The sequence below is a fragment of the Alteromonas sp. a30 genome, from assembly GCF_026788005.1.
GTDB lineage: Bacteria > Pseudomonadota > Gammaproteobacteria > Enterobacterales > Alteromonadaceae > Paraneptunicella.
Window position 1 is genome coordinate 115,344 of sequence record NZ_JABEPE010000009.1, and the last position, 57,671, is coordinate 173,014.

A 57,671-nucleotide genomic window follows, 5' to 3' on the forward strand; every position below is an offset into this window, starting at 1 on the left:
TCTTCCGCCTCAAATTGCTTGACCACAGAAAGCAGTTCTTCGTCGGATTCTTGATGCCCTAGGATAACCAACACACCACCATTCTCACCAATACGCTTCATAGCTGCGGGCAGTCCCATGGTTCTTTCTACCGCGCGCTCAGAAGACAATACGTCACTAAAAGTATTGCGCAGATGCACTCGCACCATCGTTGGTTCCTCAGGTGACACCTCGCCTTTTCGTAGCGCAAAGTGTAGCTGATCATCGACCACATCTTTGAAAGTGAACAAATCGAACTCACCGAACTCTGTCGGCAATTTACATTGCGCCACTTTCTCAATAGTGGTTTCGTTTAAATTTCGATATTCGATTAAATCGGCGATAGTGCCAATTTTGAGGTCATGACGTTCGGCGAATTTTTCAAGCTCTGGACGGCGCGCCATAGTGCCATCTTCATTTAAAATTTCCACGATAACCGCTGCCGGTTCACAGCCAGCCAAGCGCGCTAAATCCACACCGGCCTCGGTATGCCCTGCGCGACTCAACACGCCGCCTTCTTTAGCAACCAACGGGAAAATATGACCGGGTTGAACAATATCACTGGCTTTTGCGTCTTTATTCACTGCTGCTAAAATCGTTTTTGCACGATCGGCTGCTGAAATACCAGTAGTCACACCTTCGGCCGCTTCAATGGAAACCGTAAAGTTGGTGGAAAATTGGGCGCCATTGTTTTGCACCATAAAAGGCAAATTCAACAACTCACAACGTTCTCTTGTCATAGGTAAACACACTAAGCCTCGGGCGTGCGTTACCATAAAATTAACGGCTTCTGGCGTCACATGTTCTGCCGCCATAATTAAATCGCCTTCATTTTCGCGATCTTCGTCATCCATTAAAATAACCATCTTTCCTTGACGGATGTCTTCAATAATTTCCTGAGAGGTATTCAATGCCATTCTGATACGTCCTCTGCAACCTGTAGGGCGGGTTGATTGGTTTATTTTAAATAACCGTTTTCGGCTAAAACAGCTAAGCTAATATCGTTTGATTCATTGGGTTGGGCAGCTTTATCACCCAGCATGAGGCGTTCTAAATAGCGCGCAATCACATCCACTTCTAAATTGACTTGTGTGCCACTTTTATAGTGCTGAATGATGGTTTCTTTTAATGTGTGAGGCACTAACGTTAAACGAAATTCAGCACCGTTAACGGCATTCACCGTTAAGCTCACGCCATCCACCGTCACCGAACCTTTTTCTGCCAGATATTTGGCAAGGCTGTCTGGCGCTTTTACCCACACTTCCCACGTTTGACCTAAATCGGTGATGCTTTTTACTTCACCCACACCATCCACGTGACCGCTAACAATGTGACCACCAAAGCGCGATGTTGCCGCCATGGCTTTTTCTAAATTCACCGCTTGTCCTTTTTTATAATGCGCGAAACCCGAACGCTTGATGGTTTCAATCGACACATCGGCTACGTAATGATGCTCGCCCAACTCAACTGCGGTTAAACACACGCCATTAGTGGCGATGCTGTCACCTATTTTCACATCACTCATGTCGAGTTTTCCCGTACTAATGGTAATGCGGTAATCTGTGCCTCTGGATTGCATATCGCTGATTTGACCCAGCGCTTCGATAATTCCTGTAAACATAGTCGCAATGTCTCTTTTGCTTATTGAGAGGGATAAATAACCTTGGCAGTTAAGCGTAAATCTTGCCCAACCATACGGTTATCTAGCCATTCCAACTGATAAATTTGGTCCATTGTTTGCCATTCTGGCGCGGTTAATACGCCTTGAGCAGGATTTCCCATAAGTTTGGGCGCAATATAATAAATCAACTCATCAACCAACTGCACTTGCATTAACGCGCCTAATAACCCGTGACCGGCTTCAACCCAAAGGTTATTAATTTGCTGCGTGCCAAGATATTGCATGACTGCGTTTAAATCGACTTTGCCGTTATGTTGCGGCGCTTGCCATTGGCTAACGGATTCTGGCAGATTGGCGTTTGGAGTCAAATTAATCACCCACACTTCGCCGGGCAAACTGAACAGTTGTAAACCCTTGTGAAGTTGATTTTGGCTATCAATAACGATTCGAATGGGTTGGCGAATTTCTGCCTCACTGAGCAAGTTTTTAATTTCCCCGAGAGCCTGATAACGCACATTCAGCCAAGGATTATCGGCTAACACCGTGCCAGACCCCGTGAGTATTGCACAGCTTTGTGCCCGAAATTGTTGAACATCCGCTCGCGCAGGTCCAGCGGTAATCCACTGACTAACACCATTCGCTAGCGCCGTTTTGCCATCCAAACTTGCCGCCATTTTGGCTGTTACAAAGGGTTTGCCTGTTTTGACTCGATTCACAAAGCCTTGGTTCAAACGTTGTGCTTGCGCTTCGAGTACACCGGTTTGAACGTCAATGCCGGCCGCCTTTAACATTTGCAAACCACGGCCTGAAACTTTATCGAAAGGGTCTTGCATTGCGGCGACCACTCGTGCCACACCGGCATTTATCAAAGCTTCTGCACAAGGCGGTGTGCGCCCGTAATGACTGCAAGGCTCTAACGTGACGTAAGCGGTTGCGCCTTTTGCGTTTTCTCCCGCTTCACGCAAAGCATGCACTTCCGCATGAGGCTCCCCGGCTTTGAAGTGATAGCCTTCACCCACAATGCGTTGATTTTGAGTAATAACACAGCCGACTCTTGGATTAGGTGAAGTAGTAAAACGGCCTTTTTCTGCAAGTTTTAATGCGCGCGCCATCATTTGCTGATCGAACTGCGAGTTAAGTTTCGACGTTAATTGCGACATTAGTCCCCTAACCTCGCAATTTCTTCACCGAACTCTTTAATATCTTCAAACGAACGATAAACCGAGGCAAACCGAATGTAAGCGACTTTATCCAGTTCTTTTAACGCCGCCATAATTAAGTTACCCGCCATTTCACTGGATACTTCACGCTCGCCTGTGGCTCGCAGTGCAGACTTAATCGCATTCACACTCTTTTCAATATTTTCAGTGTTCACCGGGCGTTTTTCCAACGCGCGCAACATGCCCGAGCGCAACTTCTCTTCGTCAAAAGGTTCTCGTTTGCCATCCCGCTTGACGATTCTTGGCATGACCAATTCGGCAATTTCAAACGTTGTAAAACGTTCATGACAAGCGCTACATTCACGACGGCGACGTATTTGGTGTCCGCCAGCCACTAATCGCGAATCAATCACTTTGGTTTCTTGAGTGGTGCAAAATGGGCAATGCATTCGAACTTACTTACTTCCTGCGTGAATTTAATTTTATCGTGGGTCCCTGCGAGGCAGGAAGAGCCTGAAAAATGCGAATAGGATAAGCATTATTTTAAAGTATGCTAGTATACCCGCCCAATTAACCAAATTGTATGTATTTGATCCTTGCCATTTAGCGAGCTTCAGCACACATTGACGTTATTTGCGCAGTAAAGGTCGAACAACACAGAATAAGCATCGGGAAAAGCAGTGGATTTAGAGCAGCAAACCGCAGAACAAATCAAACAAGTGTACCTTGGTGGCAACCTGCCCAAAGCGTTACAACTCGCTCAACAAAACTTACAAACATGGCCGAGAAACCTCACATTACTGAAAGTTCAGGCTTATTGTTTTTTCCAAATGGGACGCTTGAAAGAAGCCACTGTATGTTTTCATGAGCTTGAGCAACTTGAACCAAACGATCCTAATACCTTCGCCAACCTTGGTCATTGTTACCTTTCATTAAAATACTACGACCGCGCCGCCCGTAATTACATAAAAGCATTATTAAAGCAGTTTAATGCCGAATGGGCCGTGAATCTGGGTAACTGTTATTCTGCGCTTGGGCTTTACGAACTCGCTATTTTAACACTACAACGCGCCTCTCAGTCCGGTTTGAAAGATGAAAATCTAGCACCAAACTTTGTGCATAACTTAATTAAAGCCGGACGTTTAAATCACGCACTCTCTGTCACCAACGCCCTACCCCAAGGAGAGTTGCGCTCGTTGTTTAAGGCCGAAATCTTAGCGGCGTTAAACCAACCTGAACGCACCGAGGCAGTTCTTGCCCAAGAACTCGAAGGCAAATCGCTTGCCGTACCCACTTTGCAACGATTGCATAACGTATACCGGCATTTAGGCAACAAAGAAAAAGAAATTGCCGTTGTCGAAGAACTGCTAACACGCGATCCAAACTCCAGTATGTTAGCAAAATGCATGCTCGCCGCTGAGGGAAAACTGGATGCAAAAGAGGTAGAAGCTGAACTTGAGCAATACGCCCAAGACGATTTAAGCCAATCTACCTGCTACTTTATTTTGGCAAAAGCCTTCAAAAAAACGGACCCACAACATTGGTTTGCATTAACGCAAAAAGCCAATCAGTTGCAAAATCCGCAAAAAACCAACTTGTCGATACACAAAACATCGTTCGAAGAAGCGAAAAGTGCCGTGCGAGACATTGCTCCGATTTCCGCAACCGATGCCAAAGTAAGTGAAGAAAAAGGGTTTGCTCCCGTATTCATTCTGGGCATGCCGCGCTCAGGCACAACCCTTGTAGAAACATTATTAGGTAATCACAGCAAAGTCTTTGCCGCGGGTGAAACGCCGCTTATGGACGCTCTTACGGCGGCGATTCATGGCACGGTTCCCGAGGTGATTCACGGTCATGCCATGCGCACACGTTACTTACAAGAAAAAGCCAAATTAATTGAAGAAAATGTGGGCGTCTTCGCTCACAACTATTTAGATAGTTTGGCGCAATTCAAACAACATGAAACCCATATTACCGACAAAACCCCACACAACTTTTTGCATTTAGGCATGATTTTAAAAGCTTTCCCACATGCCAAGATTATTCATTGCAAGCGCGACCCCATTTCTAACTGCATTTCCATTTTTGAGCAGAACTTTAGTCAATTCCATGATTATGGTCGCGACTTAGAAGCTCTGGGCGAATACTACCTAATGTACGATGAGCTAATGCGGTTCTTTAAACAACAAGACAGCCAAAATCAAATTTTGGATGTGCAGTACGAAGCGTTGGTTGCCGAGCCTAATAAAGGCATGGAAACGATTTTGTCTCACTTATCACTCGAGCCAGAAGACGTATTAAACCAGCCTACACGTCGAACGATCCTAACTTCCAGCAACGAACAAGCCACTCAAGGCGTTTATGATTCATCGGTAAACCGCTTGGAAGGATTAGAAGACGCTTTCTCTCCCTTGGTCGACAAGCTGAAAAGCCTGTATCACTAATTGGCGTATATCGAGTCCATACGTTCATACAAAGGTGCTGACAAAGCACCTTTTTTATTGAGGGTTATTCACGCAATTTAAGCTGGAAAAAATAGGGTAAAAACCACGGCGTAAAAGATTTTATTTAGCGGTTTAGGCAGAAACCGAAGCAGCGGTAAACGCTTATAAAAAACTCGGATTTCAACCCAACCTAGTGGAAATGCGGACCACGATAGATTAGTTTTACGCTTCGCGTCACCTGACTGATTGTAGATGTACTAATTAGGGAGAATCACCAAATGAAATTAGCACAATTAAATATCGCCCTTGCCAAATATCCACTGGATGCGCCTGAGATTAAAGACTTTGTTGACAACTTAGACTCAATTAACGGCATTGCTGAAAACAGCGAAGGCTTTATTTGGCGTTTAAAGGATGAATCTGGCGACGCCACCAATATCAAATTATTTGAGGACCCAAACATGATCATCAATATGTCTGTTTGGGAAAGTACAGATGCCCTCAAAAACTTTATGTTTCGCACCCATCACAAAGATTTTATGCGCCGAAAAGGCGAATGGTTTCATCGTCTAGCAGAAGATACCTATGTTTTATGGTGGATTGAAGACGGCCATATTCCCACGCCACAAGAAGCTTTATCGCGTCTTCAGCATTTACGCGAAAACGGCGATACGCCTTATGCTTTCACCTTTAAAACTAACTTTACCGCAGCGGATCTTGAGTGAATTGATCTCAAAACAGAAAGCCTTCGTAGCTACAAATACATAAAGGTTCGGCCTTGTAATTTGAAAGCGCGGAGATAAAACATGAAGCTGCTTTTTAGTGATCTGCCCAAATACACTATCCAAAAGCTGGTGATTAACTCCATAGATCAAGCAATTTACCAAGCTATTGTGGTTATCGACAATCATGAGCATGTTGTGTGGGAAAACAGCGAAAACGTATTACGAGCACGAAGTGTTATGGCGTTACGTGAGAGTTTCGAGCCTTTAGGTATTGATAATATCGTGTTACGCCATGAAAGCGCCTACGATGAAATGGTGGGGCAACCACCAAAAACCGCTAACAATCGTTTGGAAGTGCCTCTTGGGAAAACCTTGTATCCAGAGTTAAAGCTGTAATATTCCCAGCTCTGGCTTTAAGCTATAAAGCATTAGAGCTGGGAGGTAAACATCAATTATTTTTGTACCGCTTTATTAACGCGACACTTTATTGAAATCATCATCGGCTGGTGATGGCGTATAAGCGCCCTCGTTTTGATTTGAACTCCAATTTACATCCATTAACGTGCGAATATGGTTGTGGCTTGATGCCGCTGAAGGCGCATCTAGACTATCGTTAAGGACGTCAAGTGTGCCAAAAGCCTTTGACCAGAAATACCATGTCACTGCCGCACCGTGTTTTTCTGCTACTTGCCAAAATTGGAAGTTCCAAGGTTTAAGCTCAGAGAAAGCCACTTCTCTCATTAGTGCAGTATTGGAATCGCCAATAAATGCCGTACTCGTGACTGGAGATGAACGATAAGACTCAATTGCCACACCGCGCGATTTAAGTTCGAAAGCGTACTCACGAGCCACCTCGCCTGTCCATTTACCGCCTAAGTAACTCTTGCTGTAGTTTGAATAAAATGTATCGAGTAGCGCAACACGATCAACTCTTAGGTCGAGATCAGGATTATCACGTAAGCTGTAGGCAATGCTTAGCGCTAATTGGTTTCCTAATGAGTGACCAGCTAAACGAAACTCTGCGCCGTTAAACCCCGCCATGTTGTCCAAAATGGACTTTGTGAGTAGTTGAGTCACGTTCTGATTCGGGCCAGATTGATAACCCGTTGCAGCACTTTTCCAGCGCATCCCTCTAGGACCGGCTGTTGAATGAATTTTCGCTTCTGCATCTTTTACTTCAGATTCATCCGCGAACTGATTCCAATACAAAATACCCACGTTGTAGCCACGATCTAACCAATACTGGCTTAAATCTTCATCTGGCCCACCAGAATTCCGACGATTTAACGTTTCACGTCGGTAGTTATCAACCGAGCCGTTTTGCCATCCATGAATATAAATAACCGTATTTTTGTTAGGGCTGTAATACGGGTTGGTTTGCCCCGGGACGGCTTTCTCTGCATCGTTATAATTAAACCAATACAAACCATAATCCAAATTCTCATAAACAGAGTTTGGGTAGGTGATTTCAGCTTGAACAGAAAATGACGCGGCGAGTGTGCCTACTGCTAAAAGAGAGGTTGATACATAACTACTTAAACGTTGAAACATATTGATATTCCAATTGAGTTGTTAAGGGGTTGTTAATATCTTGCAAAGATTAAGAAATGTAAACGCTTTCAAGCTTAAACGAATTAGTTCACATGTAAACTTTACTGGTCAACAAGAACAGTATCAGACACAAAAAAGCCGCATAAACAAAAGCTTATACGGCTTCTTAAAAGGTAAGAATTTAAGAACTAGGCATACACTGGGTGTTTAGCACAAAGCACTTTCACTTGCTCTCTTACACCGGCGATGTTGCTTTCATTGTCGATGTCGTCTAATACATCACAAATCCAGTTAGCGACCTGTTTGGCTTCTTCTAAACCAAAACCACGGCGAGTAATCGCTGGTGTACCTAAACGAAGGCCAGAAGTCACAAAAGGTGAACGCGGGTCGTTAGGAACCGAGTTCTTATTCACAGTGATGTACGCTTTGCCGAGGGCGGCATCGGCATCTTTACCCGTGATGTCTTTGTCGATAAGGTCAACCAAGAATAAGTGGTTGTCTGTGCCATTAGACACAATCTTATAACCACGCTCTTGCATCACGCTCACCATGGCTTTGGCGTTTTCAACAACTTGCTTTTGATATTCCTTAAATTCTGGTGCTAAGGCTTCTTTAAAGGCAACGGCTTTCGCTGCAATTACGTGACATAAAGGACCACCCTGACCGCCGGGGAATACCGCACTATTAAGCTTTTTGTAAATCGTTTCATCACCACATGCCGACAAAATTAAACCGCCGCGAGGGCCAGCTAACGTCTTATGGGTTGTTGTTGTCACCACGTGAGCATGAGGAATAGGATTAGGATACACGCCCGCAGCAACTAAGCCTGCAACGTGAGCCATATCAACCATTAAATACGCGCCGATGCTATCTGCAATAGCACGGAAACGCGCCCAATCCATGATCCCGGAATAGGCTGAGAAGCCAGCGATGATCATTTTTGGCTTGTGCTCTTTCGCTAGCTGCTCAACTTGCTCGTAGTCTACTTCGCCAGTTGCTTCATTTAGCCCATATTGAACCGCGTGATACAAACGACCAGAAAAGTTAACTTTTGCGCCGTGCGTTAAGTGACCACCGTGAGCCAAACTCATCCCCAAGACAGTATCATTCGCTTCAAGCAATGCCATGAATACGGCTGAGTTCGCTTGCGAGCCTGAGTGAGGCTGAACATTGGCATAATCTGAACCGAATAGTTGATTTGCGCGCTCAATTGCGAGGGCCTCAGCAACATCTACGTGTTCACAACCGCCGTAATAGCGCTTGCCCGGATAGCCTTCAGCATATTTATTCGTTAACTGAGAACCTTGCGCTTCTAGAACTCGTGGACTGCAATAGTTCTCTGATGCAATCAACTCAATATGCTCTTCCTGACGCTGGTTTTCTAAATTCATTGCTTTAGCCAATTCTGGATCAAAATCTGCAATGTTCATATCACGTGATAACATCGTAAATCCTCAATAATAACGGTAGCGGAAAGAGCGCTATTCTAGCCCCTAAGCGCGGTATTTCAAACAGCTTAATATTCATCACTTATGCCTATGATTTAGGCATGTATAAATTGTAGCCAAGCCATGTACGTTTCGCGCATCAGTATTTCAATCATTTATCTTTAAATGGATTCAGAAATGTCTCAAAATTTACTTTTAAAATAAGCCAAAGCAAAGTCATTAAAAATATTAATAAACATGATGAAAAAACGCTCTTTTTGTAAAGTATCCGAAACAAGCCGTGCGTTCTGACTCATCAAAAAATCGCTCCCCCTTCTTCCGCTCGTAAAACCCATTTTCCTTTGGAAAATACACAATCAAGCATTCCAACCACTTGTCGACTCCTTTAAAATAGCGCCAATTTAACTCTGGATACTCTGAATTTATGTCTCAATACGTATATACCATGTCGAGAGTGGGAAAAATTGTCCCACCAAAGAAAGAAATTCTTAAAGACATTTCCCTTAGCTTTTTCCCGGGCGCCAAAATCGGTGTCTTAGGTCTAAATGGCGCGGGTAAATCAACCTTGCTTCGTATCATGGCAGGCGTTGATACAGATATCGAAGGTGAAGCCAGACCGCAGCCGGGTTTGAATATCGGTTATCTTCCGCAAGAACCCAAACTCGATGAAAGCAAAGACGTTCGCGGGAATATTGAAGAAGCGGTTGCTGACGTCGTTCACGCCCTTAAGCGCATTGAAGAAGTGTACGCAGCATACGCCGAAGAAAATGCCGACTTCGACGCGTTAGCAAAAGAACAAGGTGAATTAGAAGCCATCATTCAAAGTAAAGATGGGCATAACTTGGAAAACGCCCTCGAGCGAGCCGCAGACGCCTTGCGTTTACCACCGTGGGATGCCGATGTCAGTAAACTTTCTGGGGGTGAGCGTCGTCGTGTTGCCTTATGCCGATTGTTGCTAGAAAAGCCAGACATGTTGTTACTTGATGAACCAACCAACCACTTGGATGCAGAGTCCGTGGCTTGGCTAGAGCGCTTCTTACACGACTACGAAGGCACTGTGGTAGCGATTACCCACGACCGTTACTTCCTCGATAACGTGGCAGGCTGGATTTTGGAACTTGACCGTGGTCATGGTATTCCTTGGGAAGGCAACTATTCATCTTGGTTAGAGCAAAAAGAGAAACGCTTAGAACAAGAAGAACGTAGCGAAAACGCTCGCGTTAAATCCATGAAGCAAGAATTAGAATGGGTTCGCAGTAATCCAAAAGGTCGTCAGGCGAAGAGCAAAGCGCGTATGTCTCGCTTTGAAGAAATGAATACCTCAGATTACCAAAAGCGTAACGAAACCAACGAACTCTTCATTCCACCGGGTGAGCGTTTAGGTGACCAAGTTATTGAAGTGAAAAACTTGAAGAAAAGTTACGGCGACCGCGTACTCATTGACGACCTTAGCTTCACCATGCCCAAAGGCGCAATTGTTGGCATTATCGGCCCTAACGGCGCGGGTAAATCCACATTGTTCCGTATGCTAACGAATCAAGAAAAGCCAGATTCAGGCGAGATTATTGTTGGCGATACGGTGAGTGTTTCCAGCGTTGATCAGTTCCGCGATCATATGGATGGTAATAAAACCGTTTGGCAGGAAATCTCTGACGAGCAAGACATCCTTCGTATTGGTAACTTTGAGATTAATAGCCGAGCTTACGCCAGTCGCTTTAATTTTAAGGGCAACGACCAACAAAAGTTCATTAAGGACCTATCCGGTGGTGAACGTAACCGTGTTCACTTAGCCAAGCTATTAAAAGCGGGCGGTAACGTATTACTACTGGATGAGCCAACCAACGACCTAGATGTTGAAACCTTACGTGCTCTTGAAAACGCCTTACTTGAATTTCCGGGATGTGCCATGGTTATCTCGCATGATAGATGGTTCCTTGACCGTGTTGCTACGCACATTCTTGATTACCGCGACGAAGGCAACATTAACTTCTACGAAGGTAACTACACCGACTATGAATCATGGTTGAAAGACAACTTCGGACAAGACGTGGTTGAACCGCATCGCCTGAAATACAAGCGGATCGGTTAATCGCCAAATCTCCCTAGAAAATGACGAGCAAGCCCTCAGCCACAAAGATGGATAAACAGAGAATCTGCAATAAATTTCCATGAGAGGCTAATTGAGTAGCTGATAAAATAAAAACGCCGCATCTATTACAGATTGCGGCGTTTTTTATTGGCTATTATCAACTTATTTAAGGATTTGATTCGCAAAAAAAAGCGTGGCACATATATCCGAGCAAGAGAGAGGTTATATGGCCACTAATCGCGTCACCTCTTAGAACGAATACTTAGCCATGAATTGGAAGCGATTCATATCCCCTTCCAATCCGCTTTCTATTTCACGCTTGGCATAACCGTATTCTGCGCCCACTTCTAACTTCTTATTCAAAGAATACATATAGTTAATACGCGCGCTGTAGGTGCTTTCTGTGGCAGAAAGCCCTGTTAATGCCACCTCGTTATCTACATCAAGCGCAGAAAACATAATGGTGCTTCGTGATTTGTTGTTCCACACATGGCGGTAAGCTATCGCATACGCTGTAGAATCAATGGCTTCGAGTTCATTGTTAGCATCAAGCACTGCACCATTGGATGCATTCAATGCCAAATAACGGCCTAAGCCCGAACCTGCGTTGAAAATCACACGTAAGTCATCTTGACCAAGCATGAATTTACCCGTCAAGCTGATGCCGTAACCCGTTTCTGAGCTATCAACAATACCATCATCATAAGCAAGTTCACGCACCATACCCGCAACCGAGAAGTGTCCCCAATCGCCTTTAAAGGTGTAGCGGGCGACTAAATCAGGCACAGCGTTATCATCGGTGACGATACGCGCACCACCACCGAATGGTGTTACTGTGGTTTCCGGGTTTTCTAACGCAATTTCGAAAGGCCCTTGGGTGTAGCGAATTAACGGTTGACGGGCGAAAATAGAACCATCGGTGACACCGATAAAATCAATAGAATCTGGTAATGTTTTCACATCTAGGAAGGTTGACCACGTTTGACCAATGATCCAATTTTGGTATTGCAAAAACGCATGGCGAATACGTGGTTGATGTGAATTACTAATGCGTTCGTTGCCATCAGGAACAACCATCATATCGAATTCAAGTACACCTTTTATCTTTTCACCCCCTCCCAAGTCGGTGTTGGTCGTAAAACGAAAGCGACTTTGTCTGATATGCGAATCGAACTGCGTCGACTCATCTGCTCCCCCCACAGGAGTCAAACTCGGAATATAAAAGTCACGACCAATACTGCCAGAGGCAATACTGCCATCGCTATAATTACTAAACATTGAGTCCCATTTTATGTAACCGCTAAAGGAAACATCAATGTCTTCTAATGGTGCAGCCGTTGCTTGAGATACACCTGCCTGTGAACCGGCAACCAAAGCAAGTGCGACTAGAGATTTTTTAAGTGAACTTTTTTTTGTTGAAAAATCAGAGCAATGTAAGTGTGCTAAATTTGTTTTATATCGTTTTTTCATGGTTTTGTTCCTCGTCATCACCTGATTGAATTTGTCGTAATAATGACGAGCGAACCATAGGACTTTGGTCCGACTAAGACCAAAGTCCGATACTTAAGCGTCTCGCTTTTTTTAAAAATGGCCCTCAGATAAGTTACTGGCACGCAACTCACTTCATGCTGGTGTTATTTGTCACTTTCCAACAATGAGCAGCCAAGGTTAAGTTGCAAAACCGATCAGCATTCAAGAGGCACGAATATGAGTACAACGAATAGAAACTATTTGATTGATCGCAAGAAGTATAAAGAAATGTATGCCGAGTCGATTGCCGATCCAACAACGTTCTGGGAAAAGCAGGCGCAAATCTTAGATTGGACAACTCCGCCAAGCAAAATCAAATCCACCAGCTTCCGCAAAGACAACCTTGATATTAAGTGGTTTGAAGACGGCGAATTGAACGTCACCGTTAACTGTATAGACCGCCATTTAGCCACACGTGCAAATGAAACCGCCATTCTTTGGGAAGGCGACGACCCAGAAACCAGCGCGCATATTAGCTTCCAAGAACTTCATGACAATGTTTGTCGTTTATCAAACGCGCTAAAAGAACACGGTGTCGGCAAAGGCGATCGTGTCGCAATCTACATGCCGATGATTCCAGAAGCGGCTTATGCCATGCTTGCATGCGCTCGTATAGGTGCGGTTCACTCTGTTATTTTTGGCGGGTTCTCACCTAATGCCATTGCAGATCGCATCAACGACTGTGAAGCCAAAATTGTCTTAACCGCCGATCAGGGCAACCGTGGTGGACGCGTATTCCCACTGAAAACCAATGTTGACGAAGCGTTAAAAGGTAATCGATGCCCAAGCGTTGCCCATACTTTCGTGTATCGTGCGGGGGATGAAGTAGCGCTCGGTGAAAATGAACACTGGTGGCAAGACGTCACTGCTGCGTGCTCACCAGTTTGTGAACCCGAAGTCATGAATGCAGAAGACCCGCTTTTCATCTTGTACACATCAGGGTCAACAGGCAAACCCAAAGGCGTATTGCACACAACGGGTGGATACTTGGTGTATGCCGCAACAACCCACAAATACATTTTTGATTATCAACCGGGTGACGTGTACTGGTGCGCTGCTGACGTAGGCTGGATTACAGGTCACTCTTACATTGTTTACGGACCACTAGCCAATGGCGCAACGACCCTCATGTTTGAAGGTATTCCGACCTACCCAGACGAGCGTCGTATTGGTCAAATTGTTGATAAACATCAAGTTAATATTCTGTACACCGCGCCTACCGCAATTCGTGCGCTGATGGCAAAAGGGGACTTAGCTGCGCAAGATACCACTCGTGACTCTTTACGCTTACTTGGTTCAGTGGGAGAGCCCATTAACCCTGAAGCGTGGCATTGGTATTACGACACTATCGGCAACAGCAAATGCCCAATTGTAGATACATGGTGGCAAACCGAAACGGGTGGCATTTTGATTTCTCCGCTTCCCGGCGCAACCACATTAAAGCCGGGCTCAGCAACAAAGCCTTTCTTTGGTGTAGCACCAGCGTTGGTCGATAACGAAGGCAATGAGCTAGAAGGTGCCGCAGAAGGCAATCTTATCATTAAAGATAGCTGGCCCGGCCAAGCACGAACGTTATTCGGCGATCACGAGCGCTTTGTGCAAACCTACTTCAGCACTTACGATAATGTGTACTTTACTGGTGATGGCGCAAGACGCGATGAAGATGGCGACTACTGGATTACCGGCCGTGTGGATGATGTACTAAACGTTTCCGGTCATCGCCTTGGTACCGCCGAAATTGAAAGTGCTTTAGTGGCGCATAAATCCGTTGCCGAAGCGGCGGTTGTAGGCTACCCACACGACATTAAAGGCCAAGGCATTTATGTGTATGTCACCCCTGTAACCGGTGTAGAAGCATCAGAAGAACTTACCGCAGAGGTGCGCCAATGGGTCCGAACTGAACTTAGCCCTATCGCCACACCAGACTATATTCAATGGACCCCGGGACTACCAAAAACCCGCTCTGGTAAGATTATGCGTCGTATCCTGCGTAAAATTGCCGCCAATGAATATGAGTCGTTAGGTGACACTTCCACACTAGCAGATCCATCCGTTGTGGATCCTTTGATTGAAAATAGGCTTAACAAATAGGTAACATAGCGCAGTATATCCACCATCAGGAAAATGATGTAAATGATTAACCTGCTTATAGCGGACGATCATCCGCTATATCGAGATGCACTGCGCGGTGCCTTAAACGCTCATATGGATGAAGTGACCATCTATGAAGCAAGCGATATGAACCAAGCCCTTGACTTACTCGGTCAAGATTTGGACATCGACTTGCTTCTGTTGGATCTTCATATGCCCGGAAGTCAGGACCTATTCGGTCTTATTCATATCCGTAAAATCTTTCCCGACCTCCCCGTTGCGGTAGTTTCAGGTACAGAAAATAGAAATATCATTAATAAAATCATTGATGTTGGTGCATTAGGATTTGTCCCTAAAACCACCGACGCCGCCACCATTGCCAAAGCAATTGGTACTATGGTTGAAGGTGATATTTGGTTACCAGAAAAGTTCACATCCGAAGGAGAGGAAGACCCGGAATTTGTGGATTTAGTAGATAAAGTTTCCACTCTCACACCCGCACAATACAAAGTATTGTGTATGCTTAGGGATGGCTTACTTAACAAGCAAATTGGCTACAGTTTGGGCATTGCGGAAAAAACCGTGAAAACCCACATTACCTCAATATTTAAGAAACTGGGCATTAGCAACCGCACACAAGCCGTTATTATTGCCACACAGTTGCAGTTAGAGGCGCCTAGCGAATAAACACCAATGGGGTTCGTAATGCTAAGCGATAGCCCTTTGACTAAGCGCTGACGAATGGACTTCATTACGCTTTATCCCAGACCTTTAACGAAATAGCCAAAGCCACGTTTTGTTTGAATGGGGAGTTCATATCCGGTGAGCTTAAACTTCTTTCGAGCTGAGGAAATATGCGCTTCTAAGGCATTTTTGGAAATACGATCATAGTTGCCCGTAATGTAACTACTCAATTTTTTAGCTGTAATAACCTTATTCTGATTAGTAAATAAGCACTCTATGATCTTAAATTCATTGGGCGTGAGATCAACAATGTCGTCGCCAGCTTTAAGCACTTTTAATTGAAGATCCAAGGTAAGCATATCGTAACGAATAATATTGCTTGATATGTTCAATGTGCCTCTGCGCATCAGGCACAATAAACGCGCATGTAATTCGTCAAATGAAAATGGTTTGGTCATATAATCATCAGCCCCAGACAACAACCCTAGTACACGCTCCTCGGGTTGGGTTTTCGCCGATAAAATTAAAACCCGGACTTGCTGATTTTCTTTGCGTAACGCTTTTAACAAACTCATACCATCCAAGCTTGGCAACATAATCTCGAGGATGAGTAAATCATATTGTTCCCTCAATGCCATACTTAGCCCTTCCGAACCATCTCCCGTCGCATCGACCGTAAAGCCGCAATGTCTCAACCCCATAGTCAGGTTTTTCCTAAGTGAGCTTGAGCCTTCAACTAATAAAACCTTCAAAAATACTTCTCAACTAAACAACGGGTGATGCTGAAAATTTATTCTGCATTCCTTAAGAATTACTGAAGATTTGCTGATTATTTCTCAGTTCGTGGAAACCGGAGTTTAGCCTAAGCGAATCTTAAGAAATCGGCCCTAGTCTCAGATTCGAATGCAGTCACACCGAAAACATTATGAATCATCACAACGCTTATTTTAGATACCTAAAACCGGTTCTCACTTTGTTCTTCACGTTAATCGTTGCTTTCACGCTGAGCCGAATCAGCCTAATGCTGTGGCAACAAACAAGAATTGAAACCGAGTTCCTTATTCCGATGTTGGTAGGTGGCCTACGCGTAGATTTAAGCTCCAGCGCTTATTTAAGTTTGCCCCTGCTGCTTCTGCTGATGCTGCATCAGTTTCTCCCGCAGTTGCTTAAACCTCTCATTGCCAAAGTTGGTTATTGCTATAGCGTCGCCATTGTTGTTTTAGTGGTAATGTGTGAAGCCTCAACACCAGCGTTTATTAATCAATATGATGTCAGGCCAAATCGTTTATTTATTGAATATTTAACCTACCCTAAAGAAGTATTTTCCATGCTTACTTCCGGGCATTTAGCCTCGTTAGTGTTCGTTTTTATCACCTGTATTCTCGTTACGCATTTTTATCGTAAGCTCGTTCCAGTAATGGGCCCTTCAAACCACTTAAATAACATAAAAGCGTTGTTAGTCAGTTTCCCAGTACTACTCCTCTTGGTATTAATGGCCAGAGGGACAACAGGACACCGCCCACTCAACCCATCATTGGTGTACTTCTCTCAAGATGCCTTAGTCAATGCCCTTACACTTAACTCTCCTTACAGCGTCGCTTTTGCGTTAAAGAATATGAAGAATGAGGAAAATGTCGCTAATCTCTACGGGAAAATGGACGAAAGCGAGATGTTTAACTTGGTTAAGCAAGCATCTCATCGTACTTATTTCGTCAGCGACGATTTACCCACCTTATCCGTTAACCCGGCTTATCAAACGCAAAAGAAAAAGAATTTAGTGATTATTTTAGAGGAGAGTCTTGGTGCGCGATTCGTTGGCGCGCTAGGCGGTGCAGGCATCACCCCGGAACTCGATAAGCTCTACAACGAAGGATGGGGATTCAATCACCTCTATGCGACAGGCACGCGCTCGGTGCGCGGAATTGAAGCCATCGTAACCGGATTTCCTCCTTCGCCTTCCCAATCCGTAGTGAAGTTATCGAAATCGCAACACCAGTTTTACACCATTGCCGATACCTTATCTCGGGAAGGTTACAGCACACAGTTTATTTACGGAGGTGAAAGCCACTTCGACAACATGAAAAGCTTTTTCATTGGCAACGGCTTTCAGGATATTGTGGATTTTAACAACATTGAATCCCCCACTTATATTGCTTCTTGGGGAGCTTGTGATGCAGATTTGTTTACCCAAGCAGATAAAGAGCTTTCGCAACTCGCTAAATCTGACAATCCGTTTTTCAGCTTAATTTTTACCTCAAGTAATCATGACCCATTTGACATTCCAGCTCACAAAGTCTCTCTCCCTGAGGATTATCAGAGCGACGATATTAAACGAGATTTAGCAGTCAAATATGCCGACTACGCTTTAGGAAAATTCATCGAAAAGGCGAAACAACAGGACTATTGGGAAGACACCGTGTTCTTAGTGGTAGCAGACCATGATATTCGTGCTTACGGCACAGAACCGGTGCCAATCAAATCTTTTCATATTCCGGGGGTTATATTAAATAGCGGATTGGCGGCGCAACGCGATGATCGCCTTGTAAGCCAACTTGACCTCCCCGTTACCTTGTTGTCTTTAATTGGTGTAGAAACCGCCTCCCCCATGACAGGGTTTGACCTTACCAAGCAATACCCTGTAGAGCGCGCCATGATGCAGTATTACAACAACTTTGCTTACATTGAAAACAATGAAGTCGCGATACTTATGCCCGGTGAAAAAGTCAGTTATTGGCGCTATGACAGCAAAGACAAAAAACAAACACGAACCACGAAAAATGCCCAACATGCAGCGTTACTTGAAAAAGCAAAAGCCCATGTTTTGTTTAGTTCCGCAGCTTACCAAAAGAGCTTATTCAAGTTACCCGATGCAAGTTCCAATACAGACGCACGCATTGCTTTTTCAACTCGACAGGCCCGCCACAATGATTGAACCGAATATGACCTTCGACAACCAAAATAAACTTAAGGGGTTAAAACGCTTAAAATTCGCGTTAGGCAACTCAATACGAGCGTTAACTTGGCTAGTGAGTCATGAGTCAGCTTTCAAGCAAGAAGTGTGGCTACTTATAACAACACTCGCATTATTGCCCTTTTTACCCTTTTCATTATATGAAAGCGTGGCGCTGATTATCGCCACGTTATTCGTCTTTCTTGGTGGGCTTGATGCCACGCAACAAGCTTCGCAATTTAGCGGGCTTTAATGGTTTCGTCAGATAATGAATATTGTTATCAGCGGCTCTTTGAACAACCTCTTCTTGACGATTCGCCGTCACCAAAATAGCAGGAATGTTGTATTCACATTGCTGACGTATGGTCAAGATAATATCAATGCCATTCTCATCATTAGCCAGTTGATAATCGACCAATAGCACGTTCGGCTGCTGACGATCAACCGCTTGCAAAGCATGGCTTTTGTTGGTCACACACTCAACCTTCATCCCCCATTTGCTTAGGAGGGTTTTCATTGCATTCAAATTTTGCTGCTCATCATCAATACAAAGTACCTGTAAGCTATTTAAGCCCGAGGAAGAAGGCTCAGTTCCAACGCTTTTTTCCTGTTGTGCTTTCGCTCGCTCGAGCGACACCGTGAAACAACTGCCCTGCCAAAGTTCAGAATGCACATGAATTTCAGCTTGAATTTGTTTAGATAAGCGGGACACCACACCAAGCCCCAAACCAACACCTTCTGCCTGACTATTTTGCACCCGATAAAAATCATTAAAAATTTTCTTTTGTTCAACTTCAGGAATACCAACCCCTGTATCAATCACTTCAATAACCACTTTATTGGCATCTTGATTATCTAAGCGCGTTTTTAATGTGACTGAACCAATGTTGGTATATTTAATCGCATTCGATAGCAAATTTCGGATAATACGATGCAAATACGTCGTATCAGTTACCACCCAAAGATCGTCTATCACCGCAGATAACAACAACCCCTTTTTTAAAGCGACGACTTCGAATTCATCTATCAATGGCATAAGCAAAGCACGTAAGGAAACGCTGGTCATAGTGGGTTGCATTTCGCCTTGTTCTAGGCGAGAAATATCGAGCAACATTGAGATCATTGTCTCGCTTGCATTAACGCTGTCGTCTATTTTCTCGAAAATTCCAGAAGCTTCAGAAGACAAGTTCATTTCTTTTAATGCGGATAAATACAGTTTAGCGGCGTTGAGCGGCTGCAAAACATCATGACTTGCCAACGCGAGAAAACGTGTTTTGCTATTATTTGCTTCCTCTGCGGCACTGCGAGCAGCTAATAGTTGTTTTTCAACGGTACTACGCCGCTCAATTTCCGAGCGCAACTCGGCATTAATCGCCTGTACTTCTTTTGACCTGTGTTGAATCCGTTTTTCAAGATCGATATTGGCTTCTTCCAAGGCTTTTTGCAGTTCAATATGCTCGGTAATATCATTAAAGCTAGTCACAAAGCCGCCACTTGGTAGCGGATTTCCCACCATTTCGATCACCCGACCATCACTGCGCTGACGTATAAACTTATGAGGTTGCGCCGCCCGTAAATGCTCAACACGTTTTTGCACCAGCATTTCCACTTCACCAACACCACATTCACCTCGAATTGCGTTGTAGCGCACTAATTCCTCTATGGGAGTACCATAACTTACCAACCCTTGTGGATAATCAAACATTTCCAAATAACGTTGATTCCATGCCACGAGATTAAGATCCCGATCGATAACACTAATCCCCTGCTCCATGCTTTCTAACGAGGCAAACAACGCCGACTGGTTAATTTGGATCGCACGAGCGGTTTCATCAAAGACTTGAATCACTTGTTCAAAATTCAGTTGCTCACCACTTACCACTGAATTAATTAACAAATGTGCGCTAGACGCACCAATCACGCCTCCCAACGCTCGTTCACAAAATTGAATAAAGTTACTCTGTGGCGAAACATGCCCTTCAATACGAATTTGATTTTTTTGTTCGAAGTCTTGAACTAGCTGACCACAACGCTCGATCCCCAAAAACGTATTCATCACGGTGAGCAGATCGTCGTTAGTAACGTTACTCGCTGTTAACTTAAGAGGGTTAAGTTTTTGCTCATCGCTATCAACAAAAGCATAAGCTTGAATTTTGTCGGCCAGCCTTTGTGGCGCAAGAAGGGAAAAAACAATAAAGGCTCCAATATTGGAAAATAAACTAACAACCGCTGCGACACTTATCATTTCACTTTGTTGTTGTGGTAATAGGTTGTCGTTTAATAATGGCACAATTAGCCACCAAATCCAGACCGCTAATCCAGCTACCCATCCGGCATACACTCCTTGTGCATTAGCGCGTTTCCAATACAGCCCGCCAACAATCGCGGGTAATAGCTGAACAACGAGTGAGAAGGCTAACAGGCCAATGTGCGTTAATGTTGTTGTTGATGAAATTTGCCGATGATATAGCGAAGCTAAAATAAGCAATCCCGCTATCACTACGCGCCGTATCCAAAGTATTTTTTGAGTATGAATACCGGGTCGAGAGGATGTGGATGAGGCTGTTAAAATACGCGGCAAAATAACATCGTTTGTCACCATGGTGCTCAAGGTTAACGTCGCGACAATAATCATTGCGGTGGCAGCAGAAAAGCCGCCCAAAAAGACAATACCCGTGACAATAATCGAGTCACTTTCCAGTGCCAACCTTAATACATAAGTATCAGGAGATACATCTTGCCCACCAAAGACGATAACACCAAAAGACGCAATAATCGGAATTGTTAAAGCAATAATAAACAAATAAGTTGGGAACAACCATTGAGCCGTTTTCAAATGCTTGGGGTTTAAATTATCGACAATGGCAACGTGAAACTGCCGAGGAAGACAAATAATCGCCGCGCCCGCAATTAAGGTTTGCGCCCAAAATTCAATCGAATTAAAGCTAAAGCTATTAAAGAAGGCTGGCGAAATAACACTATAAGCAGACCCCGTTGCATGAGCATCTGGCGTGCCAGCCCAAAACAAATAACTCACCACCGCGACTAAAAAAAGCGCTAACAATTTAACAATCGATTCAAACGCTATAGCCAGCATGAGCCCATGGCGATATTCCGTCACATCAGTACGCTGTGTTCCAAAGTAGATACAAAATAAGCCAATAAAGAAGGTGGAAAACAGAATAATGTAGTCAGCTTGCTCCGTACCCGAGATGATCGTAAAGGTGATTCCAATGGCTTTCAGTTGCAGTGCGATATAGGGGATGGTAGCTAACAACGCAATTAACGTGACTAACAGCGCAACCGTTTGACGTTTACCATAACGAGACGAAATAAAATCAGCAATCGTTGTGATATTTTGTTTTTTACTGACTTTTACCAGCTTACTTAAGAATCGCCGACCAAAAATATATACCAGTGCTGGCCCGAGCAATATAGGCAGATAATTCCACTGATTACGTGTTGCCTCGCCTACAGCGCCGAGGAAAGTCCAAGCCGTACAATAAATGGCTAATGCCAAACCATAAACTGCGGGATGGGAGGTGAATTTTCTGGCATTAGCACTATGCTTATCTCCCCAACGCCCCAGCCAAAACAGGGTAATGAGGTAAGCAAAGGCCAATAGGGTTAAGCCCAATGTCATTCGCTGTGCTCGATAAAAGAACGGTTTTTGATAGTGTTTTTCAACGACTTATAAAATGACTATATCACAGCAAATGCACTATTTTGATGCTTGAGACCAAAGTCCGATAACCTGAAACGAGAGAGCAAACCAATGACATAAAAAGCGTCACTGTCACTCTTTGCAAGATGGTAATATTTAATCTCAATAAACATGACCATCAAAAACAAGCAAGCCTTTAGCTACTTTTTTGTACTTTTTGCGCTCAATCAAGCTACAACTCTTCGCCAACAGACCCTTTCAAGAATAAAGGTGTTCGTAAAAATAACATTCAGAAACATTCAATTTTAAATAGGTTGTTTTATTTACCCATTTTTTCATTTAGAATCCGCGCAAAAATTTACTTCATGAGAAACTTAACATGCTAAACCAAAGAAGTTTATCAAGCCTTTTTTCCATCATCTTTGTTACGTTGTTAGGCTTGATGTTTTCTAGCGCGTCTTCTGCCTCTCAACCCGCTATTGCAGTAGATTACTTAATTGGCGAAGGTAGTGTTGATGGTGTAAGACTGGGTTTTCGTCCCCATCATACAACATTAAATAATCTTCCCCTGCTTGGTGACGTCGATGTTTATTGGGAAGTGAGCCTCAATTATTGGAACGATGGGGACAGCGACGTTGATGATACCAATTACGCCATTGCTTTATCGCCTGTTTTTACGAAGCAATTTGCCACAGTATTTAACAACCCAATTCGCTGGGAAGCGGGTATCGGTGTATCGGTGCTGGAAGATTCAATGTTTGGTGGTGAAGACTTAGGCACACATTTTCAATTTGAAGACAGAATTGGCGTATCCATGGCATTCGGTGAAAAGCATGATCAATTGATTGCACTCCGCTATATGCATTACTCAAACGGTGGCTTGGATTCTATCAATCCCGGTATTGATTTCTTTAGCTTGGCATACTCGACGCACTTCTAAATTTGCGTTAATTGTTAACCCGTCATTTTTTCTTGAGTGACGTCATTTCCACATCCAAAAGAGAATTGCCGTTTGAGGCCATTCTCTTTTTTCATATTTATGCATAGCGTTATCTTAACTTCAGACTATTCTTCCCTATATATCGTTTAACCGCCGGTATTTTTATCCATGCAGAATAGTTAAACATCACCCTATTTTTCAAAAGCTTAGCGTTGACCATTAACGACTTGGTTACGCAATTTTTACATCTGAGACCAAAGTCCGATACTTTCATTGACAAACTGGGTTTAGAGTAAATATTGCAAATAGCCCAAATTATAATAAATGGAGGAACAGCAATGGCTTTCCAGTCTGAAGAACAAAAAGCCGCCTACTGGCGTAGAAATATGGGCCTGCTGGGCAAGTTGCTCACGGTATGGTTCGTCGTCTCCTATGGATTCGGCATATTACTTGTCGATGTGCTAAATGAAATCCGCTTCTTTGGGTTTCAACTTGGATTTTGGTTTGCCCAACAAGGCGCAATCTATGTCTTCGTAATACTCATTTTCATCTATGTGAAGAAAATGAATGATCTTGATAAAGAATTTGGTGTGGACGAGGAATAGGAGCGGATTATGGGTATTCAAGGCATGACGTTTCTCATTGTAGGCTTGACCTTCTTGCTCTACATGGGAATCGCTATCTGGGCCAGAGCAGGCTCAACAAAAGAATTCTACGTAGCAGGCGGTGGTGTACATCCTGTTATGAATGGCATGGCAACAGCCGCAGACTGGATGTCAGCCGCGTCTTTTATTTCCATGGCGGGGTTAATCTCGTTCATGGGTTACGATGGTTCGGTTTATCTACTAGGTTGGACCGGTGGTTACGTACTTCTTGCGTTATGTTTAGCGCCTTACTTAAGAAAGTTCGGTAAATTCACGGTTCCCGACTTCATCGGTGATCGTTACTACTCTCAAACAGCGCGCACCGTTGCCGTTATTTGTGCATTGTTCGTTTCATTTACGTACATTGCCGGTCAAATGCGTGGTGTAGGCGTAGTATTCAGTCGCTTCTTAGAAGTCGATATTACAATGGGCGTTATTATTGGTATCGCAATTGTATTCTTCTACTCCGTTTTAGGTGGAATGAAAGGCATCACCTATACGCAAGTAGCACAATACTGTGTGATGATTTTCGCTTATCTTGTGCCTGCCATCTTTATCTCAATCATTATGACAGGTCACGTTTTCCCTCAACTGGGCTTCGGTGCAACCATGACCGATGGATCGGGGACCTTCCTGCTCGATAAGCTCGATGGACTCTCCACCGAACTCGGGTTTACCGAATACACCGACGGGAGCAAGAGTACAATTGATGTATTCTTCATCACCGCCGCATTGATGGTAGGCACCGCTGGTTTACCACACGTTATCGTGCGTTTCTTCACTGTACCGAAAGTGCGCGATGCACGTAAGAGTGCGGGTTGGGCATTATTGTTCATTGCCTTGGTTTACACCACTGCACCTGCCATTTCAGCCTTCTCTCGCGTGAATATGATTGAAACCATTAACGGTCAGGATCAAAGCGGTACACCTTATGCTGAAGCCCCATCTTGGATTAAAAATTGGGAACAAACAGGCTTAATTGGTTGGGAAGACAAAAACGGCGATGGCAAAATGTTCTACTCTGGTGACGAGCGCAACGAAATGAAAGTTGACCGCGACATCATGGTACTTGCCAACCCTGAAATTGCTGACCTCCCTATTTGGGTCATTGCACTCGTTGCAGCAGGGGGCGTAGCCGCAGCACTATCTACATCCGCAGGTTTGCTGCTGGTTATCTCAACGTCAGTCTCCCATGACCTCTTAAAACGAAACTTAATGCCACACATTTCCGACAAACAGGAACTGCTATATGCGCGAATTGCCGCCGCTACCGCCCTATGTATTGCGGGATACCTTGGTGTTAATCCACCCGGATTCGTAGCGCAGGTGGTCGCCTTCGCCTTCGGCCTCGCCGCATCGTCCTTCTTCCCTGCTATTATCTTGGGTATCTTCCATAAGAGAATGAGCAGCAAGCCGGCGGTGTTAGGCATGATTTCAGGCATTGTGTTCACTGCAACCTACATTATTTACTTCAAATTTGTAAACCCCGCAGCGAACAAGCCTGAAAACTGGTTCTTCGGAATTTCACCAGAAGGTATTGGTACGCTAGGCATGATTGTTAACTTTCTCGTTGCCTTCGTAACATACAAAATTATGGGTGAAGCACCACAAGAAATTCAGGATATGGTTGAAAGCATCCGTTATCCGAAAGGTGCTGGTGAAGCGCACGATCACTAATCGCTAATTGAGTAAGATCAATTAAAACGTCATAAAGCAATGGTTACCTCCGGTGGCCATTGCTTTTGTTTTTTATCCGTTCAATGCTTTGAAGTTAGAAGCTCCAACCTTTGAAGATGAGTCTACGATGGATATACCTGATCAAGTTCTACAATTCTTTGAAAGTCACGCACCGTTCGACAATTTACCCAAAGAAGATTTAACGAAACTGATTACCGCTTCCACATTGAATTATGTCACCAGTGAAAATATTGAAGCTCAATTACCCAACGAAAAGTCACATATCTTCTTCATTCAAGGGGGGCATTACAGCGTTCAGGAAAAAGGGGTCACACGACAGTTAGGGGAAGGGGATTTTTTTGGTTTACCGCTCATTCAAGACCCTGAATATCAAGGTATTTTTATTGCTATTGAAGAGCCGGGGTTGGTGTATAGCCTACCAATTGGCATTATAAAAAAACTTATTGCGGAGCACTCTGCCCTCGGTAAGTTTTTTGAAAATTATAGCAATAAAGGCGCAAGCTCACCGCTAGATGAATCTGCCAATATCTGGCTTTATCAAAAAATAGCGACCCAACTGAAACGCAAGCCCATTACCACAGAAAGCCATACAAGTATTGAAGACTGCGCGAAAATCATGGCGAAAGAACACATTTCCTCACTACTGATTACCGAAGACCAATATTTAATCGGCATATTAACCGACAAAGATATTCGTAGCCGTGTGGTTGCCGAAGGAGTATCACCTCAAATTGCAGTATCAGAGGTCATGACCCATGACCCCACAGTCACCAGAGGCAACGCGAACATGCTAGATGCGCTTAGCATCATGACACAACACAATATTCAGCATTTGCCGGTAGTTGAGCCTTGCTCAAACTCCGGGAAAAACAACATTCTTGGCATGATTAGCGCTTCAGATATTCTGCGAGCACAACGCAGTAATATCTTGCTGGTTATTGACGACATCGCTAAGGCAAACAACCTTTACGAATTAATTAACGCTTCATGGCAAATTCCCCATTATTTTAAAACCTATGCCAGCCGGTTTAGTGATTTTGACATTGCTGGCAAGGTATTATCTCAAGCCACCGACACCATGACGCGCAAACTGATTAGCTTCTTTACCTCGCAGCATGGCCCTTTGCCTATGAGTTATTGCTGGCTGGTTTATGGCTCACAAGCTCGAGGCGATCAAAACTTAGGTTCTGACCAAGACAATGCGCTGCTTTTAGAGCGAGAGCCCAATGAGGAAGAAGCCAAATACTTGGCCGACTTTGCAGATTACGTGTGTAAAGGGTTGGCAAAATGCGGTATCAAACTCTGTGGTGGCAATATTATGGCATCCAACCCTGAGCTGCGTTTATCTTTCGAAGAAGCGTTAGAACAAACACGAAACCGCTGCACTAACCCGAGCGAAGACGCCATTATGCGTTTTAATATTTTTCTAGACGTTCGCTGCGTAGCAGGCAACTTATCTTTATTTGAGAAATACTTACAAGCGCGTACCAAAATTTTACGCAATTCCATGTTCTTAGCTTCGCTTGCTCGTTTTGCTAACGATGTTGATGTGCCACTTTCGCTGTTCCGACAATTTGTTTACGACAAAAACGCCCCAATCAAAGACTGTATTAACATCAAAGAAAAGGCGGTTGCCATTTTAAATGACATCGTTCGCATTTATGCGCTCGCCGACGGAGTCACGGTTCCATCAATAGTTGAGCGACTTGACGCTTTATCTGAAAATGCCGGGCTAAGCCATCACGATAGACGCAACCTAAAAGACGCGTGGTTGTTTTTAACGCGCTTGCGCTGGCGTCATCAATTAACGCAAAACGCAACGGATAATTTGGTATCGATGAAAGAGCTTTCTCCTATTGAGCGTTATCAACTCAAAACCGCCTTCCAGCAAATTCGGCAAGCACAACAAGGTTTGGTTATGAAATTTAGCGGCGGAATGGCAAGTTGACAGATTTAATCAGTACCCTACAACGTACAGCACGACGTATCTTCAAGACTCATTTGCTACCGCCACAGTGGCACAATTTGGCTATTGGCGAATTACCATTATTGGCCGTGGATCTAGAGCTTACTAGCCTAGAGCGAGATGCCAATATTGTGTCCTTCGGCTGGGTTTGCTGTGAACGACAAAAAATTCGCATGGAAAGTGCTTTCCATGAAGTCATAAAAACCGAGGCCGATTTACAACAAAGCCCGACAATCCACGGCATCACTAATCAAGACGTGACTCAGGGCAAAGACCTACGTCCGATCCTTACACGCTTATTGCAATACGCTGAAACCCATATCTGGGTTTTTCACAACGCGTTACTTGATACCAATGCACTGAAAAACGCTTGCCGGACTTTGGATATTGATTTCCCTGAGTTCACTTACTTCGATACCTTGCAAATGGCTCGATACCTTTTACTTAAAAAGCAACATCCAATTGGTCCCAAGGATCTCACTCTTGTGAATTGCAGAAAGCGCTATGGTTTAGGCAACATCAATGCACACAATGCGCTTTCTGATGCGATGGCAACCATGGAACTCGCCTTGTTGCAACTGCATGAGTTTTCCCCGAAAGGGAGTGAGCCTTTACACCAGTTAATTCGGACCGAAGCGGTTTCAATCAGCTAATACCAAGACAAGGCTAACCAACATTCAACGCTGTAACCTGTTCTTGTTCCATCGAAAACGCTCATCTATACTGCCCAAGCACAGTATTCACAGGTTGCAAGATTATTACCGCAAAACGCATAAGTAACAGAGAGAAACCATGAACTTTTCTTATTCTAATCCAACTCAAATTCAATTCGGTCAGGGACAAATTGCCAGCATTGCTCAACTCATCCCAAAAGATAAAAAAGTCCTATTGGTATATGGCGGCGGCTCGATTAAGCAAAACGGTATTTACAATCAAGTCATCACAGCATTACAAGGTCATGCTGTTGTTGAATTTGCGGGTGTTAAACCGAACCCTATCGTGGAACAGCTAGACGATGCGGTTCAATTAGCCAGAAAAGAGCGCGTTGATTTTATTCTTGCCGTTGGCGGAGGCTCTGTTATTGATGCCGTAAAATATATTGCGGGTGCCTTTTACTATCAAGGCGAAGGCTGGGATATTCTTAAAAAACGGGTACCAGTGGAACGAGCTTTGCCGCTTGGCGCCATTCTAACACTCCCCGCAACAGGATCAGAGTCAAACCCTGCCTCTGTTATTGGCAAAGCCTCAACGAATGAGAAACTAAGCTTTATTAGCCCAGCGGTACTGCCAAAGTTTGCGGTACTGGATCCAGATGTCATTAAAAGCCTTCCCGAGCGGCAAGTGGCGAATGGCGTTGTTGATGCGTTTGTGCATGTGTGTGAGCAATACTTGACCTATCCAACTCAAGCACTGGTGCAAGAAGGTTACGCAGAAGCCTTGCTAAAAACGTTACTGCAATTGGGGAAAACTATCGATCAACAAGACGATGCGTGGCGAGCAAACTTGATGTGGGCGGCCAATCAAGCCCTAAATGGACTCATTGGCACTGGCGTTCCGCAAGACTGGGCAACACATATGATTGGTCATGAATTAACGGCGCTGTATGGTGTTGATCACGCACGCTCTTTGGCAATTATACAACCTGCGTTGTTACGCAATCAGCTTGAGAATAAACGCGCAAAGCTTATGCAACTGGGTAAAAACGTATTTAACCTAACCGAAACCGACACTTTAGCGGAAGACACCATACAAGCGATGGAAGCGTTTTATTTAAGCCTGAAAGTAGAAACACGCCTAACGTCATATGGTCAGGATAAAGACACTGCGATAGAAGCGGTTATTGCAAACTTGAAAAGTCATGGCATGGCACGTTTAGGGGAGAAGCAGGCAATCGGCATTAACCATTGTCGCGAGATATTAGCGCAAGCTATCGACTAATACTTAAGTTCACATCTCAAGTTGGAAAATTGCTGCTTATACTTACTGTAAACTGCAACAAAATAGATAAGGCCAACTTCAATGGAAAAACGACACTTTTCTCGCATAATGATTGAGAGTGAAGTCGAGCTTAGTTCCGGTGAATTTAAGTGGCGTAGTCATCTCATCGACTTATCACTTAAAGGGGCATTAATAGAGTGCCCCTCCCAGTTTATACCGAATATCTCGGCAAAACTTCACATTAAAATATTACTGCCTAGTCATCCTCAAGAAATTGAGTTTGATGGCACCGTTTGTCATATTGAACAGAATAATTTGGGCATTCGATGCGACAAAATGGATATTTTCAGCGTTTCTGAGTTGCGAAAAATGCTTGAACTTAACCTCGGCAATGAAGACTTACTCAATAGGGAATTACACGCTTTAGCTGAGAATGGCTCACATTAAAAGTGCTCCAATGCCTCTTTAAGCTGTGTTACAGGAATCACTTCCATACCAAGGTCATGCTTAGGCACATTAGACTTTGGCACAATAGCACGCTTAAAACCGTGTTTTGCCGCTTCAGATAATCGCTCAGTGCCATTCGGTACTGGGCGAATTTCTCCGGCTAATCCCACTTCTCCGAAGACGATTAGATCTTGAGGTAACGAACGATTTCGGAAACTGGAAACAAGCGCCAAGATCAATGCCAGATCTGCACCTGTTTCAGCCACTTTGACACCGCCAACCACGTTAATAAATACATCCTGATCCGACATTTGCACTTCACCGTGCCGATGTAAAATCGCCAACAACATCGCTAAACGATTTTGCTCCGCACCAACGGCGACTCGACGAGGGTGTCCACCTTGGGAGTAATCGACGAGCGCCTGCACCTCAACCAACAGAGGACGACTTCCTTCCCAAATAACAAACACAACTGTCCCCGGTGCATGTATTTCCGAACGATTCAAAAATATCGCCGACGGATTTTTCACTTCTTTCATGCCCTTTTCTGTCATGGCAAAAACGCCTAGCTCATTGACGGCACCAAAGCGGTTCTTATGCCCCCGTAATGTGCGATAGCGGCTGTCGTTATCACCATCCAACATCATGGAACAATCTATACAATGTTCTAAAACTTTCGGGCCAGCCAAGCTGCCGTCTTTAGTCACGTGCCCTACCACAAACATCGCCACACTATTTTGCTTCGCATAACGTGTGAGATACGCAGCGCTTTCACGCACCTGAGACACACTCCCCGGCGAAGATTGAATACTTGCCATGTGCATAACCTGAATGGAGTCAATAACCATCACTTCCGGCTTTTCTTGTTGTGCGAGCTGACAAATGTTTTCGATATTAGTTTCTGCGAGCACGCGCAGTTTGTCGGTTGGCAACCCCAAACGCTGAGCCCGCATGGCTACTTGCTGTAGGGATTCCTCACCAGTGACATACATGGTGCGTTTACTTTGCGCTAGTTGGCACATGACTTGAAGCAGTAAGGTGCTTTTCCCTGCCCCCGGTGAACCACCAATAAGCATTGCTGCGCCCGGCACGATACCGCCTCCTAGCACCCGATCTAATTCTGAAAAACCCGAATGCACTCTGGGTAAGGCTTGTAAATCAATTTCGTTTAGGTTCTGGACGCGTGCTAAGGTGCTCCCGGCATAGCCACTGCGCACGGAATCGGCTTTGCCTCCCGCCACCACAATTTCCGTTAATGTATTCCACGTACCGCAAGCATTGCATTGCCCCTGCCAGCGAGGATGATCTGCGCCGCAATCGTTGCACACAAACGCCGATTTGGTTTTAGCCATTGCTTTTTCCTTAACTGATGCATCATTTATCAATGTCGGACAGAATTCTAAAGTAATTCCTACTCAAAAACACTGTTTAAATTTACAGTTAATTTCACTTTTTAAGTGCTAAGTGTGAATAATATGTCCCACGATAGCTTGTCTGATTAGAGAAATTCCCACATACTGCCGATATGGCTTGTAGAAGTCGCGCAAAGCGTGCAAGTGAAAGCTTAAACTGATTAATACGGCATCTAGCCGCGCTCGAATAATTCAAATACGCAGTTTAATGGTAATTCGGTCTCATGAATCAAGATTTAGAGAAATACAGCAGCATAATTGAAAAACTGAAGCCCTTCGTTAATGAACCCGACTTCAACAAAATTTTAAATCAATTAGCCAGTAATATTCCCAACCACAAACGCTTCCTTATCAAAATGGAATTAAAGCGCCTAGCTCGTCCTTGTGTACGAGTGATCGATTTACGAGGCCGCGTTGCAGGGGAATGTGAAATCTTCGAATATGACAATATCACACATTTTCTTGATGAAACTGCGCGTGAAGTTTTCGAAAAAGAAGTCCGTATCTATGGCGAATATACACTCGGCGTTTACGAAGCTGTAACGACAACAGAAAATAACTTCCGTGTCATGCAAAGGAAGAAAGAAGAGACCGATAAAACCCAAACCGCTCAACCTGAGGTTGTTAAAGACAAAGTTGCCGCCACAGAAGAAGACGAAAACACCAACCCTTACATCGTCCCGGCTCACTCATTTGCACATCAACCGCAACGTAGCGAAGAACGCATGAATTTTGCGGTCGCCATTGAATTATTTTCTGAATTCAATCAGTCGACTCATGGGGTTACAATCGATTTATCGGTAAATGGACTACAGTTTAAAACCGACTTAAAAACGCCGTTTAAAATTGGAGAAGACTTCAATGTTTTCTTCCGAGGTCTTGAGAAAGAATACGCCTTGGATAAACGTAATGGCATCCCCTATCAAGTGGTTAAAATTGAGACTTCGAATAAAGAGCAACGTATTGGCTTAAAACGCATTGTTACCGATAAGACAGCCTATTTCACCACCTTTCTTGAGCAGTTTATTAGAGGCAATAAGCGTCGGTACAAAGTCAATATTGACAACACCTTGCAAGCTATCCGCAGCAAGACTTATGAGCAATATTACATTCCAAACTTTACCTCTATTCCTGTTTACATTGGAAATATTAAGGGCGTTTATTCACCTCGTTTTGTGCTCACTAATGACTGTAATAAAAGCAGCATTTATTATTGGGCGAACGAGCATAATGAATTATTGCTTGGTTATCTCCTCAATCCAAAGCGTCTAACACATGCCATTAGCAAAGGAATCAACGAATTCTATGTGTATGTATTTAATAACATCAGTAACGATAAGGTGTTTTTCTATTCGTTAAGTAATGTTGAAGTGGATAGCAGCAATGCATTAATGAAGGTGTTTCAGGGCTTTGCTTCAAAAAAAGTTAGCTGGCGTATGTACAAGGTACAGCTAACACAAGTGGATATAAATCAAAGTTACCGCCCGCTTTCGCTACCAAATGATATTGGCGACAACGTTAGAAAAGAAAATCAACCGCCTCCGCCGCGATTACTGGCGAGGCTTAAAAATGTTAGCCACTTAGCATTAGTCACTGAAGTATCCGATGATACGTCAATTCACGCTTATCAAAGGCAACCCGCCGCAAAGAGCCATTTACCGCTCATCAAAAAGCTGGTGCATACACGTACGCAAGTACACCCCAAAATAGACTTATTCCGATTCAAGTATCAAAACCTGCGCGTTGAAAACCGCTTTCAACTGCGTACCCCAGTGATAATTGAGCATCTTGGTTCAACAATGAAAGGCATTACAGACGATGTTTCTACTGGCGGGTTACGCATTGAGTTAGAAGAAGCATTTAACGGTCAGGCATTTTCCATTATCAATGCGGCTTTTCCAAAGCTACAAGGCATGACCAGCAAATATAAGTTACAAGATCTCCCTTACGAAGTACGTAATGTGTCGAAAGACGGGAAGGTGTTGAACCTCAAAACCTTTAAAGAAGAATCCAATGCTAAAACCCCCATCGCTTCATTGTTCTTTTCAGAGTTAATTAAATCCAATCGTTCTAAGTTGAAAATGGATCAAGATGAAGAAGAAATGCCCGGTATGGGAGAAGCCTTGAAGAATATCTACGCGAATAACGTACAAAACATTGGCTTCTTCATTCGTAAAGATGGCGTTCACCTCATTCCTGATGCAATGACAATACCGACGGTTTCTTCGCCATTATTGACACTCTTTTCCTTCGGTACGGAAGCGCAATCCGAAACGATGAACGCATACCCTCTGTACTGTGCGCCGGGTAATGACAAAGAGTTTATTGCCGACACACTCAAAGAGATGCGAATGAGCAACAAGCCGGTGAGTCGTGAATTATTTATCCGTTTTGATCCAAGCAAAACGGATTATCATGAAGCCATAAAAGGTCGCTTCAGTGATACCTTCGCCACACTGGAAGAACAAAGGAATTATATTCAGTTGGCAGTCGAACAAGGGCAATTTTATGCGATAAAAATATTTATTGCCCGAACAGGTCGCCCGGATACCGATGTACTCAGGCTAGAAATGAGTTACGTTAATATGTACGCCCAACACAAGGCGAAGTCGTTAGAACAAAGTCTATGGGATGTTGCCGGTGTAGGCGACATCATCGATATTACCGATGAAGCACTACGTCGAAACGGCTTTGATAATGCCGTGATTAAATCGAATAAATCCGCAATGCAAAATAAGGTTGTTAACACTTAATCCTTCAGATGCCATTAATGTCACAAACTGTCATTAATGGCACTTTCACACCTAAGCAGTAACATCAAAATCCACCTACACTCTTAAAATACAGGTCCTTTGTGGCTCTGGTAACTCAACCTCTACCAACGATCGTTATGATTGGCGCAAGGACCAATAGAAAAACGCTTTAATTTTCACTTTTCAACAAGACTTTTCACATTGGCACAGCTTATGCTCTTTGTAGAATCAAAGGCATAAAAGAGTCTTTAACTTGTTTCGATGGCTATGAATTCTTTTGGCGACCGGAGCTAGACGGAATTACGTTTTATTATATTTAGGAGTCGTAATGAACGAAACGCTGATAGAGCTATCTCGGTGGCAATTTGCCCTTACCGCGATGTTCCACTTTATTTTTGTTCCATTAACCTTGGGGTTAACCTTTTTACTTGCCATCATGGAATCCGTATATGTGATGACGGGTAAAGAGATTTACAAAAAAATGACCCAGTTCTGGGGAAAATTGTTTGGAATTAACTTTGCTCTGGGAGTTGCCACGGGGTTAACCATGGAATTCCAGTTCGGTATGAATTGGTCTTACTACTCCCATTATGTGGGTGATATTTTTGGTGCCCCACTGGCCATTGAAGGCTTAATGGCATTCTTCCTTGAGTCCACCTTTGTTGGCCTGTTTTTCTTTGGTTGGGATAAAATGTCCAAAGTAAAACATTTAATGGCAACGTGGTTGGTCGCCTTCGGCTCTAATTTCTCAGCCCTTTGGATCCTGATTGCAAATGGCTGGATGCAGTACCCTGTTGGCGCCGAGTTTAATATCGAATCCATGCGCATGGAAATGACCAGCTTCTCCGATGTCATCTTTAACCCTGTCGCACAAGTGAAGTTCGTGCATACCGTGGCCGCAGGTTACGTAACTGGCGCAATGTTTGTTCTCGCAATTTCAAGTTACTACCTTCTTAAGCATCGTGAGATCGCGTTTGCTCGTCGTTCTTTCGCCATCGCAGCCAGCTTTGGTTTAGCTTCCATTATCTCTGTCATTATTTTGGGTGACGAGAGTGGTTACGAACTCGGTGATGTGCAAAAAGTGAAGCTCGCCGCCGTTGAAGCGGAATACGATACCCATCCCGCTCCCGCTCCTTTTACTATATTCGGTATTCCTAATGATGAAAAAGAAACTACTGAATATGCGCTGCGGATTCCGTGGTTAATGGGCTTAATTGCTACACGTTCGTTAGACGAAGAAGTGAAAGGCATAAAAGATATCAAGAAGGAAAATCGCGAAAAGATCCTCAATGGTAGCCAAGCTTACGCCCTTCTGGATTCAGTGCGCGATGGCTCAGCTAGTGCTGATCAAAAGCTCATCTTTGAAGCAAACAAAGATCACTTAGGTTATGCCATGTTGCTGCAACCTTTTACGGATGATATTCGCTCCCCTTCTCAAGAAGCAATAGATAAGGCGGTTGATTACAGTATTCCTCCGGTCGCACCATTATTCTGGAGCTTTAGAATTATGGTTGCCTCTGGTTTTGCCATGTTGGTGCTATTTGCGTTGGCATTTTGGTACAGCACGAAACATCAAATCACTAAGCCACGCTGGCTGTTAAAAGCATCGCTATTCAGTTTGCCACTACCTTGGGTCGCCGCAGAAGCAGGATGGTTTGTAGCAGAGTTTGGACGTCAACCTTGGTCCATTGCAGAAATTCTGCCAGTCCATGCCTCCGCATCAAATCTCAGTGTTGCTGAGGTGGCAACCACACTTGTGCTTTACACCAGCTTTTACGCTGTCATGTTTATCATTGGTTTTTATTTAATGAGGAAGTTTGCGCGTAAAGGGCCTTCTGGAATGACTCATGACACAGAAAACTCAAGCGAAACACCATCTGTAGGAGGGATTAAAGCATGATTGATTATGAATTTTTACGCGTTGTTTGGTGGGTACTCGTTGGCGTGTTACTCATTGGCTTTGCCATCACAGATGGTTTTGATTTAGGCGTTGGCGCATTACTAACGCTAGTCGGCAAAACGGACGAAGATCGTCGGGTCATGATAAACACGATTGGACCTCACTGGGATGGCAATCAAGTTTGGTTTATTACGGCAGGCGGTGCGATTTTCGCGGCTTGGCCAATTATTTACGCTACCGCCTTTTCGGGTTTCTATTTAGCGTTAGCACTTACCTTGATAGCCTTATGGATGCGCCCTATTGGCTTTGACTATCGAAGTAAGTTACCCAGTGCTCAATGGCGAAAAGCATGGGACTGGGCTCTATTCGCAGGTGGATTTATCCCTGCTCTAATATTTGGCGTGGCATTCGGTAATTTACTGCAAGGCGTACCGTTTGAGTTCAGTAATAATCTACACCCAACCTATACAGGTAGCTTCTTTGGCTTGTTAAACCCCTTCGCCATTTTAGTTGGTTTGGTTTCTGTGGTCATGTTGCTTAACCACGGCGCGACTTGGTTACAAATGAAAACCACTGGTAGTTTGTTAGAAAGAGCAAGTCAGGTCTCTGTTTCACTTTCGCTAACGAATATAGTGTTATTTTCATTAGCAGGCGTGTGGGTTGCTTATGGCATTGATGGCTATGTACTGACATCAAGTATCGATACAGCAGCCACCTCCAATCCATTAGCCAAAACAGTAGAGATGCAAAACGGTGCATGGATGAATAATTATCAACAATATCCTTGGATGATAGTCGCCCCAGCACTGGGTATTTTAGGTGCGCTAGGTTGTGCGTTATTCAGCAAAAAGCAACATGCAGGAAAAGCCTTTGTGTTTAGTTCACTTTCTATTACTGGCATTATTTTAACTGCTGGTTTCTCCATGTTTCCTTTCTTAATGCCTAGCTCAAGTATGCTGAATGCAAGCCTGACAATGTGGGATGCAACCTCCAGCTTTCTCACATTAAAGGTTATGTTTTATGTTGCCTGTATTTTTGTACCCATCGTACTTAGCTACACGGCTTATAGCTTCTGGGTGATGCGCGGACGCATTAAACAAGAGCAGTTAGACCAAAGCCATGCGATCTATTAATTAAGTTAAAGAAGGAGATACAATATGTGGTACTTCACTTGGATCTTAGGTGTCTTGTTAGCCTGCGCCTTCGGCATCATTAATGCGATGTGGCTTGAAGTCACAGAAGACTTAGACAGAAAAGACGACGCCTAGGTTTAGAGCAATAGGAGGTTGTGGCAACGCGGTAAAATAGGCCGAGCCACAACCATTCAATATTAATCACTAATAAGAATAAGACATCGGGGTTTAATCCCATAAAAGGTATTATTAAGAAGTGAGTAGTAATACATCACCAATCGTCATGAACGATAGCCAGCTTTCTGACTGGCTTAAGCAACAAAGTACGGCTTATAAGTCTCCTTTACAAACGATCACCTTTATTTCAATTGTATTATTTGCACTGCAATTGAGCGCATTCTGGTGGTTGGCACAAGTCATGGAGAATCTCATTGTCGACTCTGCGGCTGCAAACCCACGTCATCTGCAATATTTGGCTCTAAGCCTAATTTTCATGCTGCTACTAAGCAAAATGAAAGACGCTATGATGAGTCGGGTTCATCACACTGTTTGTATTGATTTGCAATCAAAACTGCAACAACACATGGAGCAAGGTGGTTATGCCATGATCCGTGGTGAAAATAACTACTTCTGGCAGCAGTTATGGTTAGATCATATTCCAGCAATAGGCAACTATATCACCTACTATTCCCCGCAAAAACGCTTAGCCGCGCTCACACCATTAATTGCGATTGCCATTATATGGCCAGTAAATTGGATTGTGGCTGTGACCATGTTGGTGACGATCCCCAGCCTGCCTCTGTTCATGTACCTCGTTGGCAAAGGTGCAGCCAATCAACATCGTAAGCAATTTATTGCGCTTGAACGCTTAGGTAGCCTGTTTGTTGATAGATTAAAGTCACTGACATTACTGAATATTTTTAACGCTCATCAACAACAAGAAACAATACTGAAAAAGGCCAGCGACGATCTTAATGAGCGCACCATGAAAGTGGTATCTGTGGCTTTTTTATCCAACACTGTTTTAGATTTCTTTTCAACACTGGCCGTTGCATTGGTGGCTGTTTTTGTTGGATTCAGTTTGCTTGGAGAAATTGACTTTGGTATCCCCATCGGGCTTCATCACGGTTTATTTTTATTGCTCGTCGCGCCTCAAGTTTTTTCTGAACTGAAACACCTTGGCAAGTTGTACCATCAAAAAGCACAGGCTGTAGCAGCCGCTCACAACTTAATGCCAATTTATACACAAGACTTAAAAGAAGCGGCCACCAAAGCCCCCTTTACTGCAATACACTGGCAACACTTCCAAATGGATTCTCCGAGCTTAAAAGCCGATGAAATTACGTTAAAAGCAGGAGACTGGGTGCGCTTATCGGGTGACTCTGGTTCAGGAAAAACGGTATTTCTTGAAGCATTAATGGGGCAGCGTAGCGCTAGCCACAGCCTTTCTGCCAATATCGCCATGCTCAATCAGCAAACTTGCTTAAAGCAAGGAAGCTTGAAAGACAACATTACTCTGAATCGTGAAGTTAATGACTCAGCTTTAACGCAAGTATTAAAAGCGGTGCAACTAGACAAATGGGTCGCAGCTTTGCCTCAGGGAATAGAAACCTCTATGGGAGAAGTACCTTTGATCTCTGGAGGGCAACAACAGCGAATCGCCATTGCCCGCATATTACTCAGTGACGCTGATATTTTCTTGTTGGATGAACCAACGGCTCATCTCACAGAAGCCATGCATCAAGAAATTGCTGAAATCCTTAAGCGCTCTTTAGTCGGTAAAACCGTGATTTGGGCTTCTCATAAGACCTTGCCGGAAACGTGGTTTAGTCAACACTGGCAAATCGCCAACTCACAACTCTTAACAGGTAATCCTGAAAATAATGACTAATCCTTTTGTTGCCCTATGCCTTGCGCTCATTCACGCCAGCTCGGGCATCATTCTATTGATTTTTTCATCGTGGTTTATCGCCGCTTGTGCCATCGCTGGTGTTAACTTCAATTACATGCTTCCCGCTGTCGTGATACGTGCTTTGGCATTAATAAGAATAGCCTCAGGATATGGTCAAATGTGGGTGGGTCATCAGCATTTACTCGATCGTATTGCCAAGATTAGACTGCGTCTGTTCAAACGATTACAAAATGCACAAATCCAGCATCACGCGATGGGGACGGATGCCCTCGCCCACCATAGTGAAGCAATGGCTAATTTGTGGATGGCTTGGATCAATCAAAATGCAAGTGCCGTCATTATGTTGCTGATTGGTTTACTCAGTCTCATTATCTGGCTACCTTCATGGCAATGGTCATTGGTGCTGCTACTCGTCGTATATTTAGTCATCATCGCTGTGATGTGCTGGCGCGGTGTTAAGTTGAGCCAGAAGATTGTACTCCAAGCGACTGAATTCCGGCGTCAGTCTAACGATTTTTTAAATAGCGCCAGTATATGGCATTTACAACCCCAATTTACATCGCCTTCAGCAAAGGCGTTATGGCAGGTTAAACGTAGGATCCAGCAGCAAAGCGATAATGCCGCTTTATTGTTGCAAGGCATTGGCTTTAGTATGTTACTCATACTCCTTTTCCAAGCAAATACTCATGCGCTGAGTATTGGTCCTGTAGTAATGATTGGGGTTATTTTGCTTCTCTCGACAAAGGAGTCGCTCTCTCCCAGCTTATATTCACAAAGGGCATTGACTGATTATTTTGTTGCTAAAAACGCATTCTCAACGCTTCCAGTGCAAGATATTCCTATTTTGCCCACTATAGACAACGAGGCAACTCACTCCTTTTCGCTATCAAATTTTAGCGCCCAAATTCCTTTTGCCCCCCAGATATCCATTATCGCTCATACGCCACAAATTGTTTTAATTAGTGGTAGTTCAGGGACAGGAAAGAGCACCTTGTTACAAGCCTGTGCAGGGCATATGGACTACTCAGGAGAACGTTTTCGAAATGGAAAACATATGGAAAAAGGACTATTCCATCCTTGGCACTACATAGAACAACTTCCAAAAGCGCTGAACGGCACAATTTATGACAACCTAACACTTGCCAACTCGGAAGTATCCCCCCAAAAAATTAGCGAAGTATTTGCAAGTGTTGGGCTTGAACATCTAATGGATTTGCAGCAATGGTTGGGCGTAAACGGAAGAACTTTGTCCGGTGGAGAACTCAAACGCTTTGCACTTGCCAGAGCAATGTTATGCGATTTCGACTTGTTACTCGTTGATGAACCATTCGAGGGATTAGATGCCTTGATGCAAGCTCGGATTTCTAATTGCTTAAATCAAATCGCTGAAACCAAGATAGTCATTGTGGCAAGTCATATCACGCCAGATACTCTTCACGTAACACAGCGGATTAACCTTGATCATATATCACTTAAAAATTAGCAATCCTACTCTCGGGGTAAGGACAGGATTGACCTGCATAGATGCATAGATACAAAAAAGCAGAACCGAAGTTCTGCTTTTTTTGAGCGACGCTAACACCAGTTAAAGTCGCTCCAGTAAGAATTTCCGAGGAAATATTAGCGACGTAGACCAAGACGCTTGATAAGGTCTTGATAACGCTCTTGACTCTTACCTTTAAGGTAATCCAACAATTTACGACGTTGGCTAACCATACGCAACAAACCACGACGAGAGTGATGGTCTTTCTTGTGCGAACTAAAATGGCCTTGTAATTTGTTGATGTTATGAGTCAACAATGCAACTTGTACTTCAGGTGAACCAGTGTCGCCTTCTTTTGTTGCATAATCGCTGATAATTTGTGCGGTTTCTTCTTTCGTTAGTGACATGATGTTTCTCCAAAACTACGAGGTATTCTTGCTCAATACCTCAAATTAAGATTCGCCGATCACTAATTCAGCAAATCGATAAGAGCGCGAATTATAGACTTTTACATAAGTTAGGCAAGTAAAAATGTGCATTTCAGTAAAAACGGTTTTGCTTTGTTATCTCATAAAAAAACGGGCCTCAAAGGACCCGTTTTTAAAACGTGACTTGCGCTATTAAAGTTTCATCAGCACTTTAACACTGCCATCAACAGCACTTGCATTTACGTAACCGATTTTATCAGCTTCACTTGCAACGGCTTTGATAACTTCTGCATCACTTCCCAATTTCTGGGGTGGCTTACCTTTACCAGTAAAAATAAGCTTAGACCAGTAAGCCTTTAATTGGCTTGAAGAACGGCTCAACACTTTTTGGTTGAACTCTTCTACTGGTGCAGAACCTTCAGGTTGGTCGATAGGTGTCGCTAACGAACCATCTGCAAAGCTTGACTGTTTACCTAAGAAAATACGCTTAATTTCATCCACATCGACAGCATTTGCGTTTGATGGGTTAACGATTACAGCAATCTCAGAAAAGGCAAAACTCGAAAATAATGAGCACCCTAAAAGTAGATTTGCTAATAGAACTTTTTTCAATTTCAACACGGCAAAATCCCCTCTTAGAATACTAAATCAACACCAAAGTTAATCAACGTACCATCATCAAGTGGGCTGTCGTGCCCTGGGAATAATGGTTCAGCGATGTCTCTTTCGTTGCGACTAACTTCGAACTTAAGCGCAACACCCGCTTCAATGTCATAACGAACACCAGCAGTAATCGTTGTATCTTCAGAGTTACCAGCGTTACTGATAATGTTGTCGAATACACCGTGTAATGGGTGCGCTTCTGGAATAGTATTCCCTTCAAATTCTGGATCATCTTCACGTTGCGCGTAAGTCAAGTGAACAGTGAAATCGCCAAAGCGACGACCTGCCATAACGAACCATGCTTCATCGTTAAGAATAATGTTAGGACGATCCCACTCAACTTGAGTGTACTCAGCTGTGAATAACCAATCGTTATAATCAATGATTGCTGCGAATGCTAAGTATTCAGCATTCTTTTCTTCACGAATATCCCACTCAGCCACAACGTCACCAAAACCAGCAGGTGTTAATACGTTGTCGTAGAAGTTGGCAAGTGCAGAAGGCAAGCCCTGTGTAATATCGGTGCTCACGAAACCACCGCGAAGTGTTAACCAATCATTACTTAGCGTAATGTTGATACCTGTAAACGCATTCGCTTCAGTTGGAATGGTTTCACCAATTAATACACTTTCGATGTCTTCTTCTTCGTTCCCATAGAAGAACTGCCAAGTTGAAGACCAATCACCATGGTTCATGCGATATAGCGTATCTACACCATCAAATGACAGTAATAAGATACGATAGATGTCTGAAGGTGGGCGAATCCATGGATAAGCATAACCAACATCTAGGAAGTCTGAATAATAGAAGAATGGTGCTCTAATACGTCCCGCACGAATGTCCCAGTTACGATTAACTGAGTAAGTTAAATATGCCAATTCAGCTTCAACGTCATAATCATCGACGCCTTTAGCGATAAGCTGTGTCGTTACACTGATCTTGTCGCTAAGCTGCGCACTAATTTGTAGACCCATAACGGTATCAGCAGAAAATGTAACTTCATCGTCATAGCCAGCGAATTGGTGCGTGTCTTCACTAAATCTGCCCCCAACGAAAGAAGCAAAACCACTCAGAGTGATATTGTCCTCGATCGCAGCTTGAGCCTGTGTTGGCAACGCTAAGCTCGCCAACAGCCACGGTGCAAGTAAAGATTTTTTAAATATTTTCATGTGTTTGTTGTTCCAGTTGTTGCAAAAAAACGAATTAGAAAGTGTTACGCCTTGAAACCACTTGTTAAGGTTTGCAATCTCCCCGCCATCTCAGCAAGTTCATTTGCCACATCGGCTAAATCATTCGCTGTACGGTTAGTCGCTTCACTTGTCGAACCAATCTCTTCGACAGAGTCAACAATGTTGTTTGTTACAACGGATTGTTGTTCTGTTGCAGTTGCGATTGTCATGGTCATGCTATTAATGCTCTCGATTGTTTCTTCCAATGACTTAAGAGCTTTACCAGCAGTTGATGCCTTTTCCACACTGGTTTTGACCATTTTCGCACCGGAGTTCATCGTGGCTACTGCCGAGCGTGAAGCTGTTTGTAGTTTTTCGATAGTTGCTTGAATTTCCTCAGTAGAAGCCTGAGTTCTTGAAGCGAGTGTCCTTACCTCGTCAGCAACAACAGCAAAACCTCGTCCTTGGTCACCTGCTCGCGCGGCTTCAATGGCTGCATTCAACGCGAGTAAGTTTGTTTGTTCTGCAATGCTTCTGATAACGTTAAGTACATCACTGACCTGCTCGACGTCATTTTCCAATTTATAAATAACTTCGGCAGCATCAGAAATTTTGCTGTCCATTTCATTAATGGAGCGAATTGCGTCTTCAACAACACTTGCACCTTCACGAGTCAACGAAGATGCATTGTTAACTGAATCCGCTGTTTGTGAGGCGCTCTGCGCGATGTCTTGCACCGCACTATTCATCTCAGTCACAGAGTTAATTGTAATTTGAACACTCTTTTTCTGATCGTTAGTCGTATCGCTGGTTTTCCTAGCCGAACCTTTAACTGTGGAAGCGGTACTGGAAAGTGGGTGCGAAATTTCTAACACAGAACGAATCGTCCCTTGCAGTTTGGTCACAAACGCATTAAAGCGTTCAACTAACTCACCAATCTCGTCTTTGCTATTGGTTTTCAAGCGGACGGTTAAGTCACCATCACCTTCAGAGATGTCTTTCAAAGAATTAATGACATCTGAAAGTGATGCATGAATGCTTCGACTAATTGGAATTGCAGTAACAAAGAGCAAAGCAATAGTAATAACGCCCATACCGATACCAATCTGTACCAGTCGTGAGCTATCTGTATTGGCTTTGGTAATCGAGTTTTCAAACTCCTCATTACGTGCAGTTTTGAAGTCTTGTACCGATTTCTTAAGTTCCCCTAACACCGAATTTAACTCTTCACCCATTTGTGGCAACAGGCTAAAGTCAATGCTCTGTTCTACCATTCCTTGAGCTAAGTTGCCGCCTTTGCCAAAGTAGTCAATGAACAGATCTTTGATATGTTTCAATTCAGTTGCATTAGCAGGAGAAATACCCTGCATTTCACCAAGCTGCGCCTCAATATGCTTCTTTAATTCTTTAGCAAGACTAATTTGATCTTCATCGCCCGTTGTGACAGCAGAGTTAAACGCTGCTTCGACTTTTTCAATATCGTTAGAAAGAGTTGATGTAAGCTGCACAAGAGGAAATTGAACTTTACGAGCGTCTTCAAGTAGGTCGACATTCAACGAGGCGGTGATCGTTGACAAAGCAAGGTAAATGACAAAGCTGATTGTCCCGATAGTTGGAATCAGGAGTATTTTTGCTTTGATTGAGAATCCATTAGTTTCCATAAAGCCCCTTTCATGATGAATAAAATAAAAAACGATTAGACTTTGCTTTAATGGCGCACGAGTCACCCAGCAGCTTCACCTAAAAACCAACAAATCACTTAACTTACCGGTTACTTATCTCTTTGCTATGAAATTTGAAGAAGCATGGAAAATAGTGTCTACAGCTAGCCAAGCCTCTATATTTCCCAATGACACTTCTACATACTCACAACTTTGAAAACTGCCTAAAATCTTCACGTCTATCATTACGCTCTACACTCTTTATTGTGACGATGGATAGACAATTCATTGCTCAATCACTGTAAAAGAAAACTTAAACACTTCAGTATGCTGAACATATCCCTCCGCGTTTATGTTTGTCCCCGTTGAGTCATTTTCCTCAATGACCTTTAAAGCCCTGCTCCCTTTCTGGCCTTTCGCCTACCGAAGTAGCGTGGGAGAACCTATCCCAATGGATCCCGCCGTATCGTAATAGCAGGACCAACTCTAGTCAAATATAATAACCATTCAAAATAAAGCGATTACATCCAAGTGATACATCATTCTACCTATCGGCTGATTTTGCAAAACATAAAATGCTTTTTTTAACTCATATTTGATGAAAAAACTCTTCACATTTTATTAAGAACAATAAATAACAACACAATACTACAAATAGGAAATTGTTTTACAGTTATACGATATCACACGCTTATCATGGCAAACACATGACTAGTCAGGCACTCTAAAATTACGCCAAAGCCCCTTAAAAACAACCATATAACAACACTTTGCTGTAACTATCAAGTATCCTATCACATTATCCCAATAATGAACTTATCACAAATTTATCACATATTGGATATGTATATAATTTCACTTTTATGAAAGTAACATCACTAAAATTTCGACACAAAAAGATAGCTCGACACAAACAATTTTATAGCCTTACTAGTTAAAAAATATTATTAATTAGTGCACTTCTTTTTACCTTATAAAAAGAAATAAATCGTTTAAGCTCTATTTATTGTGTTATTGATTTTCATGTTAAGGTTTAAATACACATAATCATTATTAGATCGGTTGTTTAGTTAACCACCAATTGCATATAGGTGAAAAAACAAACAATGTTTGGTATGAGGCTAAAATGCACAAAAAAAGAGCGACCGAAGCCGCTCTAAACTTTGTGATAACCCTTTAATAGGAAGGAATTTAGAAAGTAGCGATAACTTTTACTGAGTCATCAACGCTGGCGCTATTTACAAACCCAATTTTGTTTGCTGCTCCAGCTACGGCCTTAACCATATCGGCATCGCTAGTGACGTACTCAGGAGGAACGCCCTTTCCTGTGAACACCAACTTCGACCAATATGCTTTCAATTGAGATGAATTTCGCTCAAGAACCTTTTGATTAAATTCATCCGCTATGGGACCTGACTCCATCGCCATCGGCGCTATTTTTGAGCCATCTGGGAAAAGCACATCTTTTCCTAAAAAAATACGCTTGATACTCTCCGTATTAAGTTGACTAGTATTAGATGGATGCACAATAACGGCAACTTCTGCTAACACGTTGCTTGATGTAAACACTACGGTAAAGAAGCCAATCGCCTTGATTAGTTTGTTTCTCATGATAACGACTCCTTAAAAGACGATGTCTAAGCCAATATTGAATAGAGTGCCATCGTCAACATTGCTTTGCTGCCCGGGGAAGAGAGGCTCTGCAATATCCAAACTGTAGCGAGTCACTTCTGCTTTCAATGCAACGCCACCAGCAACGTCATAACGCACCCCTAGCGTTAAAGAATCTTGTTGTTCGTTGGAAATAATGGCGTTTAGCACATTACCAAGAGTGGCAATCCCGGCAGGTACTCCAGATAACGGAATCGTATTATCCTCAAAGTCTGGATCGTCCTCTTGAGTTGAATAAGTTAGGTGCACGGTATAATCACCGAAACGACGCCCAACCATGGCAAACCAAGCGCTATCATGTAAGAAAATACTCGACTTATCCCAACCAACTTGGGTGTATTCCATATTGACTAGCCAATCGTTGTAATCAACTATCATTGCTGCGGCAAGATAACGTGATCTCCGAGGTTGACCTGGGTCAAAATCATCAGCTACGTCGCCAAAACCTGCAGCTCTTATCCCATCGAAAATGGGCACAAGCTCTTCGCTAAAGACCGTCACTTCTGATGAGATATACCCTAAGCGGAAGGTAAGCCAATCGCGGTTAAAGGTCATGGTCAAGCCATAAAGGCCATTTGATTCCACGTTTTCCTCTTCATCTGCCCCATAAACCAATTGGAAAGTGCTATCCCAACCTCCTAAACGAGTTCGATATAACATGTCCATTCCGTCGAAAGAAGCAGCATCAACCCGATAGGTAACTGAAGGGGGACGTATCCATGGGTAGGCATAACCTACATCAAGAAAATCCGAATAGTAGAAAAGTGGAGTTCGGAGGCGACCAACGCGAACATCCCAAAAAGGGTTGACGGAGTAAGTTAAGTAAGCCAACTCAACCTCTACGTCATAGTCATTTAACCCTTTTGAAATTAATTGTGCGGTGACCTTAATATCATCAGCGAGGTCGGCGCCAAGTTGAATCCCTAAAACGGTATCAGGCGAAAAGGAAAAGTCATTGTCGTATTCTAAATAAGAATAACTATCCTCACTAAATTTTCCGCCAACAAATGACGCGAAGCCACTCAACTTTACCTCAGCACTAGCACTGGCTACGAAGCCTAAGGCCGCGATAAGGCAGGTTGCCTTGGACAAAGATTTCTTAAACGTGTTCATGTGTATTCCAGTCTTTATTTATCAAGTGAATGTTAGAGTTAAGCTTTGAAGCCACTCGTCAGTTTTTGAAGCTTCTCTGCCATAACGGCCAGATCATTGCTTACTTCTGCTAGATCCCCTGCGGTACGGTGAGTCGCCTCACTTGTTGTGCCAATTTCCTCAACTGAGCCAACAATATCTTTCACAACAACAGTTTGTTCTTCCGTTGCGGCGGCAATGGTCATCGTCATGCTGCTAATATTTTCGATAGTTTGCTCTAACGACGTTAGCGACTGTCCGGCGGACGATGCTTTTTCTACGCTGCCATCCACCATGTTTGTGCCTTCATTCATCGTTGATACCGCAATACGAGAAGCAGATTGGAGTTTTTCTATGGTGGTTTGAATTTCTTCTGTCGAAGATTGCGTTCTGGACGCTAAAGTTCGGACTTCGTCGGCAACAACCGCGAAACCACGTCCTTGCTCCCCAGCCCTAGCAGCTTCAATTGCAGCATTAAGAGCAAGCAAATTGGTCTGTTCAGCAATGCTGCGTATCACATTCAAGACATCACTCACTTGCGCCACATCTTGCTCTAGTTGGAACACAACGTTCGCGGACTCATTAATTTTCGAGGCAAGTTCATTGATCGAACTAATTGTTTCTTCAACAACCTCAGCGCCTTCTTTCGTTAGTAACGAAGCACTATTAACGGACTCTGCCGTTTGAGATGCGCTACTTGCAATATCCCGAACAGCGTTGTTCATTTCATTCACAGACTGAAGTGTCAGGCTCGCACTTTTCTGCTGCTCGCTTGTGATGTGGCTTGTTTCGTCCGCAGAGCTTTTTACCCTAGTAGCGGTATCTGACAGTGGCATAGCAATTTGAATGACTTCACGAATCGTTGTTTGCAACTTCTGCATGAAGGCATTAAATCCTTCAACTAATTTGCCGATTTCGTCTGCATTTTTTGTTGTCAACCGAACGGTTAAATCACCGTCACCTTCAGAAATGTCATTTAAGGACTTAATCACATCCATTAGTGAGGAATGAATGCCTCTTACAATTGGAATAGCGGTAACAAAAAGAAGGGTAATAGTAATTACCCCCATCACAATTCCAATTTGAACTAACCGAGCACTATCCGTATTTGCCTTTTCAATAGAAGATTCAAATTCATTTGTTCTTGCAGACTCATAATCTTTTACTGAAGATTTCAATTTACCTAATAACGAGTTTAATTCTTCTCCAAGTTGAGGAAGTTTCGCAAAATCAATTGTTTGATGAACCATTCCTTTAGCTAAATTCTCGCCTTTAGAAAAATAGCTATCAAATATCTTTTCAACGTTACTTATTTGCGCTTTAGTTTTCGGTGAAATTTGTTCCATTTTTTCAAATTGCACTTTAATTACATCGTGTAATTTCCTGGCAACTTCAATTTGTTCCTCATCTCCTGTCGTCACAGCAGAATTAAAAAGAGATTCTACTTTTTCGATATCACTTGAAAGCTTAATCGCTATCTGCAACACAGGAAACTGCTCCTTCCCCGCGTTATCCAAGAGTGCAACATTACCCGATGCGGTTAATGTTGCTAAAACCAAATAAATAACAAAGCTGATTGTCCCAATAGTTGGAATCAACAAAATCTTGGTTTTTATAGATAGTCCACTTAGTCCCATATTACCCCAGAAAATTAAATTAAAAGCTTTGAACAACTCAAAGTATCAAACCAATAAAAAATTAACTTACGATTAAACTATAGACAAAATTATTAAGAACCCCACACTTAAAATAAGAAATATTTTAAAATACAAAACTCTTAAATTTGTTTATATTCTGAATAATTAAAGCAGATAATTTAATTTTTTAAATTAACTTTTAGTATGATAAAAATTATTCTTAATTAAATTAAAAAATAAAATATTATCCAGGATTATGGGTGGGTAAATTAAAAACACGGGGAAGAAATTGGGGGTAAATTTAGAAAAATGCCGCCTACTTTTATTTCAAGTAGCACCAGTAAGCAGCACAAATGTGGAATTGAAATTAGAAAAGAAAATATTAAGCGGTGGAAACGAGCCTTTTAGAGGTTAATTGGCCATTTTCCACTTGCCCTATCCCCAAAAAACGTTGTGAGGCATTATCATAAATACGCACTATTCCCTGTTTACATGGCGATTCCAACTTTACGGGCTGTCCATGCATAAGACTGTGGGATTGACAATCACCTAGCTCAACCACAGGAAAATTGTCAACAGCCGCATCAACAGGTAATAAGAAAGTATCAAGGGTTTCAAAACGAAGTTCATCTGAATCTAATTCAGCAACTTGCTGCTGGATAACCTCTAAACTCTGCATTTTTTCAGCAGGATAATTTGCCACTTCTGTACGATGCAAACGAGTAACGTACGCACCACACCCTAAAACCTGACCAATATCGTCAACTAAACTGCGAATATAGGTGCCTTTGCTACAGCGCACACGCAAATCCGCATTCACACCATCAAATTTGAGTAATTCTAGTTGAAAAATAGTAATCGGCCGTGATTTGCGAGGAATATCTATACCAAGCCGCGCATAGTAATAATACGGTTTCCCTTCGTACTTAAGCGCTGAATAGATGGATGGCACTTGCTCAGTTGTGCCTTTAAATTGCTGAATTGCTTGCATAAACTGTTCTTCGGACACATTCACTGGCTTTGTTTCAACAACATCGCCATCAGCGTCGGAGGTAGTCGTGCGTACGCCTAAATGCGCAGTCACTTCATAGGTTTTGTCAGCATCAAGTAAAAACTGTGAGAACTTAGTTGCTTCCCCAAAACAGATGGGCAACATGCCTGTTGCAAGAGGATCTAACGAACCTGTATGTCCTGCTTTGTTGGCATTATAAAGGCGCTTTATTTGCTGGAGTAGGTGGTTTGATGAGCAGCCTAAATGTTTGTCTACTAGAATGACGCCGTCTATATCACGGCCTTTTTTTCCTCGTCTTCCCATATTTTGTTTAGCTTCTTATTATTTTTGCTCAGTATCAGTGTCGTTATCTGCATCATAATCGCGCCCAGCTCGATTGGCTTTATCTTTATCTTCCGACAATGTTTTCGAAACCAAACTTGAAATGCGAATGCCCTCAGTAATAGAGGTATCTTGCCTAAAATGTATCGCCGGTACTGAACGCATTCTGAGACGCTTTGCCAGTAATGAGCGAATGAAACCTTTGTTGTCTTCTAATATCTGCATGTATTCTTTGACTTTTTCTTCGTCGGACTCAAAGAAAGTCACAAACACTTTAGCGTGAGCCAAGTCTCGGGAAACTTCAGCACCGGAAACGGTGACAAATCCAAGCTGCGGATCACGCTTTTTAAATTCATTTTGCAAGATACTTGCGATTTCTTTGTGGATTTGTTGCCCGACTCTATCGGTACGGGAAAATTCTCTAGCCACAATGATTCCTCTTCAATTCAGTATTAATGTGTCTATAAAAGACAAAAATGGGCAGCCCTTTCAGCCTGCCCATCTTTCATTTTTAGTTTTGGGTAAAACTTATAGCTCGCGCTTAATTTCTACCGTTTCAAATACTTCAATTTGGTCGCCAACTTTAACGTCATTATAGTTCTTAACGCCGATACCACATTCCATGCCGTTACGCACTTCCTGTACATCGTCTTTAAAGCGACGTAGTGATTCTAACTCACCTTCGTAAATAACCACGTTATCACGCAGTACACGAATTGGGTTGTTACGCTTAACGTTACCTTCCGTTACCATACAACCGGCAATGGCACCCAACTTAGGCGACTTAAATACATCACGAACTTCTGCCAAGCCAATGATTTCTTGTTTGAACTCAGGCGCAAGCATACCGCTCATTGCCTGACGAACTTCTTCAATCAAATCATAGATGACGCTGTAGTAACGTAAGTCGATTTCTTCTGCTTCAATGACTTTACGCGCGGAACCATCGGCACGAACGTTAAAGCCAACAACAATGGCATTCGATGCTGCTGCAAGCGTTGCGTCCGTTTCAGTGATTCCACCCACTCCGCTACCGATAATGTTAACGCGAACTTCTTCGGTCGACATTTTCATCAGGGATTCGGTAATAGCTTCTACAGAACCTTGAACGTCAGCTTTAAGTACAATGTTAAGCTCTGAAACATCACCCGCTTCCATGTTTGCAAACATGTTTTCAAGTTTCGCTTTTTGCTGTTTCGCTAGCTTCACTTCACGTTGTTTAATATGACGTTTGTTGGCTACTTCACGTGCTTTACGTTCATCTTGAACAACAAGCGCGTCTTCACCAGCTAGAGGAACACCAGATAAACCAAGAATTTCAACAGGTTTTGATGGTCCCGCTACTTTAACTTCTACACCATGTTCATCGCGCATCGCTCTAACACGGCCATACTCAATACCACAAAGTAAGATATCACCTGCGTTCAGCTCACCTTCTTGAATCAATACAGAAGCAACTGGACCGCGACCTTTATCAAGGCGTGATTCGATAACAATTCCGCGAGCAGGACCTTTCGATACAGCTTGTAAATCAAGTAGCTCAGCTTGAAGCAGAATGGCTTCTAACAAAGCATCAACACCCATGCCTGTTTTAGCTGAAACATTAACAAACTGGTGATCACCGCCCCACTCTTCTGAGATAACTTCTAGTTGAGAAAGCTCAGTTTTTACGCGATCTGGGTCTGCGGCTTCTTTGTCCATTTTGTTAACAGCGACGATCAAAGGAACGCCCGCTGCTTTTGCGTGTTGAACCGCTTCTTTTGTTTGAGGCATCACACCATCGTCGGCGGCAACGACCAAAATAACAATATCAGTTGCTGTCGCACCACGAGCCCGCATAGCGGTAAACGCGGCGTGTCCTGGCGTATCTAGGAATGTGATTTCACCATTCTCAGTTTCTACGCTATATGCACCAATATGCTGTGTAATCCCACCAGCTTCGCCTTCTGCAACCTGTGCACGACGAATGTAGTCAAGTAAGGATGTTTTACCGTGGTCAACGTGACCCATGATAGTCACAACAGGCGCGCGAGTGGATTTTACGCCACCGTTTGATTGTGCCAACAACTCGTCTTCTAACGCGTTATCATTCACTAATTCGTATTCAATGCCCATTTCTTCGAGCACAAGTACGGCAGTATCCTGATCCAACACTTGGTTGATAGTTACCATCTCACCAAGCTTCATCATGCTTTTGATAACTTCCGTTGATTTCTTCGCCATGCGGCTAGCAAGCTCGGATACAGTTATCGTTTCACCAATTTTTACCATACGATTTACGGGCTGAGCAGGTTTGTTGAAGCCTTGACGCAATTTATCAGTCGCTTTTTTCTTTGACTTATGAGAACGACGACGTGAGCTACGCTCAATTTCAAAATCTTCTTCGTCTTCCGCTTCTTGTGCATATTTACTGCTGTGGATATGCACTTCTTCTTGTTCTTCTTTTTTACGACGAGCTTCTTCTTCTTCCCAGCGCTTACGGTTTTCTTCAGCCAATTTACGGGCTTTCTCAGCCGCTTCCTCAGCTTCTTTTTCTAACTTACGCTTCGCTTCTTCTTCTTGCTGCTTCTTCAAACGCTCTGCTTCTTCTTTTGCTTTAATACGTTCCGCTTTATCTTCAGCGGATTCTTCAGGAGCGTCATCTACTTCAGGTTGACTACTAGCTTCTGCCTTTTTCTTCGCTTCTTCCCGCGCTTTACGTTCAGCTTCTACTTTTTCTTTACGCGCGCGCTCTTCAGCATCTTTTGCGGCTTTTTGCGCAGCTTCCGCTGCACGCTTTGCTTCCAATGCGGCTTCTTCTGCTGCTTTTTCAGCTGCAATACGTTCTTCTTCCAAACGTTTTTGCTCTATACGACGCGCTTCTTCTTCCGCTTCTGTACGCTTAACAAAAGTACGTTTCTTACGCACTTCAACCTTAACTTGGCGAGACTTACCCGCAGTTAACGTACTGGTGGTTTTGCGTTGTAGTGTCATACGCTTCGGCGCTTCATTGCTCGCGCCACCGTGTTGCTTGCTTAGGTGGTCAAGCAAACGACGTTTTTCGTCTTCAGTTACTAAATCTTCTGCTTTTTTGGTGATACCTGCATCAGCAAATTGCTGTAACAATCTGTCGACTGTTGTCCCGATATCGCTAGCAAGCTTTTCAATCTGCACTTCTGCCATGATTATGCTCCTCTTGCTGATGTTTTACTCTTCGTTGAACCAGACCTTATTCCGAGCCGCCATAATCAGTGCACCTGCTGACTCTTCGTCCAATTCCTCAATATCTGAGATATCATCAACACCTTGTTCGGCTAATGATTCCAGATCGACAACGCCTCTGCTTGCCAAAACAAAAGCAACATGTTTTTCCATGCCTTCAAGCGCAAGAAGTTCTTCTTTTGGCTCCGCGCGTTCTAGAGACTCTTCGTTAGCTAACGCCTGGGTTGTTAGCGCAGCTCTTGCGCGGTTGCGCAATTCTTCAACGGTCTCTTCATCTAAGCCATCAATGGCAACCAATTCACTCACTGGCACATAGGCCACTTCTTCTAATGTGGTGAATCCTTCTTCGACAAGCAATGATGCAAAGTCTTCGTCAATATCTAAACCATTAACAAATACAGCCAAGACTTTTTCATTCTCGGCTTGGTGTTTTTGGTTTAAATCGTCGATAGTCATTACGTTTAATTCCCACTTAGTTAGCTGACTAGCTAAGCGGACGTTTTGACCATTTTTACCAATCGCCTGAGCTAAGTGATCAGACTCGACGGCAACATCCATTGTGCCGCTATCTTCATCAACAACAATAGAAGCCACTTCTGCTGGCGCCATTGCATTGATAACGTATTGTGCTGAGTTTTCATCCCAAAGTACGATGTCAACTCGTTCACCGCCCAGTTCACCGGAAACCGCCTGCACACGTGAGCCACGCATACCGACACAGGCACCAACTGGGTCTAGGCGCTTATCATTAGTTTTTACTGCGATTTTGGCTCTTGAACCGGGGTCACGTGCCGCAGATTTAACTTCTAGGGTTTCTTCTGCAATTTCAGGCACTTCGATGCGGAATAATTCAATTAGCATCTCGGGCTTGGTGCGGCTAATAAATAACTGTGCGCCCTTTGCTTCTGGGCGGATATCGAATAGCAAACCACGAACTCTATCGCCCGGACGGAATGTTTCTCTTGGTAGCATGTCTTCACGATACATCACGCCTTCTGCATTGTTGCCTAGGTCAATGATAACGTTATCGCGATTAACTTTCTTAACCGTTCCGGTCACTAGCTCATTCAAACGGTCTTGATACTCGTCGATGATTTGAGCGCGCTCAGCTTCACGTACTTTTTGTACGATAACTTGCTTAGCCGTTTGGGTGGTAATACGGTCAAATTTAATTGACTCAATTTGCTCTTCAACATAATCACCGATTTGAATATCTGGTGCGTCTATCTGAGCTGCAGAGAAGGTCATTTCTGCGAATGGGTTTTCTTGAGGTTGTTCATCCTCAATAACTAACCAACGACGAAATGTATCGAAGTCGCCTGTGTCTCTATCGATGCTAACGCGCACTTCGATATCACCAACATTTTTCTTTTTGGTGGCACTCGCTAATGCATACTCAAGCGCTTCAAAAATTTTCTCTCTTGGGACCTGCTTCTCATTAGAGACAGCCTCAGCCACTAACAGAATCTCTTTGTTCATTGTCCTGTCGCCTCACTCAGTATATTTCTGGTGATTTTTAACCTAACTCTATTTCTTATTTAAAGTTAGGTACCAAATTACCTTTTTCTATATTACCAATGACTAGCTCAAACACTTCACCATCGACTTTCAATTTGACTACGCCATTTTCAACGGACACCACTTCCCCTTTGAAATTTCGACGATTCCCCATAGGGACTCGTAATCGAACAGATGCTTCCTGCCCAACAATATCGAGGTAATGTTGCTCTTTGAAAAGTGGTCGATCCATTCCCGGTGAAGACACTTCGAGGTTGTACTCTGTGCTAATTGGATCTTCGACATCCAACACAGCACTGACTTGATGGCTAACGTCGGCACAGTCGTCGACTGTAATGCCATTAGGACTATCAATATATAAGCGTAATGTTGAATGTTTACCAGCCCTGACAAATTCAATTCCGATTAACTCAAAACCCAACGCCTCAACAGGAGGGGTTAACATTTCCGTCAATTTTTCATCAAATTTAGACAAAGCTGGACTCCAAAAATAAAAAAAGGGCCTTTTAGCCCAGTTTATAAAATTACTAACTGAATCCCTCAGTGCGTAAACCTAATACAAATTCGCAAATCGGGAATAACAAAAAGCCCCGTACAAGCGGGGCTTTTGCCTAGACTAAAATCGTCTTAGTAAATCCATTTTTCACTTTTCCTTCTCGAATTCAATAACCGCTGAATACTTTTTCAATCGGTATTAAATTGGTTGCGGGAGCCGGATTTGAACCGACGACCTTCGGGTTATGAGCCCGACGAGCTACCAGGCTGCTCCATCCCGCGTCTGATCTCGTTCCATTCTTGCTGGCTGCGTTAGCTGCCTCGCCCTGAATGTGCTGCGTATTATACATAGGTCCGAACCTTGCGCAACCCAAAATATAAAATAAATGACATATTTGGTTTGTTTGCTCACACATCAATCAATATGGACATTTATCAAACGAAATTTACGTTTTTCTACGCATTTATATAAGAAAAATAATACTGAACTTGTGATTACAACGCTTCTTCGTCTTGTTCACCTGTACGAATTCTCACCGCTCGTGACACATCGTACACAAATATTTTCCCATCTCCGATTTTTCCTGTGTGTGCAGCTTCGGTAATCGCTTCAATCGCGCGATCAACTAAGTCATCTGCCACAACAAGATCAATTTTAATTTTTGGCAAAAAGCCAACTTGATATTCAGCCCCACGATAAAGCTCTGTGTGTCCTTTTTGTCGACCAAAGCCTTTCACTTCTGTCATAGTCAAACCAGAAATGCCAATCTCGCCTAACGCAGTGCGTACATCATCCATTTTAAACGGTTTTATGATTGCTTCTATTTTCTTCATTATTGTTCCTCTAAAACTGCGATGTTTTTCGCATCTTAATGTATTACCTAAACTACCCAAGTCAGTCGACGAATACCCTGTTTTCCGCCAAAAACGCTAAGATGATAGCGTGGTAATAGCCAAGGCCGAGCATGAAACAATCTCAACCTAATAGTTCTCAACAAAAATACGCCAAGGGACTAACACTTATTGAGCTGATGATTAGCATTGCAATAATGAGCATTCTAATCACTGCTGTTGGTCCTATGGTTCGCGATATATTGATCCAAAACCGCTTGATAGGTCAAATCAATGAGCTCAGTGCAGTCGTGCAGCTTGCCAGGCACTCTGCTATTAATGAACAGGTCACTAGCATAGTATGTCCAAGTAGCGATTTTACAACCTGTACTGCTGACTGGAACCTTCCTAAAATGGTGTTTCTTGATTTGGATGCTGATGGGATTCGCGATGACAACGAAGATATTCTTGGCGGCACGAGTAGAAGCGTGAGCAATTATAACCTTTCTGGTCCTGCTGGCGTAATTAGCTTTCAAGGTTCAGGCGCTACAGCTTCACCTGCATCATTACGCTTGTGTCATGACAGCAACGAAGCTGGTTTTGCCCGCGCACTTACCATTAGTTTGCAAGGCCGAGTTCGTGTGAGTCAAGACTCGAATAATGACGGAATTTATGAAACCAATGCAGGTGCTGATTTAACCTGCCCATAAATTCAGCAACTCCAACAGTATTCATCTGCGGATAACGCACCATCATTATTTCTATCCCATGCTTTTCGTCCATCACTAAAATAGAACAAGGCGCCATCACCCGATTGTGTGGATGTTGCGACAGGCTGAGCGCTTAAACTAAAGCTATTCCCACTGGCGGATACAGTTGAAATAGTTAAATCATATTTCTTGTTTGTGGCAGGTTCAGAAGACGGTGAATATGTTCGGAAAATAGCAGGCGTTCCTGTATTTGCCCCTCCTGCGGCTGCGCCTTGATATGTGTAGTTGGCAGCTTTATGCCGCTCCATTGCCGCAGCTAGCGCCATTAAATCAGCTTGTCCGACACTGCGATTACTTCCCGCAATAAAGCCCGTATAACTGGGATAAGCAATACTCGCTAATATTCCCACAATTGCCACACTGATCATCAATTCAATTAATGAATAGCCTTTATTCATGGTTTATTTTAACCCTTGTCTACTGACGTTCATTTTCGGTCTGCCAACTATTTCGTTGTAGACGTTCAAATCGACCATATAAGTTTTCTGCCAGACATTCGAACTCGCTATTGCATTCATCACCATCATCTACAATTTCCGTACACTCAGTTCCCAAACATACGACAGGTTTTAATAAGTCTTCAATTAAGATTTTTGTTTCTGGCGCAATACCAGTTTGTTTCAGGTCCGCGAATCGGTCTTGATGCTCTTTGGTATTGTTGCGGTTTAAGTCGGTTACAGCATTACCATTCACTAGCTCGACGAGATAAGCACGACTATTACCTGTTGGTGGAGCACATTGCGATAGGCTCGCTGTAGCGGGTAAATAGGTAGTAAAGAATAATCGATAATTCAAAATAAGCGGTGACGCTAATACTTTTTCGCCACCACTTCCTAACCGAATAAACCAGCCTTCTTTATCAACAAAAGCATTCACTTCAAGTTCTTGCTGTTCTTGATCTTGTGACGTTAATAGATGATCAGTTGCATCGTAGAGTTCAGATTGAGTATAGGGTGTAACAG

At 43.3% G+C, this 57,671-nt stretch carries 47 protein-coding genes and 1 tRNA gene (2 of these 48 cut by a window edge); 22 read left to right on the forward strand and 26 right to left on the reverse strand.

Translation table 11 applies throughout. The features are described from left to right. The 4 genes in view from ribBA to nrdR are tightly spaced (at most 41 nt apart) and all read right to left on the reverse strand, a layout consistent with a single transcriptional unit that may run on beyond the window. A protein-coding gene (gene ribBA, locus HJG39_RS10710) for a bifunctional 3,4-dihydroxy-2-butanone-4-phosphate synthase/GTP cyclohydrolase II (protein WP_268409087.1) crosses the window boundary here: on the reverse strand, positions 1-935 show its 5' portion. The gene continues 178 nt to the left of window position 1, outside the view; 935 of the gene's 1,113 nt are visible here — the first part of the coding sequence; its start codon is at positions 933-935; the stop codon falls past the left edge of the window. Between the two features lie 41 nt (positions 936-976). Then, on the reverse strand, positions 977-1,639 hold the full coding sequence (locus HJG39_RS10715; protein ID WP_268409088.1) for a riboflavin synthase: 663 nt from the start codon (positions 1,637-1,639) through the stop codon (positions 977-979). Between the two features lie 20 nt (positions 1,640-1,659). Next, positions 1,660-2,799, reverse strand: a complete 1,140-nt coding sequence (gene ribD / locus HJG39_RS10720; protein ID WP_268409089.1) for a bifunctional diaminohydroxyphosphoribosylaminopyrimidine deaminase/5-amino-6-(5-phosphoribosylamino)uracil reductase RibD — start codon at positions 2,797-2,799, stop codon at positions 1,660-1,662. After that, complete coding sequence (gene nrdR / locus HJG39_RS10725) at positions 2,799-3,248, reverse strand: transcriptional regulator NrdR (protein ID WP_268409090.1); 450 nt, start codon at positions 3,246-3,248, stop codon at positions 2,799-2,801. The genes ribD and nrdR overlap by 1 nt, the downstream gene beginning before the upstream one ends. A 231-nt stretch (positions 3,249-3,479) precedes the next feature. Between nrdR and HJG39_RS10730 the strand changes: the two genes are divergently transcribed. The 3 genes from HJG39_RS10730 (at position 3,480) to HJG39_RS10740 (ending at position 6,364) form a co-directional block, all read left to right on the forward strand. After that, positions 3,480-5,243, forward strand: a complete 1,764-nt coding sequence (locus HJG39_RS10730) for a tetratricopeptide repeat-containing sulfotransferase family protein (RefSeq protein ID WP_268409092.1) — start codon at positions 3,480-3,482, stop codon at positions 5,241-5,243. A 278-nt stretch (positions 5,244-5,521) separates the two neighbouring features. Continuing rightward, the gene (locus tag HJG39_RS10735; protein WP_268409094.1) at positions 5,522-5,968 is read left to right on the forward strand and encodes a DUF3291 domain-containing protein; all 447 of its coding nucleotides are present in this window, start codon (positions 5,522-5,524) and stop codon (positions 5,966-5,968) included. 81 nt (positions 5,969-6,049) lie between these two features. Further along, complete coding sequence (locus HJG39_RS10740; RefSeq protein ID WP_268409096.1) at positions 6,050-6,364, forward strand: DUF6482 family protein; 315 nt, start codon at positions 6,050-6,052, stop codon at positions 6,362-6,364. Between the two features lie 75 nt (positions 6,365-6,439). On the opposite strand, the gene HJG39_RS10745 is transcribed toward HJG39_RS10740, so the two are convergent. Beyond that, on the reverse strand, positions 6,440-7,519 hold the full coding sequence (locus HJG39_RS10745; RefSeq protein WP_268409097.1) for a hypothetical protein: 1,080 nt from the start codon (positions 7,517-7,519) through the stop codon (positions 6,440-6,442). Positions 7,520-7,707: 188 nt separating this feature from the next. Then, positions 7,708-8,964 (reverse strand): serine hydroxymethyltransferase, encoded by a 1,257-nt coding sequence (glyA, locus tag HJG39_RS10750; protein ID WP_268409098.1) that lies wholly within the window; start codon positions 8,962-8,964, stop codon positions 7,708-7,710. A 427-nt stretch (positions 8,965-9,391) separates the two neighbouring features. Between glyA and ettA the strand changes: the two genes are divergently transcribed. Then, positions 9,392-11,056: an energy-dependent translational throttle protein EttA gene (gene ettA, locus HJG39_RS10755; protein WP_268409099.1), complete on the forward strand. Its 1,665-nt coding sequence runs from the start codon at positions 9,392-9,394 to the stop codon at positions 11,054-11,056. A gap of 249 nt (positions 11,057-11,305) precedes the next feature. On the opposite strand, the gene HJG39_RS10760 is transcribed toward ettA, so the two are convergent. Then, on the reverse strand, positions 11,306-12,526 hold the full coding sequence (locus HJG39_RS10760) for a DcaP family trimeric outer membrane transporter (protein WP_268409101.1): 1,221 nt from the start codon (positions 12,524-12,526) through the stop codon (positions 11,306-11,308). A 237-nt stretch (positions 12,527-12,763) separates the two neighbouring features. Here HJG39_RS10760 and acs point away from each other — a divergent pair, with 237 nt between their 5' ends. Together acs and HJG39_RS10770 are read left to right on the forward strand one after the other, a co-directional pair. Continuing rightward, on the forward strand, positions 12,764-14,677 hold the full coding sequence (gene acs, locus HJG39_RS10765) for an acetate--CoA ligase (RefSeq protein ID WP_268409103.1): 1,914 nt from the start codon (positions 12,764-12,766) through the stop codon (positions 14,675-14,677). Positions 14,678-14,719: 42 nt separating this feature from the next. Beyond that, positions 14,720-15,364, forward strand: coding sequence for a response regulator transcription factor (locus HJG39_RS10770; RefSeq protein WP_268409105.1), 645 nt, complete (start codon positions 14,720-14,722; stop codon positions 15,362-15,364). Between the two features lie 71 nt (positions 15,365-15,435). On the opposite strand, the gene HJG39_RS10775 is transcribed toward HJG39_RS10770, so the two are convergent. Beyond that, positions 15,436-16,113, reverse strand: a complete 678-nt coding sequence (locus HJG39_RS10775; protein ID WP_268409106.1) for a response regulator transcription factor — start codon at positions 16,111-16,113, stop codon at positions 15,436-15,438. A 173-nt stretch (positions 16,114-16,286) separates the two neighbouring features. Here HJG39_RS10775 and HJG39_RS10780 point away from each other — a divergent pair, with 173 nt between their 5' ends. Together HJG39_RS10780 and HJG39_RS10785 are read left to right on the forward strand one after the other, a co-directional pair. Next, positions 16,287-18,293, forward strand: a complete 2,007-nt coding sequence (locus HJG39_RS10780) for an LTA synthase family protein (protein WP_268409107.1) — start codon at positions 16,287-16,289, stop codon at positions 18,291-18,293. Continuing rightward, positions 18,286-18,564 carry a diacylglycerol kinase gene (locus HJG39_RS10785; protein WP_268409108.1) on the forward strand — a complete coding sequence of 93 codons (279 nt, stop codon included), beginning with the start codon at positions 18,286-18,288 and terminating at the stop codon, positions 18,562-18,564. Before HJG39_RS10780 ends, HJG39_RS10785 begins: the two co-directional genes overlap by 8 nt. Here the strand turns inward: HJG39_RS10785 and HJG39_RS10790 are convergent. Further along, the gene (locus HJG39_RS10790) at positions 18,502-21,954 is read right to left on the reverse strand and encodes a PAS domain-containing hybrid sensor histidine kinase/response regulator (RefSeq protein ID WP_268409110.1); all 3,453 of its coding nucleotides are present in this window, start codon (positions 21,952-21,954) and stop codon (positions 18,502-18,504) included. The genes HJG39_RS10785 and HJG39_RS10790 overlap by 63 nt on opposite strands. Positions 21,955-22,354: 400 nt before the next feature. Here HJG39_RS10790 and HJG39_RS10795 point away from each other — a divergent pair, with 400 nt between their 5' ends. The 7 genes from HJG39_RS10795 (at position 22,355) to HJG39_RS10825 (ending at position 29,608) form a co-directional block, all read left to right on the forward strand. Further along, a complete protein-coding gene (locus tag HJG39_RS10795; RefSeq protein ID WP_268409111.1) occupies positions 22,355-22,915 on the forward strand; it encodes an acyloxyacyl hydrolase in 561 nt (186 codons plus the stop codon). A 338-nt stretch (positions 22,916-23,253) separates the two neighbouring features. Beyond that, positions 23,254-23,520: a DUF4212 domain-containing protein gene (locus tag HJG39_RS10800; protein WP_268409112.1), complete on the forward strand. Its 267-nt coding sequence runs from the start codon at positions 23,254-23,256 to the stop codon at positions 23,518-23,520. 9 nt (positions 23,521-23,529) lie between these two features. Then, complete coding sequence (locus tag HJG39_RS10805; RefSeq protein ID WP_268409114.1) at positions 23,530-25,236, forward strand: sodium:solute symporter family protein; 1,707 nt, start codon at positions 23,530-23,532, stop codon at positions 25,234-25,236. Between the two features lie 127 nt (positions 25,237-25,363). Continuing rightward, complete coding sequence (locus tag HJG39_RS10810; RefSeq protein ID WP_268409116.1) at positions 25,364-27,205, forward strand: DUF294 nucleotidyltransferase-like domain-containing protein; 1,842 nt, start codon at positions 25,364-25,366, stop codon at positions 27,203-27,205. After that, entirely contained in the window at positions 27,202-27,876 is a 675-nt protein-coding gene (locus HJG39_RS10815) for a 3'-5' exonuclease (protein WP_268409118.1), read from the forward strand. Before HJG39_RS10810 ends, HJG39_RS10815 begins: the two co-directional genes overlap by 4 nt. 139 nt (positions 27,877-28,015) lie before the next feature. Beyond that, positions 28,016-29,161 (forward strand): iron-containing alcohol dehydrogenase, encoded by a 1,146-nt coding sequence (locus HJG39_RS10820; protein WP_268409119.1) that lies wholly within the window; start codon positions 28,016-28,018, stop codon positions 29,159-29,161. 81 nt (positions 29,162-29,242) lie between these two features. Continuing rightward, positions 29,243-29,608 (forward strand): PilZ domain-containing protein, encoded by a 366-nt coding sequence (locus tag HJG39_RS10825; RefSeq protein ID WP_268409120.1) that lies wholly within the window; start codon positions 29,243-29,245, stop codon positions 29,606-29,608. On the opposite strand, the gene radA is transcribed toward HJG39_RS10825, so the two are convergent. Beyond that, on the reverse strand, positions 29,605-30,960 hold the full coding sequence (gene radA, locus HJG39_RS10830) for a DNA repair protein RadA (RefSeq protein WP_268409121.1): 1,356 nt from the start codon (positions 30,958-30,960) through the stop codon (positions 29,605-29,607). The two genes, HJG39_RS10825 and radA, sit on opposite strands and share 4 nt — an antisense overlap. 284 nt (positions 30,961-31,244) lie before the next feature. Here radA and HJG39_RS10835 point away from each other — a divergent pair, with 284 nt between their 5' ends. The 6 genes from HJG39_RS10835 (at position 31,245) to HJG39_RS10860 (ending at position 40,201) form a co-directional block, all read left to right on the forward strand. Beyond that, positions 31,245-33,773, forward strand: a complete 2,529-nt coding sequence (locus tag HJG39_RS10835) for a PilZ domain-containing protein (protein ID WP_268409122.1) — start codon at positions 31,245-31,247, stop codon at positions 33,771-33,773. Positions 33,774-34,101: 328 nt separating this feature from the next. Next, positions 34,102-35,673: a cytochrome ubiquinol oxidase subunit I gene (locus HJG39_RS10840; protein WP_268409123.1), complete on the forward strand. Its 1,572-nt coding sequence runs from the start codon at positions 34,102-34,104 to the stop codon at positions 35,671-35,673. Continuing rightward, positions 35,670-36,806: a cytochrome d ubiquinol oxidase subunit II gene (gene cydB, locus HJG39_RS10845; RefSeq protein WP_268409125.1), complete on the forward strand. Its 1,137-nt coding sequence runs from the start codon at positions 35,670-35,672 to the stop codon at positions 36,804-36,806. The genes HJG39_RS10840 and cydB overlap by 4 nt, the downstream gene beginning before the upstream one ends. A 24-nt stretch (positions 36,807-36,830) precedes the next feature. Continuing rightward, a complete protein-coding gene (gene cydX / locus HJG39_RS10850; RefSeq protein WP_268409126.1) occupies positions 36,831-36,941 on the forward strand; it encodes a cytochrome bd-I oxidase subunit CydX in 111 nt (36 codons plus the stop codon). A gap of 121 nt (positions 36,942-37,062) precedes the next feature. Further along, positions 37,063-38,697 (forward strand): ABC transporter ATP-binding protein/permease, encoded by a 1,635-nt coding sequence (locus tag HJG39_RS10855; protein WP_268409127.1) that lies wholly within the window; start codon positions 37,063-37,065, stop codon positions 38,695-38,697. Continuing rightward, the gene (locus tag HJG39_RS10860; RefSeq protein WP_268409129.1) at positions 38,690-40,201 is read left to right on the forward strand and encodes an ATP-binding cassette domain-containing protein; all 1,512 of its coding nucleotides are present in this window, start codon (positions 38,690-38,692) and stop codon (positions 40,199-40,201) included. Before HJG39_RS10855 ends, HJG39_RS10860 begins: the two co-directional genes overlap by 8 nt. A 137-nt stretch (positions 40,202-40,338) precedes the next feature. Here HJG39_RS10860 and rpsO read toward each other — a convergent pair whose 3' ends face one another. From rpsO to HJG39_RS10930, 14 genes are all read right to left on the reverse strand, one after another. Continuing rightward, complete coding sequence (gene rpsO / locus HJG39_RS10865; protein ID WP_268409131.1) at positions 40,339-40,608, reverse strand: 30S ribosomal protein S15; 270 nt, start codon at positions 40,606-40,608, stop codon at positions 40,339-40,341. Between the two features lie 213 nt (positions 40,609-40,821). Then, on the reverse strand, positions 40,822-41,241 hold the full coding sequence (locus tag HJG39_RS10870) for a phosphate ABC transporter substrate-binding protein (RefSeq protein ID WP_268409180.1): 420 nt from the start codon (positions 41,239-41,241) through the stop codon (positions 40,822-40,824). Between the two features lie 23 nt (positions 41,242-41,264). Next, complete coding sequence (locus HJG39_RS10875; RefSeq protein WP_268409133.1) at positions 41,265-42,461, reverse strand: porin; 1,197 nt, start codon at positions 42,459-42,461, stop codon at positions 41,265-41,267. 44 nt (positions 42,462-42,505) lie between these two features. Further along, positions 42,506-44,122: a methyl-accepting chemotaxis protein gene (locus tag HJG39_RS10880; RefSeq protein WP_268409134.1), complete on the reverse strand. Its 1,617-nt coding sequence runs from the start codon at positions 44,120-44,122 to the stop codon at positions 42,506-42,508. A gap of 1,191 nt (positions 44,123-45,313) precedes the next feature. Beyond that, complete coding sequence (locus HJG39_RS10885) at positions 45,314-45,733, reverse strand: phosphate ABC transporter substrate-binding protein (protein WP_268409136.1); 420 nt, start codon at positions 45,731-45,733, stop codon at positions 45,314-45,316. Positions 45,734-45,745: 12 nt separating this feature from the next. Then, a complete protein-coding gene (locus HJG39_RS10890; RefSeq protein ID WP_268409137.1) occupies positions 45,746-46,906 on the reverse strand; it encodes a porin in 1,161 nt (386 codons plus the stop codon). Between the two features lie 38 nt (positions 46,907-46,944). Further along, positions 46,945-48,597: a methyl-accepting chemotaxis protein gene (locus tag HJG39_RS10895; protein ID WP_268409138.1), complete on the reverse strand. Its 1,653-nt coding sequence runs from the start codon at positions 48,595-48,597 to the stop codon at positions 46,945-46,947. Between the two features lie 346 nt (positions 48,598-48,943). Continuing rightward, a complete protein-coding gene (gene truB, locus HJG39_RS10900) occupies positions 48,944-49,876 on the reverse strand; it encodes a tRNA pseudouridine(55) synthase TruB (RefSeq protein WP_268409139.1) in 933 nt (310 codons plus the stop codon). A gap of 18 nt (positions 49,877-49,894) precedes the next feature. Further along, on the reverse strand, positions 49,895-50,323 hold the full coding sequence (rbfA, locus tag HJG39_RS10905) for a 30S ribosome-binding factor RbfA (protein WP_268409140.1): 429 nt from the start codon (positions 50,321-50,323) through the stop codon (positions 49,895-49,897). Positions 50,324-50,422: 99 nt separating this feature from the next. Continuing rightward, positions 50,423-53,056, reverse strand: a complete 2,634-nt coding sequence (infB, locus tag HJG39_RS10910; protein ID WP_268409142.1) for a translation initiation factor IF-2 — start codon at positions 53,054-53,056, stop codon at positions 50,423-50,425. Between the two features lie 24 nt (positions 53,057-53,080). Then, positions 53,081-54,574: a transcription termination factor NusA gene (gene nusA / locus HJG39_RS10915; RefSeq protein WP_268409144.1), complete on the reverse strand. Its 1,494-nt coding sequence runs from the start codon at positions 54,572-54,574 to the stop codon at positions 53,081-53,083. 55 nt (positions 54,575-54,629) lie between these two features. Next, positions 54,630-55,088 carry a ribosome maturation factor RimP gene (rimP, locus tag HJG39_RS10920; protein WP_268409145.1) on the reverse strand — a complete coding sequence of 153 codons (459 nt, stop codon included), beginning with the start codon at positions 55,086-55,088 and terminating at the stop codon, positions 54,630-54,632. Positions 55,089-55,313: 225 nt separating this feature from the next. Continuing rightward, positions 55,314-55,390: transfer RNA gene (locus tag HJG39_RS10925), tRNA-Met, on the reverse strand. 213 nt (positions 55,391-55,603) lie between these two features. Beyond that, on the reverse strand, positions 55,604-55,942 hold the full coding sequence (locus tag HJG39_RS10930) for a P-II family nitrogen regulator (protein WP_268409146.1): 339 nt from the start codon (positions 55,940-55,942) through the stop codon (positions 55,604-55,606). A 131-nt stretch (positions 55,943-56,073) separates the two neighbouring features. Here HJG39_RS10930 and HJG39_RS10935 point away from each other — a divergent pair, with 131 nt between their 5' ends. Then, positions 56,074-56,649 carry a GspH/FimT family pseudopilin gene (locus HJG39_RS10935; protein ID WP_268409148.1) on the forward strand — a complete coding sequence of 192 codons (576 nt, stop codon included), beginning with the start codon at positions 56,074-56,076 and terminating at the stop codon, positions 56,647-56,649. A 2-nt stretch (positions 56,650-56,651) separates the two neighbouring features. Here HJG39_RS10935 and HJG39_RS10940 read toward each other — a convergent pair whose 3' ends face one another. Together HJG39_RS10940 and HJG39_RS10945 are read right to left on the reverse strand one after the other, a co-directional pair. Continuing rightward, a complete protein-coding gene (locus tag HJG39_RS10940) occupies positions 56,652-57,107 on the reverse strand; it encodes a type IV pilin protein (protein WP_268409150.1) in 456 nt (151 codons plus the stop codon). 19 nt (positions 57,108-57,126) lie between these two features. Continuing rightward, positions 57,127-57,671 carry the end of a PilC/PilY family type IV pilus protein gene (locus HJG39_RS10945; RefSeq protein WP_268409152.1) on the reverse strand. 3,526 nt of this gene lie beyond the right edge of the window, so 545 of the gene's 4,071 nt are visible here — the last part of the coding sequence; its start codon lies beyond the right edge, outside the window; its stop codon occupies positions 57,127-57,129.

Coding starts and splice junctions, on each gene's coding strand:
- HJG39_RS10935 (WP_268409148.1), top strand. CDS start 56,074: ATGAAACAATCTCAACCTAATAGTTCTCAACAAAAATACGCCAAGGGA.
- truB (WP_268409139.1), bottom strand. CDS start 49,876: ATGGGAAGACGAGGAAAAAAAGGCCGTGATATAGACGGCGTCATTCTA.
- HJG39_RS10745 (WP_268409097.1), bottom strand. CDS start 7,519: ATGTTTCAACGTTTAAGTAGTTATGTATCAACCTCTCTTTTAGCAGTA.
- HJG39_RS10760 (WP_268409101.1), bottom strand. CDS start 12,526: ATGAAAAAACGATATAAAACAAATTTAGCACACTTACATTGCTCTGAT.
- rpsO (WP_268409131.1), bottom strand. CDS start 40,608: ATGTCACTAACGAAAGAAGAAACCGCACAAATTATCAGCGATTATGCA.
- HJG39_RS10740 (WP_268409096.1), top strand. CDS start 6,050: ATGAAGCTGCTTTTTAGTGATCTGCCCAAATACACTATCCAAAAGCTG.
- acs (WP_268409103.1), top strand. CDS start 12,764: ATGAGTACAACGAATAGAAACTATTTGATTGATCGCAAGAAGTATAAA.
- HJG39_RS10790 (WP_268409110.1), bottom strand. CDS start 21,954: ATGACATTGGGCTTAACCCTATTGGCCTTTGCTTACCTCATTACCCTG.
- HJG39_RS10795 (WP_268409111.1), top strand. CDS start 22,355: ATGCTAAACCAAAGAAGTTTATCAAGCCTTTTTTCCATCATCTTTGTT.
- ribD (WP_268409089.1), bottom strand. CDS start 2,799: ATGTCGCAATTAACGTCGAAACTTAACTCGCAGTTCGATCAGCAAATG.
- nusA (WP_268409144.1), bottom strand. CDS start 54,574: ATGAACAAAGAGATTCTGTTAGTGGCTGAGGCTGTCTCTAATGAGAAG.
- radA (WP_268409121.1), bottom strand. CDS start 30,960: ATGGCTAAAACCAAATCGGCGTTTGTGTGCAACGATTGCGGCGCAGAT.
- glyA (WP_268409098.1), bottom strand. CDS start 8,964: ATGTTATCACGTGATATGAACATTGCAGATTTTGATCCAGAATTGGCT.
- nrdR (WP_268409090.1), bottom strand. CDS start 3,248: ATGCATTGCCCATTTTGCACCACTCAAGAAACCAAAGTGATTGATTCG.
- HJG39_RS10890 (WP_268409137.1), bottom strand. CDS start 46,906: ATGAACACGTTTAAGAAATCTTTGTCCAAGGCAACCTGCCTTATCGCG.
- HJG39_RS10940 (WP_268409150.1), bottom strand. CDS start 57,107: ATGAATAAAGGCTATTCATTAATTGAATTGATGATCAGTGTGGCAATT.
- HJG39_RS10785 (WP_268409108.1), top strand. CDS start 18,286: ATGATTGAACCGAATATGACCTTCGACAACCAAAATAAACTTAAGGGG.
- HJG39_RS10780 (WP_268409107.1), top strand. CDS start 16,287: ATGAATCATCACAACGCTTATTTTAGATACCTAAAACCGGTTCTCACT.
- HJG39_RS10875 (WP_268409133.1), bottom strand. CDS start 42,461: ATGAAAATATTTAAAAAATCTTTACTTGCACCGTGGCTGTTGGCGAGC.
- HJG39_RS10835 (WP_268409122.1), top strand. CDS start 31,245: ATGAATCAAGATTTAGAGAAATACAGCAGCATAATTGAAAAACTGAAG.
- cydX (WP_268409126.1), top strand. CDS start 36,831: ATGTGGTACTTCACTTGGATCTTAGGTGTCTTGTTAGCCTGCGCCTTC.
- cydB (WP_268409125.1), top strand. CDS start 35,670: ATGATTGATTATGAATTTTTACGCGTTGTTTGGTGGGTACTCGTTGGC.
- HJG39_RS10735 (WP_268409094.1), top strand. CDS start 5,522: ATGAAATTAGCACAATTAAATATCGCCCTTGCCAAATATCCACTGGAT.
- HJG39_RS10930 (WP_268409146.1), bottom strand. CDS start 55,942: ATGAAGAAAATAGAAGCAATCATAAAACCGTTTAAAATGGATGATGTA.
- HJG39_RS10885 (WP_268409136.1), bottom strand. CDS start 45,733: ATGAGAAACAAACTAATCAAGGCGATTGGCTTCTTTACCGTAGTGTTT.
- HJG39_RS10860 (WP_268409129.1), top strand. CDS start 38,690: ATGACTAATCCTTTTGTTGCCCTATGCCTTGCGCTCATTCACGCCAGC.
- HJG39_RS10825 (WP_268409120.1), top strand. CDS start 29,243: ATGGAAAAACGACACTTTTCTCGCATAATGATTGAGAGTGAAGTCGAG.
- HJG39_RS10805 (WP_268409114.1), top strand. CDS start 23,530: ATGGGTATTCAAGGCATGACGTTTCTCATTGTAGGCTTGACCTTCTTG.
- infB (WP_268409142.1), bottom strand. CDS start 53,056: ATGGCAGAAGTGCAGATTGAAAAGCTTGCTAGCGATATCGGGACAACA.
- ettA (WP_268409099.1), top strand. CDS start 9,392: ATGTCTCAATACGTATATACCATGTCGAGAGTGGGAAAAATTGTCCCA.
- HJG39_RS10810 (WP_268409116.1), top strand. CDS start 25,364: ATGGATATACCTGATCAAGTTCTACAATTCTTTGAAAGTCACGCACCG.
- HJG39_RS10770 (WP_268409105.1), top strand. CDS start 14,720: ATGATTAACCTGCTTATAGCGGACGATCATCCGCTATATCGAGATGCA.
- HJG39_RS10715 (WP_268409088.1), bottom strand. CDS start 1,639: ATGTTTACAGGAATTATCGAAGCGCTGGGTCAAATCAGCGATATGCAA.
- HJG39_RS10840 (WP_268409123.1), top strand. CDS start 34,102: ATGAACGAAACGCTGATAGAGCTATCTCGGTGGCAATTTGCCCTTACC.
- HJG39_RS10820 (WP_268409119.1), top strand. CDS start 28,016: ATGAACTTTTCTTATTCTAATCCAACTCAAATTCAATTCGGTCAGGGA.
- HJG39_RS10880 (WP_268409134.1), bottom strand. CDS start 44,122: ATGGAAACTAATGGATTCTCAATCAAAGCAAAAATACTCCTGATTCCA.
- HJG39_RS10800 (WP_268409112.1), top strand. CDS start 23,254: ATGGCTTTCCAGTCTGAAGAACAAAAAGCCGCCTACTGGCGTAGAAAT.